The sequence below is a fragment of the Microcoleus sp. FACHB-672 genome, from assembly GCF_014695725.1.
GTDB lineage: Bacteria > Cyanobacteriota > Cyanobacteriia > Cyanobacteriales > Oscillatoriaceae > FACHB-68.
The window spans coordinates 115,344-161,050 of record NZ_JACJOU010000009.1; the positions used below are offsets into that span (position 1 = coordinate 115,344).

The 45,707-nt window shown below is 46.2% G+C and carries 27 protein-coding genes (1 of these 27 only partly in view); 13 read left to right on the forward strand and 14 right to left on the reverse strand.

Annotation, left to right across the window (positions count from 1 at the left end; translation table 11 throughout):
* Window positions 1-438, forward strand: partial view of a gamma-glutamyltransferase gene (gene ggt / locus H6F56_RS06045; RefSeq protein ID WP_190665957.1) — the end only. The gene continues 1,119 nt to the left of window position 1, outside the view; only the last 438 of its 1,557 coding nucleotides appear in the window; its start codon lies beyond the left edge, outside the window; the stop codon is at window positions 436-438.
* Between the two features lie 222 nt (window positions 439-660).
* Here the strand turns inward: ggt and H6F56_RS06050 are convergent, their stop codons facing one another.
* Window positions 661-1,254 carry a COP23 domain-containing protein gene (locus H6F56_RS06050; protein WP_206753391.1) on the reverse strand — a complete coding sequence of 198 codons (594 nt, stop codon included), beginning with the start codon at window positions 1,252-1,254 and terminating at the stop codon, window positions 661-663.
* A gap of 192 nt (window positions 1,255-1,446) precedes the next feature.
* Here H6F56_RS06050 and H6F56_RS06055 point away from each other — a divergent pair, with 192 nt between their 5' ends.
* Both H6F56_RS06055 and H6F56_RS06060 read left to right on the forward strand, forming a co-directional pair.
* Complete coding sequence (locus H6F56_RS06055) at window positions 1,447-1,629, forward strand: hypothetical protein (protein ID WP_190665959.1); 183 nt, start codon at window positions 1,447-1,449, stop codon at window positions 1,627-1,629.
* A 101-nt stretch (window positions 1,630-1,730) separates the two neighbouring features.
* Window positions 1,731-9,452 carry a PAS domain S-box protein gene (locus H6F56_RS06060; protein ID WP_190665960.1) on the forward strand — a complete coding sequence of 2,574 codons (7,722 nt, stop codon included), beginning with the start codon at window positions 1,731-1,733 and terminating at the stop codon, window positions 9,450-9,452.
* Window positions 9,453-9,598: 146 nt separating this feature from the next.
* Here the strand turns inward: H6F56_RS06060 and H6F56_RS06065 are convergent, their stop codons facing one another.
* Window positions 9,599-11,521, reverse strand: a complete 1,923-nt coding sequence (locus H6F56_RS06065) for an Hsp70 family protein (protein ID WP_190665961.1) — start codon at window positions 11,519-11,521, stop codon at window positions 9,599-9,601.
* A gap of 94 nt (window positions 11,522-11,615) precedes the next feature.
* Window positions 11,616-12,551: a hypothetical protein gene (locus H6F56_RS06070; protein WP_190665962.1), complete on the reverse strand. Its 936-nt coding sequence runs from the start codon at window positions 12,549-12,551 to the stop codon at window positions 11,616-11,618.
* Window positions 12,552-12,905: 354 nt separating this feature from the next.
* On the opposite strand from H6F56_RS06070, the gene H6F56_RS06075 reads away from it, so the two are divergent.
* The 10 genes from H6F56_RS06075 to H6F56_RS06120 all read left to right on the forward strand — a co-directional run bounded on the left by H6F56_RS06075 (window position 12,906) and on the right by H6F56_RS06120 (window position 23,637).
* Window positions 12,906-13,223, forward strand: a complete 318-nt coding sequence (locus H6F56_RS06075) for a hypothetical protein (RefSeq protein ID WP_190665963.1) — start codon at window positions 12,906-12,908, stop codon at window positions 13,221-13,223.
* A 239-nt stretch (window positions 13,224-13,462) separates the two neighbouring features.
* Window positions 13,463-13,873: a YtxH domain-containing protein gene (locus tag H6F56_RS06080; protein ID WP_190665964.1), complete on the forward strand. Its 411-nt coding sequence runs from the start codon at window positions 13,463-13,465 to the stop codon at window positions 13,871-13,873.
* A gap of 64 nt (window positions 13,874-13,937) precedes the next feature.
* Window positions 13,938-14,540, forward strand: a complete 603-nt coding sequence (locus H6F56_RS06085; protein ID WP_190665965.1) for a DUF948 domain-containing protein — start codon at window positions 13,938-13,940, stop codon at window positions 14,538-14,540.
* Window positions 14,541-14,847: 307 nt separating this feature from the next.
* The gene (locus tag H6F56_RS06090) at window positions 14,848-16,326 is read left to right on the forward strand and encodes a hypothetical protein (protein ID WP_199312609.1); all 1,479 of its coding nucleotides are present in this window, start codon (window positions 14,848-14,850) and stop codon (window positions 16,324-16,326) included.
* A 260-nt stretch (window positions 16,327-16,586) separates the two neighbouring features.
* The gene (gene rimP / locus H6F56_RS06095) at window positions 16,587-17,048 is read left to right on the forward strand and encodes a ribosome maturation factor RimP (protein WP_190665966.1); all 462 of its coding nucleotides are present in this window, start codon (window positions 16,587-16,589) and stop codon (window positions 17,046-17,048) included.
* A 103-nt stretch (window positions 17,049-17,151) separates the two neighbouring features.
* Window positions 17,152-18,444 (forward strand): transcription termination factor NusA, encoded by a 1,293-nt coding sequence (gene nusA, locus H6F56_RS06100; RefSeq protein ID WP_190665967.1) that lies wholly within the window; start codon window positions 17,152-17,154, stop codon window positions 18,442-18,444.
* Between the two features lie 207 nt (window positions 18,445-18,651).
* Complete coding sequence (locus H6F56_RS06105; protein WP_190665968.1) at window positions 18,652-18,999, forward strand: YlxR family protein; 348 nt, start codon at window positions 18,652-18,654, stop codon at window positions 18,997-18,999.
* A gap of 244 nt (window positions 19,000-19,243) precedes the next feature.
* Complete coding sequence (gene infB, locus H6F56_RS06110) at window positions 19,244-22,375, forward strand: translation initiation factor IF-2 (RefSeq protein WP_190665969.1); 3,132 nt, start codon at window positions 19,244-19,246, stop codon at window positions 22,373-22,375.
* Between the two features lie 133 nt (window positions 22,376-22,508).
* Window positions 22,509-23,204, forward strand: a complete 696-nt coding sequence (locus H6F56_RS06115) for a low-complexity tail membrane protein (protein WP_190665970.1) — start codon at window positions 22,509-22,511, stop codon at window positions 23,202-23,204.
* Between the two features lie 211 nt (window positions 23,205-23,415).
* Window positions 23,416-23,637, forward strand: coding sequence for a hypothetical protein (locus tag H6F56_RS06120; RefSeq protein WP_190665971.1), 222 nt, complete (start codon window positions 23,416-23,418; stop codon window positions 23,635-23,637).
* A 339-nt stretch (window positions 23,638-23,976) separates the two neighbouring features.
* On the opposite strand, the gene H6F56_RS06125 is transcribed toward H6F56_RS06120, so the two are convergent.
* The 11 genes from H6F56_RS06125 to H6F56_RS06175 form a co-directional block, all read right to left on the reverse strand.
* Window positions 23,977-24,273, reverse strand: a complete 297-nt coding sequence (locus H6F56_RS06125) for a DUF3493 domain-containing protein (RefSeq protein ID WP_190665972.1) — start codon at window positions 24,271-24,273, stop codon at window positions 23,977-23,979.
* Window positions 24,274-24,461: 188 nt separating this feature from the next.
* The gene (locus tag H6F56_RS06130) at window positions 24,462-24,992 is read right to left on the reverse strand and encodes a tetratricopeptide repeat protein (RefSeq protein ID WP_190665973.1); all 531 of its coding nucleotides are present in this window, start codon (window positions 24,990-24,992) and stop codon (window positions 24,462-24,464) included.
* 119 nt (window positions 24,993-25,111) lie between these two features.
* Window positions 25,112-25,891: a thioesterase II family protein gene (locus H6F56_RS06135; protein ID WP_190665974.1), complete on the reverse strand. Its 780-nt coding sequence runs from the start codon at window positions 25,889-25,891 to the stop codon at window positions 25,112-25,114.
* A gap of 90 nt (window positions 25,892-25,981) precedes the next feature.
* Window positions 25,982-26,212, reverse strand: coding sequence for an MbtH family protein (locus tag H6F56_RS06140; protein WP_190665975.1), 231 nt, complete (start codon window positions 26,210-26,212; stop codon window positions 25,982-25,984).
* A 41-nt stretch (window positions 26,213-26,253) separates the two neighbouring features.
* Window positions 26,254-27,000 (reverse strand): class I SAM-dependent methyltransferase, encoded by a 747-nt coding sequence (locus H6F56_RS06145; protein WP_190665976.1) that lies wholly within the window; start codon window positions 26,998-27,000, stop codon window positions 26,254-26,256.
* 139 nt (window positions 27,001-27,139) lie between these two features.
* Window positions 27,140-28,540 (reverse strand): aspartate aminotransferase family protein, encoded by a 1,401-nt coding sequence (locus tag H6F56_RS06150; protein WP_190665977.1) that lies wholly within the window; start codon window positions 28,538-28,540, stop codon window positions 27,140-27,142.
* A gap of 59 nt (window positions 28,541-28,599) precedes the next feature.
* On the reverse strand, window positions 28,600-32,958 hold the full coding sequence (locus H6F56_RS06155; protein ID WP_190665978.1) for a non-ribosomal peptide synthetase: 4,359 nt from the start codon (window positions 32,956-32,958) through the stop codon (window positions 28,600-28,602).
* Between the two features lie 117 nt (window positions 32,959-33,075).
* Window positions 33,076-38,847, reverse strand: a complete 5,772-nt coding sequence (locus tag H6F56_RS06160) for a non-ribosomal peptide synthetase (protein ID WP_190665979.1) — start codon at window positions 38,845-38,847, stop codon at window positions 33,076-33,078.
* Complete coding sequence (locus tag H6F56_RS06165) at window positions 38,844-42,137, reverse strand: non-ribosomal peptide synthetase (RefSeq protein ID WP_190665980.1); 3,294 nt, start codon at window positions 42,135-42,137, stop codon at window positions 38,844-38,846. The genes H6F56_RS06160 and H6F56_RS06165 overlap by 4 nt, the downstream gene beginning before the upstream one ends.
* Window positions 42,138-42,160: 23 nt before the next feature.
* Window positions 42,161-43,186, reverse strand: coding sequence for a TauD/TfdA family dioxygenase (locus H6F56_RS06170; RefSeq protein WP_190665981.1), 1,026 nt, complete (start codon window positions 43,184-43,186; stop codon window positions 42,161-42,163).
* A gap of 14 nt (window positions 43,187-43,200) precedes the next feature.
* On the reverse strand, window positions 43,201-45,707 hold a 2,507-nt coding region (locus tag H6F56_RS06175; RefSeq protein WP_190665982.1), incomplete at its 5' end, for a condensation domain-containing protein.

The window sequence follows — 45,707 nt, forward strand, 5'->3', positions numbered from 1 at the left end:
AATAATATGCTGGGTGAAGAAGATTTAAATCCCCAGGGATTCCATAAGTGGCCGGAAAATGTGCGAATTTCTTCGATGATGGCTCCCACCATTGTGTTAAAAGATAATCAACCAGAAATTGTCTTAGGTTCTGGTGGATCGAATCGGATCAGAACTGCGATTTTACAAGTCATTTCCAATATTATTGATTTTAAGATGCCGGTTGATAGGGCAGTGGATAGTCCTAGAGTTCACTGGGAAAATAATGTTTTTAATTTGGAACCAGGATTTGAAGGTGATGAAATTAAGAATTTAGGGCTTACTTCTAGTCTTCAGTTAGTTGAGTGGGAGAAAAAAAATATGTTTTTTGGGGGAGTTCATACAGTTTTGGAAACTTCGGAAGGAGATATTTCAGGGGCAGGAGATCAACGAAGAGGCGGTGTGATTCGAGAAGTTTAGGTTTTGTAAGGCAAATTAAAATATAGAGGATTGATTTGTGAGTGGTTGATCGTGATGGGAATAAATTAGCTTTTTAAAAAAGTTTAATTTTGTTTTTAATCGCAGGTAAACACAGATACGATTAACGCTTATATAGCTAAATTGGATGTTTTTAAAATTATGTATTTCGTACTATCTACACATTATATTTTTTAGAATTATTCATAGTTTTTATGTTTTTTATTATTGTTTCTGATTTAAGCATTCAGGTGGAGGTGAAGGGATCGAAGTTTCATTTAATAGAAATTTATTTTGCCAAATTTCTAAACTAAAATAAAATTGCCGCTCAATATCGATAATCGGATTTCCAACAAATTGTAAAAGTTGAGAATCGCAAGCCGGAGGCCGAAAGTTTGTTAAATATTCTACGAATTTATAGGGTTGTCCATTATATTGCTTAGCATCTTGAGGGTTCAGCGTGAATAGGGTGTTACGTGTGTTACAGCCTTCTTGATAATTGTGTACCAAGCAAAGCACAGTTCGATCACTCACCCGCCCCATTGTAAACAGCAAATTTTCCAAGTTCCCGCTGTTCTGAGTCACTTGCTCACTCAAGCGTTGTGCAAAACTATTGCAAGCTTCTTGAGGAGGTATATCAGAACTAAAATTCTGAGTGCTCCAGATAAATAGAGCAGCTTCTCTTTCACCGTTTCGAGCAACAGTGATAAAAAATTCATTACTGTAAGGAATACATTTAAAGATAGTTGCTTCAGATGAATTTTTTGTAAGGCTTGGAGGGGATACAACTGGTTGAGCTACAGCTGAATTTACTCTCAAGACGGCAAAAGTCAGAGAAGCGATTAGAAAATTAGCAGTAAACTTAAAGCACATCAATAGAGGACACCAACTTCTCCCAAGTTGCCAGCTGATATATTATGTTGTCGTTTAAATAATCCTGGTGTTCCTCAGCGCACCCTCACAACCCACACCGGCATCACGTGCTGCCTGTAGGGACACTGCCTCAGCAACGTGATTTACGTTGAATTAGCCACTTTTGTCTCCAAAGGGCACCGACGCTACAGACGTGCCGGCAAGGTGTGGATCTCAAACCGGCTTCTGCCGAGCAGCTTTAAAATCAAAATGCCGGCACTCCTCTGGGAAAATACACAGCTCGGCACGGTCGCTAGACCGGCAAAAATCTGGAGCACATAATAGTTTTAGTGCGAGATCGCACTTTTGCCAAGAAGTCCTATTTTGCCGTAGCGACTCAGTGCTAGGCTCGTGAATAGGTGGCACACACCGAGGATAGAGGAATGGAACAACAATGGCACGATATCGCGCAAACACTCGGTGTCATCGTCTGGGAAAGACAGACAACCACCTTGCAGTTTACCTTTGTGAGCCGGCAAGCCGAAGAACTTTTGGGCTATCCTGTCCAGGAGTGGCTCTCAAATCCGAATTTATGGGCGAACCTAATCCATCCAGATGAGCGAGATCGTACCCTAGCTCTGTATCATCAAGCCATCTCTGACGGAAAGCCACAAGAAATTGAGTTTCGTGCCGTGACAGCCGACGGGGGAGTGGTGTGGCTGCGTGACAGACTCAGCACTGTCAAAGACACCGAAGGCAACCTACAACGCCTCAGCGGTTTTCTCGTAGATATCCCAGATCGCCAGTCCGTAGAAATAACATTACAAAAAAGCGAACAGAAGTTTAGCATCTCAGTCGAAAATATGCTCGACTGTTTTGGCATATATAAAAGCATTCGAGATAAATTAGGCCGCATCACAGATTTTCAAGTCGAATATATCAACACCGGCGCTTGTGCAGATCACTTGTTTAGCAAAGAAGAACAAATTGGCAAGCGACTGGGTGAATTGCTGCCGGCATATCAAGAAACCGACTTATTTGAGGAATACTGCCAAGTCGTAGAAACCGGCATTCCCCTAAGCAAAGAATCCCTGATCTATGAAGATGTCTTTAACCAGCAACGCCTAGTCAAAGCTTATGACATCCGCGCTAGCAAACTAGAGGATGGTTTTGTCGTAACTTGGCGCAACATCACACACACCAAGCAAATAGAGCAAGAATTACATCGACGCGAGCGAGAAATTAGAACCATCCTTGAAAATGCGCCCTTGCTCATCGCCCGCATGGACAGAGAATTTCGTCACGTTTACGTTAACCCCGCCATCGAACAAGTAACCGGCATTCCCCAGCAAGAATTTGTCGGCAAAACTCACCGAGAATTAGGCAATCCAGAAGCAGATTGCGCGATGTGGGAAGCTTATTTTCACCAAATATTTACCACAGCGCAACCACTGACCATTGAATTTGAATTACCAACCGCCACTGAGGAAACGCGCTACTATTGCTCGCGCATGGTGCCAGAATTTGCCTTAGATGGTTCAGTCGAATACGTCCTAGGCATTGCCTATGACATCACCGCTCAGAAACGAACCGAAGCTGCGCTACGCGAAAGCGAATCCCGCGCAAGACGCATGATAGCGTCAAACTTAATTGGGATTATGTTCGCAGACTGTAACGGCAGAATCATTGAAGTCAATCACGCCTTGTGCGAGATTCTGGGATATACACCAGAAGAGGCGCTCTCTGGAAACCTGAACTGGGTAGAATTAACACCACCCGAATATCGGCACCTCGATTTGCAGGCGATCAAGGAACTGAAAAGAACAGGAACCCACACTCCTTTTGAAAAAGAATACATTCGCAGAGACGGCACCCGTGTCCCTGTTTTCGTGGGAACTGCTTATCTAGGAGGCCCAGACGAAATTGGCGTAGGCTTTATCCTGGATCTAAGCGATCGCAAACGAGCCGAAGCAGAACGTGATCGCCTCTTCGAGCAGTTGGAGTCAAAGGAGAGACTCTTGGAAGCCGTATTGCAACAAATGCCGGCCAGCGTCGTTGTTGCCGAAGCACCCTCAGGGCGTCTTGTTCTCATGAACGGGCAGGAGGAGCAAATCGTGCGCGGCCATTACCAAATCGTTGACCAAGTGGAAGACTATTTGCAGTACCAAATCTTTCACTCAGATGGCCGGCCTTACACTGCCGAAGAAATCCCCTTGGCAAGGTCTATCAAAACTGGAGAAGTCGTCATAGACGAAGAGGTGGAAATCGTGCGGGGAGATGGCAGCCGTGGCACGATGATTGCCAATTCCGCCCCTATTCGCGACGCTTCTGGGCGCATTGTAGCCGGTGTCGTGACCTCTTATGACATCACCGAACGAAAATTAGCTGAGGAGAAGTTGCGAGCCAGTGAAGAACGCTTTCGCGCCTTTTTTGAAGCTTCACCCATTGGAATTGTTGTCGCTAATTTGGATTATAAAATTGTTAATGTCAATCCAAGTTTCTGCAAAATGTTGGGATACACTGCAGAAGAATTAACCGAGCTGACGTTTATTGATATTACCCATCCGGAAGATATTGACTCAGATATGCGGCTGCTTGAGCAACTATTTGAGAGAAAAATTTCTAGTTATCAGTTAGAAAAACGATATATCAAAAAAAATCAAGAAAATTTGTGGGTAAATTTAACCGTGACGCTGGTTCGGGACGATAACGCTGAGCCGCTTTACGGATTTGGCATGATCGAGGATATCACCCAGCAAAAAGCCGCCTCAAAGCGCATCCAGCTTTATGCAGACATTGTTAAAAATGTGCCGGTGGGCTTAAGCGTTTGGCAACTGGAAGATAGCTACGATATGGGTTCTTTTCGACTGCTTACAATTAATCCCGCTGCCGATCAATCGAACGGGGTAGCGATGGAAGAGTTGATCGGAACCACATTGGCTGAGAGTTTCCCGCTAATGCTTGAGACACAATTGCCTCAAGATTGTGCAGAAGTGATTTACACCGGCACTGCCAAAGACTTTGGAGAATTGCTTTACAGCGATGAACGGATTACTGGGCAATTCTTTTCAATCAAAGCATTTGCCCTGCCCGATCACTGTGTGGGAATCGCCTTTGAAAATATCACTGAGCGCAAACAGCTAGAGCAAGCGCTGATCCAAAGCGAAGAAAGTTTTCGCTTCCTCGCCGACTCCATCCCTCAGTTGATTTGGACGGCACAACCTGATGGCCGGTTAGATTACATCAACCGGCGCGTTGCTCAATACAGCGGATTGAGCGTTGACAACGTGATCGGCTGGGGATGGCAACAGATACTGCATCCAGACGATCTGCCCCAGAGTCTTGATCGCTGGCAGCACTCTTTAAACACCGGCACGAAGTACGAAGTTGAATTTCGTTTGCGGCACTCGTCCGATGGACAATATCGCTGGCACTTGGCACGAGCCTTACCGATGCACGACGCAGAAGGCCAGATTATCAAGTGGTTTGGAACTTGTACAGATATCGAGGATCAAAAGCGGGCAGAACAAGCGGCGCAGTTTCTATCACAAGCGAGTACCCTGCTGGCTTCTTCCCTCGACTACGAAACGACTCTCTCCAGGGTGGCGCGTTTAGCGGTTCCCACTCTGGCAGATTATTGCGTTGTTGATATTGCCGAAACCAATGAGGTATTCCGCCGGCTGGCTGCGGTTCATCCAAACCCAATCAAAGAGCAGCTAGCGCGTGACATTGAACAGCGTTACCCAACCGGCCTGAATGGGGAGAACCCAATCGCTAGGGTACTGCGTACAGGGGAATCACAACTGTATCCACAGATGCCCGATGAGGTATTAGTTGCCACTGCCCTAAATGCAGAACACCTAGAGATGCTGCGCTCGTTGGGAATCAAGTCTTATATGAGCGTGCCACTAATGGCTCGTGGGCGGGTACTCGGTGCCATTTCCTTTGCCACAGCCGAATCAGATCGCCATTATAATGCCGCCGATCTTGCCTTGGCTGAAGATTTAGCCCGCCGCGCTGCTGTCGCCATCGACAATGCACTGCTTTACCGCGAGGTTCAGGAGGCGGAACAACGCAAAGATGAATCCTTAGCATTGCTCAACGCTTTGCTGGAAAGTGCACCGATTGGGTTTGCCTTTATGGATCGCGATCTGCGCTTTGTTCGCCTCAATCGTTCCCTCGCAGAACTCAACGGCATTCCTTTGGCAGATCACTTAGGACGCACTCTTGAGGAAATTTTGCCGGCGGAAACTGCATCCATCTCAACTGCACTTCACCGGCAAGTCCTGGCCACTGGGGAGCCGGTTTTAAATTTAGAAGTGGATGGCCAGACATTTTCGTCCCCCAATCAACACCGGCACTGGTTAGCAAGCTACTACCCGATCCGTTCCGGGAGTGGGGAAATTTTAGGTACGGGTGTGGCAGTGGGGGATATTACTGAACTCAAGCGGGCACAGGAAGCTCTGCGGCAGAGTGAAGAGCGCTTCCGCTTGCTATTTGACAACGCACCAATGGGCATCTCCATCGCCCGGAACGGAGTCAGTTTGTACGTCAACCGCGCCTACCTTGAGATGTTTGGCTACAGCACTGTCTCTGAAATGCAAGGCACACCGTTGCTCAATGATATTGCACCCCAATGCCACGAGGAGATCACTGAAAGGATTCGACAACGAGATCGAGGGGAAAGCGTTCCAAATAGTTATGAAACCCTCGGTCAAAGAAGGGACGGATCAGTGTTTCCTTTTCAGGTTTATGTGGCCCGGTTTGATTTACCCGATGGGCCGGCAAGCACTGCCTTTATTCGTGATATTTCTGTCGCTAAGCAAATCGAGTCTGAACGTGCTCAGCTTTTGATTAAAGAACAGCAAACCCGGCAGCTGGCTGAGCACACTGCTGAACGGATCGCCGGTTTGCAATACGTCACTGCCACCCTTTCGGAAGCACTGACAGCCTTAGAAGTTGCAGATGCGATCCTTACTTCAGGATTAGCCGTACTGGATGCAAATGTCGGACTTGTTTCTTTGCTCAATGACGCCGGCACGGAATTTGAGAATATCCGGATCGTGGGCTACTCGCAAGATGTTGTGGACGCATGGCCCCGTTTTGCAGCGGATGCGCCCGTACCCATTGCGGATGCGGTGCGGCGCAGACAGGCGATTGTGCTGGAAACACAGGCAGAGCGTAACGCCCAGTATCCCCATCTAGTGTCTGTCCATGTAGAATCCACGGCCACTGATGGCGCTTTAGTTGCCATCCCGATGATCGTGAACGAGCGCGTTGTGGGCGGACTCGGTTTGGGCTTTCCAGAGGATCGGCAATTCAATCAAGATGACCGCGCTTTTATGCTGGCGCTGGCCCAGCAGTGCGCCCAAGCTCTAGAGCGAGCGCGTCTTTTTGAAGCTGAACGGTTAGCCCGCGCTGCGGCTGAAACGGCGCTAGATGCGCTCAAGCAAAGCGAAGCTCGCTTCCGCACAATGGCAGATAACTCACCGGCATTTATCTGGATGGCCGGCACTGACGGACAATGCACCTATTTCAACCAACCTTGGCTAGACTTTACCGGCCACACCTTGGAAGAAGCACTCTCCCTTGGTTGGTATGAAGGGCGACATGCTGACGATGTACAGCCTTGTGTGGATGCGTATAGGGTGGCATTAAACCGGCTGGAAGGCTTCCAAATAGAATACCGGCACAAACGAGCAGATGGTAAATACCGCTGGATTTTCGATACCGGCGCGCCGCTTTACTCTCCCGATGGCAGTTTTGTCGGTTACATTGGCTCTGGCATCGATATCAGCGAACGCAAGCAGGCAGAGGAAGCGCTGCGCGAGAGTGAATCCCGGTTTAGACGCTTGGTAGAGTCCAACGTGATCGGCGTGATCTTTTGGGACACCGCCGGCAACATTACCGATGCCAACGATGCCTTCTTGCAAATGGTGGGCTATACCCAGGAAGATCTGCAAGCCGGCAAGGTGCGATGGAAAGACATGACCCCTCCTGAACAGTTGCATCTGAGTGAGGAGGCGATTGCTCAACTGCAGCAGTCTAAGACGGCGAGTGCCCTAGAAAAGGAATACATTTGCAGAGACGGCAGCCGCATTCCCGTTGTACTCGGCAGCGTCATGTTTGAAGGCTCTCAGGATCGCGGGGTCAGCTTTGTTCTCAATTTAACTCAACTCAAACAAGCCGAGTCAGAGCGCCGACAGAGTGAGGAACGCTACCGTCGCATCGTGGAAACGTCTTATGAAGGGATTTGGACAATTGACGCCCAAGGGCACACAGATTTCGTGAATCCCCGAATGGCAGAGATGCTGGGCTATACCGTGGAAGAGATGATGGGGCGTCCGATTTCTGATTTTACGGACGAGCCGGCCCGCATCGCATCCGAGGGAAATATTGAGGGGCAAACCCAAGGAACTAAAGCACTGAGTGAATGCCGGTGGCGTCGCAAAGATGGTTCGGAGCTTTGGACACTGAATTCTAGCAACGCCATTATTAATGAGCGAGGAGAATTCACCGGCGAGATCGCCATGATTACGGATATTACCGATCGCAAACAAGCTTCTGAAAAGCTGTGGGAAACCAATCAAACCCTTAACAGCTTGATTCAAGCTTGCCCCTTAGGGATTAGGGTGTTTAATCTCAATGATGCGGTTGTAACTTTATGGAACCCAGCCGCTGAGCGGATTTTTGGCTGGAGTGAACAAGAAGCACTGGGCGGTTTTCTGCCTTCAGTTCCAGAAGACAAACGAGAAGAATTTCTGGCAAACCTCGCCGCCATCGGGCAAGGTGAGGAATTAATTGGGGTAGAGTTGCGCCGGCAGAAAAAAGACGGTTCACCCATTGATATCGCCGTTTGGGCGACTGCACTGCAGGATGCAAAAGGCCTAAAGAGCTGTCTGTCAATTGTTGCCGATATTAGCGACCGTAAGCAGATGGAGGCAGAACGCGAGCAACTTTTAGCTCGTGAACGGGGAGCACGCGCCGAGGCTGAAACGGCGAACCGGATCAAGGATGAGTTTCTGGCGGTACTTTCTCATGAGTTACGTTCGCCGCTGAATGCAATTTTGGGGTGGGCGCAGATGCTGCGGACTCGTAACTTTAATGCAGCAACCATTTCTCGCGCCCTAGAAACGATTGAGCGCAACGCCCGGTTGCAAACCCAATTGATAGAAGATTTGCTGGATGTTTCGCGCATTCTGCGGGGCAAAACCAGCCTCAATATAATGCCGGTGAATTTAGTCTCGACTATTGAGGGGGCGCTCGATACGATGCGACCGGCTGCTGAAGCGAAGGCGATTAAAATTGAGCGATTGCTTGATCCGACGGTGGGGTTGATTTCAGCCGATCCAGGCCGGTTTCAGCAGATTGTCTGGAATTTGCTTACCAATGCGATTAAGTTTACCCCGTCGGGAGGGTGTGTGACGATCCGCCTTGCGGCTGCCGGTTCTATGGCTCAAATTCAAGTCAGCGACACCGGCATTGGCATCGCCAGCGATTTTCTTCCCCATGTTTTTGAGTATTTCCGTCAGGCAGATGGCTCAACGACACGGGCGCACGGCGGACTGGGTTTGGGTTTGGCAATTGTGCGCCATTTAGTAGAACTGCACGGCGGCACGATCCAGGCGGAAAGTCTGGGTGAAGGACAAGGGGCAACCTTCACCGTGCTGCTGCCACTTTTGAAAAGACAGCCGGTAGAAGGCAGAAGGCTGCCGGCAGCAGAAAATTCTCCCGTTCTTCCCCTCTCCTCCTCTCCCCCTGTCCCTCTCTCCAACGTCCGGGTACTTGTGGTTGATGATGAAGCTGACACACGAGACTATATTGTTACGGCACTAGAGCAAAGTGGCGCTGAGGTAATCGTTGCAGCCTCCGTAAGTACAGCATTTATCGCTCTACAGCAATTTCAACCCAATGTTTTAGTCAGCGATATCGGAATGCCTGGGGAGGATGGCTACTCCTTGATCCGCAAGGTGAGAGCTTTGGCTGCGGATCAGGGGGGAAATATCCCTGCGGTGGCGCTAACCGCCTACGCGATGGAAGAGGATCGCCGGCGCGTGCTTGAGGCCGGTTTTCAGAAACATTTGGCTAAGCCGGTGGATGCAGATGAGTTGATTCAGGTGGTAGCGCGTCTGAGCGGACGCCTGGAAGATAATACTCTGGGATAAGAAGTAGTCTAGAGGATTGGTAGTAATGGTTTCAAGAATTGGTATTAAAAATTTCGACAATATACAACTAGATAAAAAAACAAGCTCTTGCCTAGAATTTGACAAAGAGCCTGCATCATCCCATTAAATTGATAAAGTGCCGGTTTTTATTGAATTAAAATGATCGCTTCTTGAATCTTTGCATTCAGAGCGTCTTTTAGCCCTAACTCAACTTTTTCCATTAATTGATCAAAAGTTTCCTGATTCGCCGCCAGTTGTTCTTTAAGAACCTTCTCCAACTCCGGATTTATTTCCTTGCATATACTGTCAATTTTACTGTCGCTTAACAAATTTGAACGCATCCAACCGGGAACATCTAAATTTGTTTTAATCGTATCTTTAACGCCCTTACGATTTAGCTCCATTCCTGCCGCTAAAGCTGAAGCTCCATAAACGAGGGCGATTGGCCAAGCTAAATGTCCAGTTAAGATTAAAGTCAGTAGGCTAGCAAGAGTGCCTCCACCAATCACCACATTGATGATAAATGACACGATTTCGGCAAGAATCGCATCTCCGATCTGAAGTTCCGGATTAACCGCAGCCGGCGCGATCCCTTCCTCAAACCTTAAACTACTTCTGGGAATCTGAAATTTTCGACAAATCGGATCGGTTTTATCGGCTAACTCAGGCTGAATTTTGCTATTAAACCAAGCCAGACATTGGCTATTGATGAGAGCCTGAGTTTCATTACTTTTAACCCACTGCTCCGCTCGCTGTTTCATAGAGACTTCGAGATCAGATAAAGTTCTAATTTTGTTATGTTGCCAATCTTTTAACCCAGTTTTAACGATGGATTTAATTAATTCATCTGAAAGTGAGTTGGTCAATAATTCTATTAAATTTGGCAGATTTTTTTCAATGAGATTTCTGAAAAAATTTGAATCAAATAAGTAATTCATTTCTTGTTTGAAAGCAGCCGCCCGCAAATCCCATCTTCCCACTCGCGCTAAACCCAGTGCAATGCAGCGCTCAGGTTCTGGATCAGGACGAACTTGCGTGTCGGGTTCGGGGAAGGTTTTCTCGCAAATAAGACGGGTAAACTTCATGCGAGATGCCCCACCTGTCATTAGCACGACTTTCGGTGCAATGCCTTGTTTATCAAGCTTTTCTTTCGCCACCGTGACTGCTTCACGAAATGATTGAATCCAACTCTTTTTCCCTAATTCAACTAAGGGGTGGTTTAAAATTTCCTCCATAATTGATTGATTGACTTGGGGGATAAAATAAATTTGTTCGTTAATCGACTCAAACCCCCGTGCAAAAGATTGAGGGGAACTGTAAAGCTGTTCGTTAGAAAAATAATCTTCCTTGGCTTTGCGGCAGGCAAGTTCACAGCGAGCTTTGTGATGTGAATATTGAGAAAAAACTTTCTCAAGTAATTCTTTTTGCTCGTGATTGGCTAGCGTACGTTCAAAAATTGCTTTATCAATTAGAGAAGCCCCCAGCTCATTACTGCCAAAATCTATGGGGATTTCGGATAAGCTTTTAACGAGAGTAAAATCAGTTGTTGAAGAACCAATATCAACAATGAGTACCGATGAGGTCAGCTTGTTGTATTCAAGTTTACCGGCTTCCTTGGCTTGCATAAAAGCCGCTCGTGATTCTGGGATCACATTCAGCAGCGGAATTCCAGCTTCCTGAAGCAGCTTTTGGTACTCTTCACGATCTTCTAGTGACCAACCTGAAGGGCAACCTACATAAAAATAGCTGTTTTTCTCGCCTTGAATTTGCTTACTTTCTTTCAAAAGAGAGTAGTAGGTTTTTAAGAAACTTCGGAGGGTTTCTCGATAACTTGCATCTTGATTAGGTTTTTGCTTAAAAGCGATTTGTAGCTGAGTAACCCCAACTTGAATTAAGGCTTGCTCTCCCACAAGATAGCCAAGTTCAGGATGCCAACCTAGGGCAGTAATTTGATTTTTTTTATTGTTAACTTCCAGCATTTCTGGAGGTTCAATGCTTTCGATTACAGCTTTGGCAACGGCTGTTTCTCCATGTCCCAGGTCGAAACCGATTGTTTCTAAAGTTTCCATGATTTTACTAAAAATTTTAGTCTTGAATTAAACGATTCGGCTGACTGGGTGTTAATATTGATTTCTAATTTCCCAACTTAAAGCAACTGCCGGCTCACCGCACAGTTTCATTATAACGATCACTTTGTGGGGTAATGAGATTAGCCGGCTCAATCACTCGACCACGCCGTAGCAAGCTATCACCTTTAAATAAGGCCGGCGTGATTGTCACGCAGTCTTTAGTCGCGGGATCAATGCTTGGCTCAAAATCAAAATACTCACGAGAATTTTTTGCCTCATGGGGCTGATAAATTTGAGCGCGAATTCCCTCTTCCATCAAAACTTGTGGCAACATTTTTGTTAGTTCAATTGCCATCTGGGGTTTATTCAGGACTGACGCGCCCCAAAGTCTTTGGATCAGCGTTAACAATTCTGGCAATTCTTCTAACCCACTGGAATCAGGGGTTCCTTTAACATCTATTGCCCGTGCAACTGCCTGGTCGATTGTATTTAAAGCATCCGCAAGGTTGCCTAACAAAATTTGACTATCAACGCGCACAACCGGCAGCGTCGTTTCTGGAAGCAGCGGAACAGTTGAATTCTTTTCGCTGGTTTTTTTGTCAAGTTTAAGGGCAACTTCTAAGCCAATGACCACTGACACCAATAAGGTCGGCATCCACACTTGCGGGTCATTTGGCATTAAGGAAACTAAGGAAGTTAAAGTTCCTGCGCCGGCAAGCGCCTGTAAAACTTTTAAAATTAACTTATTCGGGGCTAACTTTGCAGCTTGGTTAGAAAGTGATTGGGTTGGTGGAACAGAAAATTTAACCTCATTAGCCGCACTCAAAGCAGCAACAGACTGGCGCAGGCTTTCTAGAAAAAAGGAAGCCAGACGTACCTGAGCGACATTAAGATCACCCATGTAACTTCTTTCTAGATTATCAAGCCGGTTTTGAACCAATTTTACGACTTGGTCAAGGTTGCTTGCCTTATCTATATCTCTCTGGAGTTCACTGCGTTCTTTGTCAAAAAGTGTTATTAGCGTTTTCATCGCGATCTTTAAAACTTCAGCGTTAGCGGAATACTTATCCACAATATAGCGTCAGCTAGGTATCACCTTTCAAGCTCGGACGCTTTATGACTGAGTTCACCGCTAAAATTTTTCCAGCCTCTTTAAGTTAGTTTGCCATAGATGTTGGGTGGAAAACCGACCTTTGTGTGTTCTGGATGTTGGGTTGAAGCCGGCAACTGTACTGGCAATCGTTAAATTGATTCACATCGCAGCTTTGAGATCCACCTTCTCGTAGATACTCATCGCCTAGGTTATACAGGTATGATCGAGCCAAAGCCGATGTAGGGATAACCCGCAACTTTAGCTAGAAAAGTCAATCGCGAGAGGGGGGAAATGCTGACAGTCGTTTTAATCGTCAATGCGCTCATCGCACTCTTGTGCCTTTATGTGGCGTGGCAAGTGTGGAACTTGCGGCGGGTGCTGGCCAATGTCGCAGATACACTAATCTCTGTTGAGCGCAACACTTATGCCGTGCTGCATGGCGCACCCAATGCCATTACCACAGGGCAACGGGGCACTCGCCAGCTGCGAAAACAATACCGGCAACTGCAAACACAACTTCAGCGGGCCGAACAAGTGTTGGGCCTCTTGAGTTTAGGCCAAACGGTATGGCGGCGTCGCTCAACAGTGGTGCGCCGGTTCAAACCCTGAAAAACAGCGGTTTCCCTAGTGTAAAAGGAACAGCCCAGTTGCTTGACACATGATCCGCTTAGAGAAAGCCGGTACGCGGATCAAGCGCTTCAGACCTGTGCTAACCTACAGGCGGGTTTAAGGCGCTTTGCAGTATTTAGGAACAGGTGCCGAACGCTGTTATCAGCCGGACTCAACCTTTAGAAGCTTGAATCGCCCATCAAGACTCCTACAATTGGTGTAAGAATACAAACCGAACGATGTCAAATAACCGCTCAGGATTCTTTTTTGGGGGTGTGCTGTTAGGAGCCGCCATTGGCACAGTAACTGGCCTGCTGCTGGCCCCTCGTACAGGCCGCGACACACGCAAGCTGCTGAAAAAATCTGCAGACGCCCTCCCGGAATTAGCCGAAGACTTGTCAACCAGCGTACAAATGCAAGCGGATCGCCTCTCAGAAACAGCGCTGCGGAATTGGGATGGAACCCTAACTAGATTGCGCGAAGCCATTGCCGCCGGCATAGAAGCCTCTGGGCGAGAGCGTCAAATCCTTAGCGAAACAGAAGCCGCAGATTCCCTAGCGTCCCGTGCTCCGATGCGTGATGCTTACGGTGACGTCGTGGCTAACTCGACTGGAGAGGTAATCCCAACGGAAATGCCTCAGGAACGCTAAAGTTGAGTCTAGACAGACCCTTACAGACTGATTGCCCACCCCCTGCTACTTTCAACACAATTCTGTGATAGACCCCATTTTTTGGCTAGGACTGTCAATTTTGCTGGTTGCAGTCAGTTTAACTGCTGTTTTGGTGGCAGCCTTGCCGGCCTTACAGGAGTTAGCTCGGGCTGCGCGGAGTGTGGAAAAATTAGCTGAGACATTATCGCGTGAGTTGCCCCCTACCCTGGAAGCTATCCGCCTCACGGGCATGGAAATCAGCGATCTAACCGATGATGTCAGCGAAGGAGTCAACAGCGCCACCGATGTTGTCAAACAAGTCGATCAAACCCTTGGCGGCGCGAAGCAGCAGGCCAAAAAAGCGCAAGTCACTACTCGCAGCGTTTTTACCGGCATCCAAACTGCTTGGAAAACCTTTACGCGTCCCTCTGCCGGTTCAGAAACCCCTCGCCGGCCTGTAGGCCGTCTTCCAGCGTCTCAAAGACCCCCCTTCGAGGTTCGGGATCGCTTGAATTCCCCAGAAGAATCTCGGCGCAACGGTGAGGACGTTCCTATGGAGCAAAACCCCAATGCTTCCCGGTTGCAGCCCCGCCTTGAAAATGCCGGTCAACCTGATTGGGAAATTGCTCCACCTCCTCCCTCAGATATTCCCCCACCTGACCGTTAAAAATCAAGTTTCAAAAAGACATTTTTTAACGGTTAAGTTTCCCTGATTTCATTTTTTTGATTAAGCAATTCAGGCACCAACTCTTATCTTTCGGAAGTTCCCGCAACGCATACCTAAACTGGGATTACTGTCTTCCGACATATTATAAAGGGTGGAGTCTTTTACTGATCCCCACACCTTCCAGCATTCAAGAATTTTCTTCTCATTCTTGCCAAAAAGTGAGCGGTTGTCGAAAATTAAGTAACTTCTTGCATCTATCGCCTTCAAATTTCAACAGTGCCGGTTCCAACGTTCTAAAAATTTAGCCATGCAATCCAGACACATCACCACACGCAAAGTTTCTCCCCGGAGCCTTTGGTTTGATCGGCTAATGGCTTTCCTAGCCTTAGCTAACTTAGGGTTGGTGCTGTTTGACTTGAGCTATGTACCCGCACGCGATTTATATCTGCGGGGATTTTGGACATTGGGCCGAGTGTACGAACCGCTGAAAGATGTTAACTTCTACAGACTCTATGACCCCTATAAAGGCATTGAACCCCATAGAGACACCCAACAGTATTTAGAAACAGTCGATCAACTGAAAGAACAAGTCACCAGCAATGGATTAGATTCCCCTCAAGCTGAAACCGTACTCCAGCGACTCCGCGAACTGAGCGGGGAAATGATTGATCAAAATCACTTTCAGATTGCCGAGAAAACCGGCACTTTAGAAACCATCAAAAACCGAATGCGCCGGCAGGTTTTTGGCGATAAAGATGCCTCTTCCAAAGACTCATTCCGAACCTTTTGGAGCCAAGAGTATTTAACTCAAAAAGGCTGGAACTCGCAAATTGCCTTTTTCGACCGCCAAATCGAGCCATTAATCGCAACCAATTATTATCGCAGCCTCGGAGAAAATGGCAAATTTATTGACCGATTCTGGAAAATTGATCGCTGGTTTATTGGGCTGTTTTTAATCGAATTTATCGCTCGTACCTGGTGGCTTTCGCGCCGGCACACAGGGTTGCGCTGGATACCCGACGCCATGCTGTTGCGCTGGTATGACATCTTTCTCCTCCTCCCCTTCTGGCGGTGGCTGCGCGTGATCCCCGTGATTATTCGCTTAAACAATGCCAAATTTCCCGATCTCGAACCCCTACGAACCCAACTCAGCCGGGTTTTTGTCGCCAGTTTTGCCGAAGAACTCACTGAAGTCGTCGTGATCCAGGCGATCGACCAACTTCAGGGTGCCGTAGAACGAGGCGAGGTCGCCAGATCACTGTTGCACTCAAGCCAAAAACGCTACATCGACATCAATAACACCAACGAGATCGAAGTCATTGCCAAACGTTTGCTGCAAGTCACCCTCTGCAAAGCCTTACCCGAAGTTCAAACCGACTTGGAAGCCTTGTTGCGCCATAACCTGGAACACACCCTCAACCAACTGCCGGTTTACCAGCAACTTCAGCGCTTTCCTGGACTGGGACACCTCCCCAACCAGCTAACCGAGCAGTTAGTCGCACAAGTTTCAAAACTAATGACAGAAATGCCTCAGAGCGCCTACACTGCCATTGCCAACGCTCCCCCCGATCCCATCTCGGCCAAACTATCTGACCGGCTTGTAGAGCATTTTAGCGAAGCCCTACGCTCAGAATTACAGCAACAACACACCCTTGAAGAACTACAAACCCTCGTTTCGGATCTGCTAGAAGAGATCAAGATCAACTACGTCAAACGAACACCCGAAACCGATCCCCAGCACATCTTGCAGCAAACTCAACAACTGCGCCGATTGGCTGGACGCTAGGAGCAATGGGTCATCAGACCTACCCGCACAGCGAGATTTTTGTTGTAGAATGGGTGGAGGGTAGAGTAAAGTGCTTGCTAAAATCCCGCTTAGGGATTGACATTTAAACGCCTTTGTCCTTGCCCAATTTCACAGAAGAAACAGGGGAACTAAAACCCCTTGCGGGCAAACATTAAGACTTCTGTTTTGGCAAGAGTGACAGAAGAGTGTCATGTACACGGGAAGTGGGGAAGTACCCACTTTTTTTATTGAAACGAACAATGACTCATCCCCTGATCCCACAAATCATCGAATTGGCTACACCTGTTGCAGAAGCGCTCGAATTAGAAGTTGTCAGTGCGGTTTTTCACACTAACCAAAGTCCGCCGGTGTTGAGAGTCGATATCCGCAACCGGCAGGAAGATACCGGCTTAGATGACTGCGAACGCATGAGTCGGGCGCTGGAAGCCGCCTTAGATGCCACAGATATCATTCCCGAAGCTTATGTGCTGGAAATTTCTAGTCCCGGTATATCGCGGCAACTGGCAACAGACAGAGAGTTTATCTCTTTTAAAGGCTTTCCGGTGACGGTCAGCGCGTCTGAAGCCTATCACGGTCATGTAGAGTGGGCAGGCCAATTGATTCGCCGGGATGAGACAGCCGTTTACCTCAATCAAAAAGGTCGGATCATTTCCATTCCCCGGCATTTGGTCGCCAAAGTTGAGCTGGACGAACGGCAGTGAGACCCTTCCAAATACTCATCTGCTTTGTCGCAGCGGTCAGTAATTCGTTACTTTAATTAGCCAACTCACCATTTATCCATCCACCAGCGAGGTTTTTTTGTTTATGTCAATCGTCAAACTCCCCGGCCTCAAAGACATGATCGACGGCATCAGTCTAGAGCGTAATTTACCCAAGCACGCCGTTCAAGCAGCTCTCAGAGAGGCATTACTCAAAGGCTACGAGCGCTTCCGACGCACCCAGCGCTTCGATCAACCCAACTTTGATGAAAATTACTTCGACAACTTTGAAGTAGATCTAGACGTGGAAGAAGAAGGCTTTCGCGTGCTTTCCACCAAGACCATTGTCGAGGAAGTCGGCAATTTGGATCATGAAATTTCCCTGGAAGAGGTACAAGCCGTCGCGGCAGAAGCGCAACTCGGCGACACCGTCGTTCTTGATGTCACCCCAGAGCAAGGTGATTTTGGTCGGATGGCGGCGATTCAAACTAAACAAGTGCTGGCGCAAAAGCTGCGGGATCAGCAGCGCAAGCTAGTTCAAGAAGAATTCCAGGATTTAGAAGGAACCGTCTTGCAAGCCAGAGTGCTGCGGTTTGAGCGGCAATCCGTGATTATGGCCGTCAGCAGTGGATTTGGCCAGCCAGAAGTCGAAGCAGAACTTCCCAAGCGGGAACAGTTGCCCAATGACAACTATCGCGCTAACGCAACATTTAAGGTTTTCTTAAAGAAAGTGACCGACGCGCCTCAGCGTGGACCCCAACTCATCGTTTCTAGAGCAGATGCCGGCTTAGTGGTTTATCTGTTTGCCAACGAAGTCCCCGAAATTGAGGATGAAGTCGTCCGAATTGTAGCAGTGGCGAGAGAAGCCAACCCACCCTCACGTCATGTTGGCCCTCGAACCAAAATAGCGGTTGATACCCTAGAACGAGACGTTGATCCCGTCGGCGCTTGTATTGGAGCGCGGGGATCACGCATTCAGGTTGTGGTGAATGAATTAAGAGGTGAAAAAATAGATGTAATTCGCTGGTCCCCTGATCCAGCAACCTATATCGCCAACGCCCTCAGTCCAGCGCGAGTGGATGAAGTGCGTCTAGTGGCCACCGAAGGCCGGCAGTCCCACGTCCTTGTTGCCGAGGATCAACTGAGTTTGGCCATCGGCAAAGAAGGGCAGAACGTCCGCCTAGCAGCCCGCCTAACCGGCTGGAAAATTGATATCAAAGATACCGCTAAGTATGACTACGAAGCGGAAAATCGCAAGTTTGCCCAGGCAGCCGAAGCCGAGGAGGAAGCATTTGAGGATGAGTATGAAGATGAATATGAAGATGAGTACGAAGATGAAGCAGCCAGCACCGAAGCCTCCCCAAGCTTTGCAGAAGAAACAACCGGCGCTTCGACCTAAGGGTTCAATCTCATAAGGGGCGGCGTTTTTGGAGAGCGCTGTCTGGGGGAGGGAGCCGGCACAAGGCAATTGTTTCTGAGTAAAAATTTTACCTGGAGGGTGATACATTTTTAAATTGTTTTTGTGTAGAACCCAAGAGTGGAAAATTTACAGGTAGAATTCTTTGACAGGGATGATTTTTTTTCACCCTTATGCCTTAGGGTGTAAATGGAAACGAACTACCGTCGTTGTATCAGTTGCCGCCGAGTGGCTCATAAAAATGATTTGTGGCGGATTGTCAGAGTCTTTCCGTCCCATCAGTTACAATTAGACCAAGGCATGGGGCGTTCGGCCTACCTTTGCTCTAACGAGAGCTGCTTAAGTGCAGCTCAAAAGAAAAATCGACTGGGACGCGCCCTCAAGGCACCCGTCCCGATCGAAATTTACCAAATCTTGTGGCAACGTTTATCCGCGATGCAGGCGGATGCTTCAAAGCAACTGACTGCAAAGCTCCCTAACCAGAATCAAATAGCCTCAGAACCCAAACCCCAAACAAGACCACCCACAGTTCTTTAAAGATTTGTGCAAGATTAGATTAGAAAGGAAGTTTGTTCGCAGCAGGGAGACCAACAGGGTCTACCAAGCTGAGAAGGCTAGCCCGGGCAGGCTACAGGGCGCTTTTTATCCCTTGTCAACCAGCGCAATTCGCGTTGGTTGCGAGAAAGGTTAAGCGTCGTCACAGATGACAAATCAATGTAGTGCCTTTTAAAAACAGTGGGTCACCCTGTGACAATAGGTTGGATTCTAGAGGGAGAAGTGGATGAACAACGGCAGAGTCAGAATTTACGAGCTATCACGGGAATTGAATTTGGATAACAAAGACATCTTGGCAGTGTGCGAACAGCTAAATATAGCAGTAAAAAGCCACAGCAGCACGATTACAGAAGCGGAAGCGGAGCGCATTCGTGCTCAAGCTGATAAACATACAGCCACCCAATCTTCTCAACTTAAGTCAGCACCAGCTAGACAAAAACCTGCGACGCCACCTACAGAAGCAGGCGATCGCCTCAATAATGATCGGAAAAAACAGCAAATTTTGGAGGTTCGCCCTACCCCCCGCGCTACCCCCAAACAACAGGTAGGCGGCAGCGGAACTCCGCAACACCAGGTTTTAGTTCCCCCTCAATCGCCAGCCCCGTCGTATCGGGCACAGCAACCAGGAAAGCCGAAGATGCTGAATCGGCCAGTTCGAGCCAACAATCAGAGTGAAGAAGAATTTGTAGCAGCCGACTCTGTTACAGATTTGGTTACGGAACCTATAGAGATAGAGTCAGATACAGATAACGCAGTGGCACAATTGCCGCCGCCTGTGGCTGAAGAAAACCCTCAACCGATTAATAAACCCCAACCGCCGGCAAACCTGACACCAGCCAGCCCACCTGTGCCATCAGCCAGATTGTCGTCTCCGCCAGTGAGACCGGCCGCCCCTCAAGCCCCCGGTTCTCCAGGGGGAAGAGAAGCTCGGCCTGTGATCAAACGAGTCAGGGGTGAGGAGCCAGCAGCACCCTCTCAGGCTCCTCCTCAAGCGAAACCTGAGGCTCCGCAAGCGCCATCAGCGCCGCGCATTGCAGCGGTTGGAGAATCGGCAGGAATAGAGCTAAAGCCAAAAACAGCGAAGCGGATTCCAGAACTGCAGCGACCCCAGCGCGTACGTCCGGCTGAACCGGCAGCCCCAACGGCTCCAGGAGAACGCGAAGTCGCGGCTGAGTCATCAGAAGATGACACGGACGCTATCCAATTGCTGCGCCCGACCCCGCCTCGGCCTCCAAAACGCCCCAAAAACCGCCAGGACGAGGAAGAGGAAATCCAAGAGTTTCCAGAGAAAGCTGGCAAAGCCGGCGTCAAGGCGAAACGGCGTACCAAACCCATCGAAGATGAAGATGAGGATTTGGAAGAATTGGATGAACTGCCCGAAACCGTTCAGGTCAGTCTCTCCATCGCCCGACCGGCCAAGCAAAAAGCTCGTCCCGCCCAAGCCAAACCGGCAGCAGCGCCGGCATTGGCGGCAAATAAAACGAAGAAATCTGCTGCCAGTCGGGGTGGTGAGCAAGGCAGTGGCAGTAAGTCTAGCCGCCGCAACAGCCGCGAACAGCAGACGAAAAAACGGCCAGAGCAAGTGACACTGACCGGCAGCATGACGGTTCGGGATCTGGCAAACATTCTAGGTGCAGCAGAAACCGACATCGTGAGGGCCTTGTTCTTTAAAGGAATGGCCGTCAACATCACGCAAACCTTGGATCTGGAGACCTCCACGTTGGTCGCCCAAGAGCTAGGCGTTGAGGTAGAAACTGCTGAGGAAGAATCGGAAGCTCGCAAGAGTACCGAAATGCTCGATGCGGAAGATATGGAATATCTGGTTCCGCGTCCGCCGGTGGTCACGATTATGGGCCACGTAGACCACGGTAAAACGACTTTGCTCGACACGATCCGCAAAACCAAAGTGGCATCCGGCGAAGCTGGTGGGATTACCCAGCACATCGGTGCTTACCACGTGGATGTGGAACATCAAGGCGAGATGCAGCAAGTCGTCTTCCTTGACACACCGGGCCACGAAGCCTTCACCGCAATGCGGGCACGGGGCGCACGGGTCACTGACATCGCAATTTTGGTGGTGGCAGCAGATGACGGCGTACGGCCTCAAACGATTGAAGCAATCAGCCACGCGAAAGCCGCTGAAGTGCCGATTATCGTGGCCATTAACAAAATAGACAAAGAAGGCGCTCAGCCGGAGCGCGTGAAGCAGGAACTGACTGAATACGGTCTGGTATCAGAAGAATGGGGCGGCGACACCATTATGGTGGCAGTGAGCGCCATTAAAGGGGAAAACCTCGATACCCTGTTAGAGATGATCCTGTTAGTTGCAGAAATCCAAGAGCTGCAAGCCAACCCTGATCGCTCCGCTAAAGGTACGGTCATTGAAGCTCACCTCGATAAGGCAAGAGGGCCGGTTGCGACCTTGCTGTTGCAAAATGGCACCTTGCGAGTGGGTGATATCCTCGTGGCCGGCTCGGCAATGGGCAAGGTGCGGGCGATGATTGATGACCGAGGCGCACGCGTGGATGCGGCAACTCCGTCTTTTGCAGTTGAAGTGTTGGGTCTGGGAGATGTCCCAGCAGCCGGGGACGAGTTCGAGGTTTACACCAACGAACGCGAAGCTCGCGCCGTTGTAGACCTGCGATCCGAAGAGAACCGCCAATCTCGTCTACAGCAAGCGATGGCTTCTCGCCGCGTTACCCTCAGCAGCCTCTCAGCCCGTGCTCAAGAAGGCCAGCTCAAGGAACTCAACCTCATCCTCAAAGCCGATGTTCAAGGCTCTGTGGAAGCTATTTTGGGATCGCTTAAACAGTTGCCTCAAAATGAAGTGCAAGTCCGAGTGCTGTTCTCAGCCCCCGGCGAAGTCTCGGAAACAGATGTCGATCTCGCAGCAGCTTCTGATGCGGTGATTGTTGGGTTTAACACGACCCTGGCAAGCGGTGCGCGACAAGCAGCAGACGCTGCCGGTGTGGATGTGCGCGAATACAACATCATCTACAAACTGCTTGATGATATCCAAGGGGCAATGGAAGGTCTGCTCGATCCCGAAATGGTTGAAGAACCTTTGGGTCAAGCGGAAGTCCGGGCTGTCTTCCCAGCGAGCAAGGGCACTGTCGCCGGCTGCATGGTTCAGTCTAACAAGTTGATCCGCAACTGTAAGGTGCGCGTGCGTCGGGGCAATAACGTGATCCACGAGGGAACCCTCGACTCGCTCCGACGGATGAGAGAGGATGTTAAGGAAGTCAACGCCGGCTTTGAATGCGGTATAGGACTCGATAATTTCCATGCCTGGGCTGAAGGTGACATCATCGAAGCCTTCCGGATGGTTAGCAAGCGGCGGACTTTATCAGCTACTTAGGTCGGTGCTTAGCTGTTAGGAGTCAGGGAGCGTGTCCCTGTCTGGGTCCAAGTGCGATTAATAACGGACATCTGACCACCGGCCCTAACAGCTAAGCCTTGACAACTGAAAACTGAAACCTGACGATTGACAAATGCGATCCTTTAGATCCGATCCTTTTCTGTGGATTCATCTGGCCGGCTTGGCCGCTTTTCCAATTTTATTGGGCCTGTGCCTAGTGGGATTGGCAATGGGCGCTCCGCTATTGCCGATCTGGTTAGAATTATTTTTAGTTGGCGCTGCCGGCATTGTGCCGATCTTAGGGATGCAACTGTTTCGTCCCTTCTACATCTTTAGCACGTTGGTCGTGGCCATGAAGCCAGAGCGCCTGACCCCAGAACGGCAGCGTATCCTTAGCCTCTTTAAATCACCGGCCCATCAAATGCTATCGATTTTGGTGGCCGTTCTTCTAGCAGTGGCTTTGTGGCCGATCTACTGGTGGTCACCCATTGCGGCGTCGGTGGCTCCTTCAGATTGGCGACCGGCAGGATTGGTTTTAGCAGCGCTGGCCTTTTTGGGCTGTAATTTATTCGTGCAAGTGCCGGTAAGCGTCGCACGGGTGATGCTAGCCGGTGAGGCAAAATTTGCCGGCATCTCACCCTATCCGCTAGAAAAGATCCGCCAGGATTTTACATCCTTGGGTTTGCAGGTGAATCAAATTTTGCCGACGCTCGAAGCTGAACCGGGAACGGTAACCGCAACCTCTGCCGCCTTCACGACCCCACAGCCAATGTCACCCCCAGCAGCCAATGAGCCGGCTTCCAGCTCAAATCCCACTGAATCCGCTTAAGCTGCAGGCACATCGGTAAGGGAAATTATATAATTACCGGCATTTCTTGACTTTTTCCGTTCTTAAAGCCGGAAAAACTTGACAAACTGGGATAAAACTATCAAATTGACAGTAGAGGCTCCATCTGCACTCTGAAGGTGCCGGTGGTCATGTCAAGGGTGCCATTGGCTATCCTTCAGTCTGCGATTCCTCGTCAATCAGTGAGATATTTATGGCTCAATCTCCTTTTAACCTACGGGAAGCTAAAGCTACATCATCGGGCCATCAGGCCGATGCAAAAATCTGGAATAGCCTCAAACAAGCAATTGCGGCCAGCTCTGGATTTAAACGCTGGCAAACAGAGCTTCTTCAGGACAAACAATACCGAGATCCAGGATTGGATCACCAAGTCCGGTGCTATCTGCGCGAAACCCTAGAAACTTTAGCTTACTAAAATCTTTCCCGCTGCCGGCAAATTCCCCGGCAGCGGAAGTCCCCAACGCCTCTTAAATGTTGCAGAAAAAATCTGCCGACAATGAAGGGGTGTTTTATGCTAGAAAAATTTTAAACCTTAAAAGTACAACGCGCCAGAACCCCTATAAAGTGGAGCCTGACGCGTTGCGAGTATTCTTTGTATTGAAGCTTAGGGTCTTTATATCGGCTGACCCCAATCAATCTTTCATGTTTTTATTGTGGCACCTTTATCAAAATACCCTGACTTTCCTTATATTTTCTTTATTTTTGTATTAGACTGTCAGGATTTATAAAGTTTTGTTGCGCTACACCGGCAGCCTTACCGCTCTTTACCCGATGCCTTATCCAGACGAAATAGCCAAATCATGAGAGCAATGACCCCTACTTGTAGAGCAAAGTTAGGCAACGCTGAGCCAACTTCTCTGCCGGCAACAAGCTGAGCTAAGAATACAAAGGCACCCAAGAAACCAGATGCACCGCAGACGACATAAACAAACTTCCGCAGTCCTCGGTAAGGCGCGGCTGCTTCCCCTTTTAGGCGAGCGTAGGTTTCAGGACTAAGCTTCTGGGAGGCTTTATAAGTGCCGGCAGGCTTTTTTGAAGTAGGATCGGCCATAGGTCGAAAATTGGCAATGGGGATCGCCTTTTCATTTTAGGCCAGGGATGGGATGTTTTTTGACCCCAGATGAAAGCTCCGCGTGCCGGCAGGCATACAGAGATAAACACAGACTAGAAATGCAGGAACTTTCGCATTGCCAAAATCCCTGCACTTCTGAGCGGTTAATTCAAATTACCAGCATCATTTTAGGCGGCAGGAACCACTTGTTTCCGTAGTGATTCAGCGCGTTTTTTAGCCGTTGGATTATCCGGCTCATACTTCAGCGCTTCCTCATAAGTTTCCAACGCCTGAGCCGCTAACTTCTTGCGTTCATAAGTAAACCCCAAATTGTTAATCGCTGTCACATAAGCGGGGTTCAACTTCAAAGCCTCCTTGTATTGGCGAATGGCTAAGTCATACTGCTCTTGGGCAGCGCAGGCATAGCCATAAGCATTGTAGATAAGAGCCTGATTTTCCTCTCCCTGCAAATCTTTAGCTCTTAAGGCTTTTTGGAACTGCACCGCTGCCTGGGCGAACAGTTTCTTATCCAAATAAATACTGCCCAGTTCGTAATGTTCTTGGGCAGTGCCCTTGTCTTTGTTTAGCTTGTTTTGCAACCGTGCCAGGTTACTTTCTACTTTGCGAGTTCTAAGGATCTGGCGAAAAACGAACCAACCGGCAGCAGAGAGCAAAACTATCAACAGGGACACGTAAACAATGGGAAGATTGCTATCCATAACCACAGAAACACTGAGACTCTCATCTCTTTCACTTTACCCCACTAGATAGACGGACTTCTTCAGTTCTTTGAAGAGAAGCCGGCAACCATAGCTGGGGGATAAAAGTTTAAGGCGCTTTAACAGCACCCTAAGTCTGCCAGCTTATGTAGCGCTTGAGAAAGAAACTGAAGCAACTGGGGCTGGGCTGAGTGTAAAAAGAAGTGATCCCCCGGAAACATCTGCAAGGAAAACGCAGCGCTCGTCTGTTCGCACCAAGCTTCTAGCTCATCACAACTGGCTTCCGGATCTTGGAAACCGCCAAAAGCCGTGATTGGACACTCAAGGGGAGGTTCGCTTGCGTAAACATAGGTTTCAATCGCGGCAAAGTCTGCCCGCAGGATCGGGAGAAGAAGCTGCATCAGTTCTGCATTTTCCAGCACGGCTTGAGGTGTGCCGTTATAGCGGCGCAGTTCCTCCAGAAATGCCGGTTCAGGGAGTGCGTGGATGGGGGGATTTGAATCTGGTATTTGAGGGGCTTGCCGGCCTGATACGAAGAGGTGAAGGGGTAGCAAACCAGATTGTTTGCGAAGCCGGCGAACAAGTTCAAAACTCAGCAGTGCGCCCATACTATGACCAAAAAAGACAAAGGGCTTGTCTAGGTGGGGCAAAAGAGCGGATGCGAGGGTTTCTACCAGTGGATCTAGTAGACTCCAGGGAGTTTCCAGGATTCGAGTTCCCCGCCCTGGCAGTTCTATGGGACAAACTTCGACACTTGCCGGCAGACTTTGCGCCCATGTGCGAAAAATTTGAGATCCCGCGCCGGCATAGGGGAAGCAAAAGAGACGCAAGCTAGCTTGGGGATTCGGTTTAGGGCACATCACCCAAGCGTTAAAAGCTGATTTCGTTGTTTTTAACATTTGAATATTTTTTTGGCTAGGCCGGCATTGGTGGAATTGGAGTAATGCCGGCTCTCATAAAAACTTGAGACACCCAGTTTTTTGGTGTGATTAAGCTTGTGTTTGGCCGGCTGAGTCTGCCATTTGCTTTTGTAGGCTGAGCGGTCTCATATCAGTCCACACTTCTTTGATGTAGGCTAAACATTCTGTTTTCAATCCACTTTTTCCCGCATCTTTCCAACCGAGCGCATTTTCTCGTTCGGCAGGCCATATTGAGTATTGGCCTTCCTCATTCACGACTACTTTATAAAGGGTGGTGTCTTCTGTATTCTCTTTATTCATGGAACGAGTTCTCCCAATGTCAAGTTTTTTGGCCGACCTAATTATTTCTGACAGACAACGTATATTTTGCCAGAGATTGGTATAGCAAACTCACGTTCTGCGTGGTAAATACTAATTTTCTTGAACCCGACACTTTTTAGAGCCAGTTGAATTTCATCTGGGAAGTAGCATTTCATTAAAGTTGTGTTGTCTGTCCGCTGCCACGTTTCATCTATCAATTGGAAGATCGTAATTTTGACAGTGCCTATTTTTTCTGCGGGTTGATAGCTGCGCTGCATCGCCCACGCATAATTATCTTGGACATCCCCACCTGCCAAGCCTTGCCAGCTTGAGGATTGAAACCGTTCTTCCAAACTCAGATCAAACACAAACCAGCCATTTTCTAGCAGTGCGTCATAAACATTTTGGAAAACCTTGGTGAGTTCCTCAATGTTCATGATATGTTGCAGAGCATACGTTGTAGAAACGACCCCATGAAAGGTTGCCGGCAATTTGAAGAATCGGGCATCATCCAAGATAAATTGACCAGCCGGTGCATTTTCACGAGCGTAGTGCAGCATCTTCTCAGAGCCATCAATTCCAGTGACTTTGTAGCCTTTCAGGAGTAATTTTTGTGCTAATTGGCCGCTGCCACAACAAAGGTCGAGAATATGTGCCTCTTCGGGGAGATGCTGTAGGAATAATTGTTCGATAGGTTGCAGAGCAACTTCGGCAAGTTCCTCGCCCCAAAAGTTGTTGTACATCTGAGCCAAAGGATCGTAGTCTGAATAACCGAGGTTTGAAGACATATTTTTCACTTTTTTCAGGGAGAATTACGGAAATTTAGCAGAATTTTACTCGTTTGAAACCTACAGTAAAAGTCTGGACATTTTAATTTTTGAGTAATGATAATAAGAAGCCCCGCTGCGTATGTTTTAAGTCAGGCTACTAATTGCTGCTTAAAACTGCCGCCACTTTTTGCAGGTTGGATGAGGAAACAGGCCAAAACCCTCCTTTTTGCATTTCTTGGACGCTTTCTTTCACGGCTTGAATGATCAATTCAATATCTTGATCTGTATGAGCAGTGGAAAGAAAACAACTGCGTCCCTCAGAAATGAATATTCCTTTTTCGATTAAATGAAAGAGGAAGGGATCAATATGATGAACTGAGGAGGCGGCAGCTCGGAAAACTGAGCCACAATTAACTAACCAAATAGGGGCTTCATTTTCTGCTAAGTAAGTATTCAGTATTTGCACTAAATCAGAGGTGCGCTGATTAAGCGTTTCTTGAAGACCGGCTCCTTGAGTTTTCAGATGTTGCAAGACAGCTCGTGCAGCTGCCATCGCGAGGGGGTGTTTGCAAAAGGTGCCGGCGAAAAATGTCATTTCAACTTGAGGGTAGGAGCCATCTCCATAGTTCCACATCCCGCCGTCAATTCTATCCATATAAGCCGCTTTGCCAGCGATGATACCGATTGGCATTCCACCCCCGACAATTTTTCCATAGGTGGCAATGTCCGCTTCTATCCCAAACCAGGCTTGCGCTCCCCCTAAATGAATTCGGAAACCCGAAACCATTTCATCAAAAATTAATATAATTTCTGTTTCTTTGGTTAATTGCCTGAGTTCTTGGAGAAATTCTTTCGGTTGAAAGTCAAGCCGGCGAGTCTGCACAGGTTCAACTAAAACAGCCGCCAACTCATGAGAATATGCTTTGATAATTTCAAGTGATTGAGGATTTCCGTAATTTAAAACCAAAACATCTTCAACCATGCTTAAAGGAATTCCATGCGCTTGAGGAAGTGAACTTAAAGACTCATCGCCTTTTTTTGCCTTTGCCAGAACTCCATCAAAATGACCGTGATAAGAATTTGAGAATACAACGATTTTATTGCGTCCCGTGGCGGCACGAGCGACTCGAATCGCTGCCATGACGGCTTCGGTGCCGGTGTTAGAAAAGGTGACACGCTCCAGGCCGGTTATTTCACAAATTAACTCAGCAACTTCGCCGGCAAGTTCTGCTTGAGGGCCAATTTGGATGCCTTTATCCAGTTGCTCAATCAGTGCTTCTTTAATAAAATTTGGGTTGTGGCCGAATAGATTAACTCCCAATCCCATTGTCAGATCAACGTATTCGTTCCCGTCCACATCCCAAATTTTGGAGCCGAGAGATCGCTTAGCTACAATCGGATAAAACATTTCTTTAACGGGAAAGCGAAACCCATCGGAAGCCCGATTATCTGCCATAACCGGGCGAGAGTTTTCCATCATTTGCTTTGATTTTTTTGTGCGCTTTGTGTAGCGTTCAATCAGCGCTTCTAGATGTTTTTCTCGTAATTGTTCAGTCATTTTTAATCCTCCTAAATTTAAGTTAAGATACTTGACAGCTAAGCTGGTTTGTGAATAAATTAATCGTCTTGCTCGGGCGCATTTACAATGCCACGAGCGATGAGATATGAGAAGTAAGTGCGGAACAAGTTAATATCTACTGTTGGGCAAATGATGTCTGTGCCAGCAAGACCATTTAACGTATTCTGGCAATCGAACTGTAGCGCTCTTGATTTAACTGCCGGCGTTTCAGCATCTCCTTCAGAAAAAAGACCAACAAGGGGATATAAAGCATTTTCCTGAGACTCTCCAGCTCGATTGCGTATTTCTGCACGCCAATACTCATAAGAAACCCGATCAAGTGGATAACCCAACGTGCGAATCCAATCGACTAATTCATTGAGGATAAATGGCTGAGGGTTGGCTAAATGAAAGGTATTGCCGAGCAATTCTTTTTGTTGAGACAGATGAACAATCGCTCGGCTTACATAGTCAATTGGTGCGATATTCATCCTTCGCTCATGAACAGGCGCACATCCGAGTTGAATGCAGCCGGTGATCGCTCTGTAGAGAAAATCACTAGGATTACAAACCCCTGTTTGACTGTGTCCAGAAATACGTCCGGGTCTGTATATAGAAACAGGAATTCCTCGCTCGCGGGCAATTTCTATTAACTTTTCAGCCACCCATTTGCTCTGAGCATAACCACCTGTAAGGGATTTTCCCGGAGTCAAATCATCTTGCTCTCGAACAATTTGAACGCCTGACTCAATCACTGGTGAAAAAACAGAGGTGGTAGAAATAAAATGGACAGGCTTGAGTTTAATTTCACTTGCCAAGCGCACAATTTCTTGAGTTCCTATAACATTAGCGTTTTTGAGCGCTGAATAGGGATAAGTGAAGTTAACAAATGCACCATTGTGGTAAATAACATCGAGTTGATTTGCGAGTTTTCGAAATTGCTCATTTGAAAGACCTAAAAGGGGTTGAGACAAATTTCCGACAACTGGAATAATTCGATGACTCAGGCATTCATCCCAAAGCGAGTAACATTCAAGGCTGTTTTGTAAGCGCTGTTTGCCTGATTCAATATCAGAGGAGCGTACCAGGCAATAAATATCTGCCTGGGTTTGTTGCAGCAGTTCATTCAGTAAAAAAGCGCCGAGGAAGCCGGTTGCTCCTGTTAAGAAGATAGAGGTAGGCTTGGCAGAATAAACAAGCTGAGTGGCGGGACGAATTGTAGAATCTAAGACAGCTTCAGCATTGATATCAAAGGTTGAGGGATGAAGCGTAAAAGAATTGGCATTTTGCTTTTCAATGCTATTTGCTAAACCGGCAATCGTAGGAAAGTCAAACAAAGTGCGTAGAGGCAAATTCACATCAAAACTTTCTCGAACCTTTGCTAACAGTTGAGTAATGAGTAAGGAGTGTCCTCCCAAATCAAAGAAATTATCATGAACCCCCAATTTTTCAGGATTAAGTAGTTTTGCCCAAATGCCGGCTAATACCTCCTCAACGGGTGTGCGAGGTGCAACAAATGTATCGGCTAAATCGGTATTTAGGGTTTCTGGTGCCGGCAGCGCTTGACGATCTATTTTGCCATTTGGCGTCAGTGGCAACACCTTGAGTACGACAAATGCTGATGGCAGCATATAATCCGGCAGTTTTTCTTTCAAGAAGGCACGCAATTCACTGGATTTGGGATTTTGAATTTTAGACTTGAAATTGATGTAGGCGACAAGGCTTTTTTCCCCTAGCTTATCTTCTCGCACGACAACAACCGTTTCTCGTACTGCCGGATGTTTAGACAGCGCTGTTTCAATTTCGCCTAATTCAATGCGGAAACCGCGAATTTTTACCTGATGATCAATTCGTCCTAAAAACTCAAGATTTCCATCCGGTAAATAACGAGCTAAATCGCCAGTTTTATACAGTCGTGTTTCTGGATTAAATGGGTTGACAATAAATTTTTCTTCCGTGAGTTTGGGTTGGTTTAAATAGCCTCGTGCTAACCCAGCACCCCCAATATAAATTTCACCAGGCACCCCAACTGGCACCGGCTGCAAGTGTGAATCTAGTAAATAAATCTGTGTATTTGGCAGGGGAGAACCTAGGGGAACTGTTTCCGAAATGTGAGCGCATTTTCCTGAATCTACCTGATAAGTCAACACACCTACGGTTGCTTCTGTTGGCCCATAATGGTTTAAGATCGAACAGTTTGGGGCGTATTTTTTGATCGTCTTAATCAAGTTCCAACTTAACGCTTCACCACCTAGAATTAATCGCTGTAGGGGTAGGATATCTGCGGGAGAAGAAGCTGTTAGTAATGCTTGCAAATGAGAAGGCACAATTTTGAGGCAATCAATGGGATATTGCCGGCAATAATCTGCAAGTGCTTCAGGATGTGTGGCACGTTCTTGAGAAATGATATGCAGACAGCCACCGCTGCACAGGGAGGGAAAAACAACTGTGTGTCCTAAGTCCGCGGCGAATGTAGAAATCAGGGCAAAATTTGCACCGGCACTTAAGTCTAATTGCTCGGTAATTCCCTGCAAGTAATTAGATAGTTGCCGATGTTCAATCGCAACGCCTTTGGGGATGCCAGTGGAACCAGAGGTGTAAATTACATAGGCGAGGTTCGATGGGTTTGAGATAGTTAATTTTAGGGGTTTAATTGAATCTTCTGCTTGCTTTTCTATAACTTCCCATTCCGTATCTAGGCAAAGAACCTGTGCTGCGTGTTTGCCTAAGTTATTCACTAAATTCTGCTGCGTTAACAAAACCGGCACCTTGGCATCTTGCAACATCAAGGCTATGCGATCTGCCGGCATGGCTGGATCAAGCGGTAAATACGCACTGCCGGTTTTAAGAACGCCCAGCATTGCTATCACCATTTCCAAGGAACGTTCTACATAAATTGCTATAATTGCTTCAGGTTCTACCCCTAACTTTTGTAGATAATTTACAAGTTTGTTCGCCCGATCATTCAGTTCACGGTAGGTTAACTGCTGATTTTCAAATACAAGCGCAGTGTTATCAGGTGTGCGCCTTACTTGCTCTTCAAAAAATTGATGAACACATTGATTTTGGGAATAATTTGTCTGGGTATTGTTAAATTCTACTAACAATTGATTTCGCGTGCGTTCGCTCAATATTCCTAACTGTCTTATCACACTTTCTGGGTTATTTGCGGCACTTTCTAGCAAAGTATGAAATTGTTCAGCTAAGCATCGAATCGCTATTTCGTCAATATAAGCCGGATCGTAGTGAAACTCTACTAAAAGAAAATTGTCCTGACGTTGGCAAGAAAGTTTGACTTTGAAGCGATTAAAGCAGACGTACTTCTGAACAATTGAAAAGGATACATCAGTAGCAGAATAAGTTGCCGACTGTTCCTCAAACTCGAAACTAAAAGGTAAAATAGCATTGCCAATGTCTTCTACTAAGAAATATTCCTGCCACTTGTAAGCATCCTGTTCGCACTGCTGGACTTCTTGCAAAATTTCATTGAAGTGGAAGTTATCTTGCAGATGAGTCTGAAGGGGTAAGAATTTGGCAAATAATCCAAGTGCCGGTTCTAATTCTTCATATTTTCTGCCATCAAAGGCGCAGTTAACAATGATATTTTCTCGCCCAGTTAATCGCCAAAGTAAGATTTTCCAGCAAGCGAGTAAAAATAGAGAAGTTGAAACATTATACTTTCCTGTGACTTGTTCTATTTTATCAACGAGAGAAAGCTCTATTTTATCTTCAATCAAGCTGGGTTCAAAGCGTGCCGGCACCTCAACTTGTTTATTTTCAAAAGGCAACTTTAAATTAGCCAAAGTCGAGAAATCTTGCTGATTCCAATATTCTTTGCCGACTGCTGCATCTTCATCTTCCAGTAATTCATTCTGCCATTCTGAAAATTGAACATATTGCACCATTTCTTGGTCAGGCAGCTCCTCACCTTGAATACAAGATTGATAACTTTGGCTAATTTCTTGAAGTAAATTCTTGAGTGTCTTGTTGTCGGCGCAAAGCGAGGGTAAACTGGCAAGAATAATATATCTATCTTTCGATAGATGAATTAAAGTTAAACGCAATAAAAGCGGCTTATCAAAATTAAAACTAACGTGAGTTTCTTCTTGAAAGAGGCTTTGAAGTTTCGTTGGTATATCCTGAGAATCGGTTTTAGTAAAATCGATAAATTCCCAGGAAGGTATAGTGAAACTTTCTATCACTTGAATCGGAACTTTTAGCCCTGGCCGGCGATGAAAGGTTGTCCGCAGAATTTCATGCCGATTGATTACTGCTTGTAAAGCTTCTTTTAACGCTTCTTGGTTAAGATTGCCTTCTATAAGAATAGAAAATTGGGCACGATAAGTGGGGCTTTCTTGTAGCAATGACCATAAATATTTTTGTTGATGAGAAAGCCGAAATCCAGTAATTGTTTGCATTTTTTTGAACGTTAAACTGCTTTAAATTAATTTGATAATTTGAGGATGGCAAAAAAACTATAACTAGAAAAACGTTTGCAGCTTTTCTCACAGATTCAGCTTTAGAAGTGCATCTTTTTAATAATTGTCTTCAGAAAACATTTCTCCCATTGCAACTACAATTTTTCGGGAACCGGTAAAAGGATTGCGGCTGTGGGCGGCCAACATATTATCTAACATTAATATGTCTCCAGCCTGCCAAGGGAACGTAACAGCGGCCTCTTGATACACGGCTTGAATTTCTTCAATGACAGAATCTTCTATGGGCGTTCCATCTCCGTAGTAGACATTGCGGGGTAAATTTTCTTCTCCGAATACAGAGAGTAAGGAGGCGCGAACTGCTGGATCTAAGCAGGAAACATGATGCAATGGGAGTTGATTGAAAAAAACCATTTCTCCAGTTTTTGGATGTTTCGTTACTGCCGGCCTAATTTTTTTAGTTCTCAAACCATTGTTTTCTTTCCACTCAAACTCTATGGCAGCTTGCCGGCAATAATCTTCTACGACGGCTTTATCTGTCGTTCTAAAAAATTCCTGCCAACTTACATCAAGTCCATCGGTGTAGTTGCGGACATAGACAAGCTGCTTTTGCGTGAATTTTTCGATGAGTTTGGGGTCAAGAAGTTGATAAACTCTGCGACAGTCAACAATCGGGGTTTCGCCGCCTTGTTGTGCCGGCTGCACACAGAAAAACCAAATTTTTAACGGCCAGCGATGCAAGTGTGAACTTTCGTTATGAAATAAAATCGCTTTATCCGCCGGATAAGGCGTTGACCCGTAAACTTTTCCGCTAATTCCTTCGCGAGGTAAATCCCCATACTCGCCAAATAATTGAGGACAAAGAGAAAGAGCAAACTGCTCAAATACAGACACTAAAGGTTCGTTAAACCCTCGAAATAAAATTGCGCCATGCTGTAGCAATTTGGTTTCGATGAATTCCCGGTTATTCTTTGCCCAGTCAATGATATCAACCTCAGCGACAGCCGGCTTGATGACTAAAGGAAAAGTTTCTCCAGGCTTTAGAAACTCGGTTTGAATTAATTCTCCTTGGGGCAAACTCAACGCTTTCGGCTTGATAGTTTTGAATTTGCTAAAATTACCTTTTTCTCGTTTGACTTCCTGCATGGCTTGTTTCTGTTTTTCAGCTTCTGTAATAATTTCTAAATTATTTAAACGAGTATCAGTTTGCGTAACAATGCTGGTGAGTAAGGTAACAAAGCGAGCAGAAATTTGCGCGATGGTTGTTTCGTCAAAAAGATCTGAATTATACTTAAACGTTCCGATGATTTCAGACTTTGTTTCCGCCATAAATAAAGCCAGATCGAATTTGGCTGTGCCGCTATCAATTTCAAGGGGGGTTAAAGTTAAACCCGGAAGTTCTAAAGCCGGCACCGGCATATTTTGCAGGACAAATAACACTTGAAAGAGTGGGTTATGGCTAGAACTGCGATCAGGACGCAATGCTTCCACCAGTTTCTCAAAAGGCAAATCTTGATGGGCATAAGCATTTAATGTTACCTCTCGAACTCGCTTCAACAACTCCCGAAAAGTCGGGTTGCCGCTGAGATCAGTGCGTAAGACGAGGAGATTCACAAAGAACCCAATCAGAGATTCGGTTTCTACTTGAGTGCGATTTGCGATATCGGTGCCAACAACCAGATCATCCTGATTTGTGTAGCGATATAAAAGCGTTTGAAAAGCAGCCAACAATGTCATAAAAAGTGTGACATTTTCTTGCCGGCTTACTTGATTAATTGCCTTAGACAAATTTGCAGATAACTGGAAGGAGTAACTGGCACCGCGAAATGTCGAAACATCAGTTCGCGTTCGCACAGTCGGGAATTTCAACACCGGCAAGCTTGTTCCTAACTGCTGCTTCCAGTAGTTCAGCTTGGCTTCTAAAACGTCTCTTTGCAACCACTTGCGCTGCCACATCGCATAGTCTGCATATTGAATCGGTAAAGCTGGCAGTGGGGAAGGGTTGCCGGCACAAAATGCTTTGTAAAGTGTCGCAAATTCCTGAACGAACACTCCCATCGACCAACCATCAGAAACGATGTGGTGCATTGTCAGCACGACAACCCACTCTGTTGTCTCTAATTTTAGCAACTTAACTCGCAGCAAAGGTAAGCGTGTCAAATCGAAAGGTTGTTGCGCTTCTTCAAGGATAAAGCTTTGCAGTTTTGAGGTTGAATTCTGGCGTTCTGCTAAATCCAAAATCGACAATGTAAAATCAAAATTTGGATGGATGATTTGAACGGGTTGCCCATTTGCTGTCGCAAAACTCGTCCGCAGAACTTCATGACGATTGATAATTTCATGAAAACTTTTTTCCAGCGCTGGCGCATTGAGGTCACCTTTGAGATGTACCGCCGCAGAAATATTATAGGCAGGAGTCCCCGGATCTAATTGATCGAGAAACCAAAGCCGCTGTTGGGCAAAAGAAAGGGGCAATTCTTTAGGCCGTGGAACTGGAAGTAAGGGCGGTGCTTGAAGAGTTGTTTCGGTAAGATTTTCTGTGGTGATAATGATACGCTCACTTAACCCCGCCACCGTAGGCGACTCAAACAGATAGCGCAGGGGAAGTTCAATTTGCAATGCTTCGCGCAGTCGAGAAATTACCTGAGTGGCTAATAATGAATGTCCGCCCAATTCAAAAAAGTTATCGTGGATGCCGACTCGGTCAACATGAAGAACTTCACTCCAGATGCCGGCAATTACCTCTTCAATCGGGTTTCGGGGACTGATAAAAGTGCTGGCTAAGTCACCCATAGCCGTGTCTGGTGCCGGCAGCGCTCGGCGGTCAACTTTCCCGTTAGGCGTTAAAGGTAGGGCTTCCAGCAGCACAAAAGCAGCCGGCACCATGTAATCCGGTAACTTTTCTTTCAAGAAATTACGCAAATCGCTTGATTTTAAATTTGAACTTTGGGATTGTTCATTAACTAATTGCTCCTTAAGGACAAGATAAGCGACTAAAAACTTCTCGCCCGGACGAGCTTCTCTAGCTGTAACCACAACTTCCCGTACAGAAGAATGCCGACTGAGGGCAGATTCAATTTCTCCTAACTCGATCCGGAATCCCCGAATTTTTACTTGATGATCAATTCGGCCTAAATATTCAATTTCTCCAGTGGGAAGATAACGGGCTAAATCGCCAGTTTTGTAGAGCCGGTCTGAAGTCTGGGTAAGATAAAATTCTCCCTCTCCTTCCATCTCCCCCTCTGTCTCTTTAAAGAAAGGGTTAGGAATAAAGCGCTCAGCCGTTAAATCGGGCCGGTTTAAATACCCTCTAGATAAGCCGGCACCGCCGATATACAGTTCACCAACCGCACCGATCGGCACTGGTTGCAGGGAAGAGTCTAATATGTAAATTTGTGTATTCGCTATCGGACGACCAATGGAAACTAGCTGCTCATTCGACTCAACTTGAGAGATAGTAGACCAAATCGTGGTTTCTGTAGGGCCATAAAGATTCCATACGTTCGCACCTCTTTCTAGCAACTGATTGGCGAGCTTTTGCAGTAAAGCTTCACCGCCGCAGAGTATTTTTAAATTCTTACTTTCTTGCCATCCTGCTGCTAAAAGCATTTGCCAAGTTGCCGGAGTTGCTTGCATGAATGTAGCGCCCGAACTGTTCAATATTTTTAAGAGTTCTGTACCATTAGAGGCGACTTCACGGCTGACCAAAACAACGCAAGCGCCTGTAATAAGCGGCAGGAAAAGCTCCAAGATCGCAATATCAAATGAGAGAGAAGTTTCGGCAAGAAAAACTTCTTTCTCTGTGACTTCTAGCCGGTTCTGCATTGACCTTAAGAAGTTAATCACAGAAGCGTGTGCGATTTGCACACCTTTAGGGCGTCCTGTAGAGCCAGAAGTATAAATTACATAGGCTAGATTGGAAGGATTAGAGCTAGGAAACTTGAGATTTTTAAGGGAATTATTGTCGAAATTATGTAATTCATATTGGTCCAGACACACCACCTGAGCTTGATGTTCTGGCAGGCTTTCTCTCAGGTGTTTTTGAGTTAATAGCACCGGCACCTGTGCGTCCTCTAACATGAGTGCAAGGCGTTCAGATGGATAGGTTGGATCAAGCGGGACGTAAGCGCCGCCGGCTTTAAGAATTGCCAGAAGTCCCACAAGCATTTCTAGGGAACGCTCAACACAAATTCCGACTAGGACTTCGGGTTTAACACCGAGAGTTTGTAAATAGTAGGCAAGTTGATTCGCTCTTTGATTGAGTTCTTGATAAGTTAGTTGTTGATATTCAAAGACTACGACAACCGCATCTGGAGTTTTTTCTACTTGTGCTTCAAAGAGTTCATGTATGCACAATCCAGAGTAATCTTCTGTCCATAGCTCCTGTGCCGTAGAATTACCCCATTCAACTAACAGTTGATTGCGCTCACGCTCAGTTAGTAATGGTAACTTGGAAATTTGCTGTTCTGGATTTGCAACAATTCCTTCTAATAGATTCTGAAAATGCCCAGTTACTCGCTTAATTGTGGCCGCATCAAATAAATCGGTATTATACTCCCATACTCCATCTAATCCCTCTTTTGTGTTGAGCATTGACAGGGTTAAATCAAACTTAGCGGTGCTGGTTTCTACTTCCAAGGGATGCAAGGTTAATCCTGGCAGTTCCAGGGATGGCATTGGGGAATTTTGAAGGATAAACATTACCTGAAATAGGGGCGCATGGCTCATGTTGCGTGTCGGCTGCAATTCCTCTACCAGCTTCTCAAATGGCAAGTCTTGATGAGCATAAGCGCCTAATGCAACTTCTCGAACTCGGCTTAGCAACTCCCGAAAAGTTGGATTGCCGACTAAACCAGTTCGTAACACTAAAGTATTAACAAAAAAGCCTATTAATTTTTCAACTTCAGCTCGATTGCGGTTAGCAATTGGAGAACCAATTAAAATATCTGTTTGGCCGGTGTAGCGGTAAAGTAATGTTTTAAACGCTGCCAGCAAGGTCATAAATAAGGTTGTTCCTTCACGCCGGCTTAATTCAGCAAGCGCCTCAGTCAGCTTTTTAGGAACAACGAAACTTTCCTGTGCGCCTTGGAAGGTTTGCACTGCTGAGCGCGGTCGAGCTGCCGGCAACTCTAATACAGGAAGAGTGCCTTCTAGCTGCTTTTTCCAATAGGCAATTTGCTTTTCTAACACCTCTCCTTGGAGCCACTTTCGCTGCCAAGTTGCGAAATCTGGGTACTGAATGGACAGTTCAGGAAGAGGGGAGGGCTTGCCACTAGAAAAAGCTTGATAAAGCGCCGCAATTTCTTCAATAAAGATACCCATCGACCACCCATCAGCGATGATGTGGTGCATCGTTAAGATCACCACATATTCTGAATCATTTAAATGCAGCAAGCTAACTCGTAATAACGGCTCTTTTGCCAATTCAAATGGTCGCTTTACTTCCTCGATTATCAAGCTTTGAATTTGGAAATCTTGATTCGGGCTGGTTGTTAAATCTAAAACCGACAATTTAAAATTACCAGGTGGATGAATGATTTGAACGGGTTGCTCATCTACCGTTGCAAAAGTTACCCGCAAAACTTCATGACGCTTGATCACCTCGTTAAAACTTTGCTCTAAAGCACCCACATTGAGCTTTCCCGCCAGACGGATAGCCGCAGGGATGTTATAAGTCGGGTTGCCTGGATCTAATTGATCGAGGAACCATAACCGCTGCTGAGAAAATGAGAGGGGAAAAACATTAGAGGTTCGAGCTTGGGGTTTGATTGATATAGGGGAAACGTTTTCTTTTTTGTGGTTAAGCCGGCGCAACAGCAGCTCACGTTTTTCTGGAGAAAGTTCCGCCATGCGTGCGAGAAGATCGCTCATTTGTTCACTCCTTCTTTAGCTAAAATTTTCTGAACGTCCTCCTCTGATAGTTGTTCTAGCTCTGCTAGCATTTGAGCAAACATTTCATCCTCTGATGGTGGCTCTATCTTTTGTGAAATGATCTCTGCTAAAGCGGCGATTGTTGGAAACTCAAAAAGATGGGTTAGAGGCAACTCAATTTGAAAGGCTTGCCGCAGCCGAGAAATAACCTGAGTCGCTAGTAGAGAGTGCCCTCCTAACTCAAAGAAATTCTCGGAAATACTGATTTTTTCAATATGAAGAACTTCCGCCCAAATATCGGCTAGCTTTTCTTCAATGGGAGTGCGAGGCGCGAGAAAGGTTTCTGTCGAAAATAAATAGGCTTTATCGGCAGCCGATAATTTTTGCCTATCTATTTTTCCGTTAGCTGTCAAAGGCAGAATTTTAAGAATGACGAACGCTGCCGGCACCATGTAGACAGGTAATTTTTCTTGCAAAAGATTACGAAATTCACTTGATTTTAGACTTTGTACTTGGGATTTTGAAGCAATTAATTCTTCCTTAGGAACGATGTAAGCAACGAGACGTTTATCACCCGGTACATCTTCCGAATCTATAACTACTGCTTGCTCGACATCTGGATGCTGTCTTAAAGTCGCTTCAATTTCTCCAAGTTCGATCCGAAATCCGCGAATTTTTACTTGAGAATCAATGCGTCCCAAAAACTCAATATTTCCATCAGGTAAATAACAAGCTAAATCGCCGGTTTTGTAAAGACGCGCATTGGGTTGCGGGTTGAAGGGATTGGCAATAAATTTTTCTGCCGTTAGTTCAGGGCGATTTAAATAGCCACGCGCTAAATTATCACCGCCGATGTACAATTCACCGGCTACACCCAGGGGCATCGGTTGCTGATGGGAATCAAGGATATAAATTTGGGTATTTGCAATCGGACGACCGAGTGGCACTGTTTCAGAATCATGCTGCAATTTCTCAAAATTGACCTGATAAGTCAACACCCCGACTGTGGCTTCTGTTGGCCCATAATGATTGAAAACTAGGCAATTGGGAGCGTATTGATGTACTTTCTCGATTAAGTTCCAGCTAACAGCTTCTCCTCCTAAAATGAGGCGTTGACGAGGCAAAACAGCGGCGGCGTTAGAAGATGTTAGTAAGGCGGCGAGGTGAGAGGGAACGATTTTCAAACAATCAATGGGATGCCGGCGGAAATATTCTGCTAAGGCTTCTGGATCTGTAGCGCGTTCCTGGGAGATGATATGGAGGCAACCGCCTGTACATAATGCCGGAAAAATCGCTGTGTTTCCTAAGTCGGCTGCAAAGGTGGAAACGGTGGCGAAACTGGCACCGGCAGGTAATTTTAATCTTTCAAGGATACTGTGCAAATAGTTGCTGAGGTTTCGGTGTTCAATGGCAACTCCTTTGGGGGTGCCGGTAGAACCAGAAGTATAAATTACATAAGCTAAATCTGTAAGATTATTACGCTTTTTACTTGTAACTAAACCGCCATTTTCCGTTACTTTGTCAGAATCACTTCTGTCTATACATACGATTTCTGCGCTATGTTTCGGCAGGGTTTGTAAAAGGTTTTCTTGAGTTAGCAACACTGAAACTTGAGCATCTTGTAGCATCAAGGCTATGCGTTCAGCCGGCATCCCTAGCTCAATGGGCAAGTAAGCACCGCCGGCTTTGAGAACGCCCAGCATTCCAACTATCATTTCTAGTGAACGTTCGAGGCAAATCCCTACAATAACATCTGAATCAACACCTAATTCTTGCAGGTGTTCAGCTACTTGATTCGCCCGTGCGTTGAGTTCAGCGTAGGTGAGTTTCTGATTTTCAAAAACAACGGCAATATTGTTGGGATGGCATTCCGCTTGTTCTTCAAAGAGGTTGTGAATGCACTGATCTTTGGGGTAGTCAGTTTGAGTACTGTTGAATTGAATTAATAGTTCATATTGGGCAGATTCGCTGAGGATATCTAACTGACTGATCTCTGCTTCTGGGTTATTGATCGCACTTTCTAAGAGCGTTTCAAAATGTTTTGATAAACCTTGGATATTTTCAGATGAAAATAATCTGGAATCATAGTAAAACTGGGCAACTAGAGAATCCTCTTGATAAACACACGAAAGCTTAACCTTGAAATTCTCAGTACAAGTGTAATGCTGCTCGATTACAAATAAAACGCTGTTACTTTCATATTTGTTTGAAATATCAATAAATTCAAAACAAAATGGCAATCCTGTAAAACCTTGAATATTCTCATTGGAATCTAAAAGCGCTTCCCAACTAAAATACTCTTGCCAGTTATGAACCTCATTTGTCAATGGCTCAACTTGCTCTAAAACTTCGCTAAATTTTAAATCTGCTTCTAGATGATTCTGAAGCGGTAAATATTGGCATAAAGGTCCAAATGCCGGTTCTAACTCTTCATACTTTCTCCCATCACTAGCTAGTCCGACAATAATGTGGGTTTCTCTGGTTAGTCGCAAAATTAGAATTTGCCAACAAGCCAGCAGTAATTGAGAAAATTCAGTTTCATATTTCTGGGATAATAATTTTATCTTTTTGGCAAGATTGGGATTAATATTTAACTTTAAGAACTGAGGCTGAAATGCTTGCGTTTCGGAAACTTTTTTCTCAAAAGGAAGATTAAGTTTTGGAGAATCAGTAATCGTCAGATTTCGCCAATATTCTTTGCCAATATGCGTCTCTTCTGATTCAAGTAATTCATTTTGCCATTCTGCAATATCAGCATATTGCATGGGTTCATCACCGAGTTGTTCTCCCTGTAAGCCAGTTGAATATAAAAAATTGATTTCACGCACTAAGTTTTTAAGTGTTGTGCCATCTGCATTCATAGCAGGTAAGCTGAGCAATAATTTATGCTTGTGTGAGGATAATTTGATTAGAGAAAACTCGAAAATTGAGCCTTTTTCAAAATTAAAAGGTTGCCGAAGCATTGTTTGAAATAGAGCTTCACTTTGAATTTCCTGTTGTTCGGGATGTAAATCCCTGAGATCATGTTCAGATAGAGAAATTTGACAAGTCTCAGCAATCACTTGCAACGGAGTTGTCATCCCCGGCAGACAGTGAAATGTCGTGCGAAGAATCTCATGCCGGCAAACAACATTCTGTATAGCGATTGTTAGAATATCTTTATTCAAATTTCCTTCAATTCTTACTGCACACTGAACGCGATAGGGATATCCTTGTTCAAATGCTTGTAAGCACCACAAATACTTTTGTTGTGGGGAAAGCCGAAATCCTTCAATCTTTGTTGCTTGCATATTAACAGTTCCTTTTCTATACTCTAGATATCTTGACAAGTAAACGGTTCAGCCATGCCGACGACAACCTGGCGGGAACCGACAAACGGCGTCCTTCCGTGGGTGGCTAACATATTGTCCAATAACAAAACATCCCCTTCGTGCCAGGGAAAAATGATTGTTTCTTTCTCATAAACCTGACGAATTGCTTCTAAAACAGAATCTTCAATTGGAGAACCATCACCGTAATAGGCATTGCGGGGTAAATCTTCGGCTTTGAAAGTTGCTAAAAGCTCTTGACGAATGGTGGTGTCTAAATTGGAGATATGGAACAAATGAGCTTGATTAAACCACACTCTTTCATTCGTCTTAGGATGCTTTGCAACAGCTTGACAAATTTGGCGAGTTCTCAGACGATCATTCTTTTTCCATTCAAACTCAATTCCAGCTTTAAGGCAATAGTTTTCTACGTCAGATTTGCTGCCTGTATTAAAAACATTTTGCCAGGGTAAATCTATCCCTCCTCCATAGTTTCGCACATACATAACCTTTTTTTGCATGAATTTTTCACGAATTTCTAGCTGAATTTGCTCAAAAACTTTCCGACTATCTGCCATAGGAGTTTCTCCCCCTTGGTCAGCGTGTTTTATGCAAAAAAAAGCAATTTTTAGCGGCCAATTGCGAGAATAAGCCATTTCATTATGTAACGGAATAAATTGAGTAGCAGGATACTCAGTGGAAGTATAAATATTTCCATTCACTTTACTGCGAGGGGTTGAACGAAAAGAATACTCTAGCAATTCCCCAGCAACTGCTTGAATAAACCGCTCAAATTCCGCTACACCATCTACTTTGAAGCCTCGAAAAAGAATTCCTCCGTGCTTCCATAAGTGATTTTGAATAAATTGCAGATTGTTGTGCGCCCAAGCTGTCAAGTTCAATTCATCCACAGCCGGCTGCACGACTAATGGAAGCAGGCTGTCATGCTGTACATACGAGGTCTTAATTAATTCCTCTGGGGACAGACTGACTGTTTTACGACTGATATTTCCTAACTTTTTAAGCGTCATAATTTAGCTCACTTCTATAAATCTTGAATGGCCTTGCGTTTGCTCATCTTTAATTTTTGCCGGCCTTTTGCTTGAAGTTCCTTTTCTTGAATGAGCTGTTCTTGTCTGCTGGTTTCCGCCATAATTTCTGCGAGTTCGTTCAACCGACTGTTAGGCTGTGCCACAACTTGATAGAGAAGTCCCTCAAAATCCCTAATCAATCGGGTAATAAGCGCTTGATCAAACAAATCAGTTTTGTATTCAAAGGTAGCATTTAAACCTTCAGGAAATTCCCAAATGTTAAGAAGTAAATCATGCCTTGCTGTTTCCGTTTCCAACTCAAACACGCTGAGAGTTAAACCGGCTAACTCTAAGGGAGGCATCGGAGCATTTTGCAGCACAAACCATGCCTGATACATGGGGTTGTGGTTTAAATTCCGCTCAGGTTGCAGTTCTTCTACTAGCTTCTCGAAGGGCAAATCTTGATGAGCGTAAGCTCCTAAAGCAACAGTGCGACACCGTCTCATTATTTCTCGAAACGTTGCATTCTCAGACAAATCATTTCGCAACACTAAAGTATTAATAAAAAATCCAATCAATTTCTCAGTTTCAACTTGGTTACGATTGGCAATGGGAGAACCAATTCGGATATCTTTAGTGCCGGTGTGGCAATAGAGCAATGTCTGAAATGCTGCCAGCAAGGTCATAAATAAAGTGACACCTTCTTGTCGGCTTAATTGAGAAAGTGCTTCGCTTACATCCTTAGAAATAATAAACGATTGTTTCGCACCGCGATTACTTACAACAGAGGGTTTTAAACGATTGTTGGGAAATTTTAACTGAGGACAACGACCGCTTAGTTGCTGCTTCCAGTAATTTAACTGACTTTGCAAAACTTCTCCTTGCAACCACTGGCGCTGCCAAACAGCAAAGTCGGCATACTGCACCGGCAGTTCAGGAAGGGGTGAAGGATTTCCAGCACAAAAGGCTTCATAAAGTGCTGCCAATTCTTTTATAAAAACTCCCATCGACCACCCATCCGAGACGATATGGTGCATCGTTAGCAGTGTAATATGTTCTTGTGAGTTCAACCGCAGCAAAGTGGCGCGAAGCAGCGGACATTGAGTTAAATCAAAGAGTTTTACAGCATCTTCTATAGCCAATCGACGCACTTCTGCATCGCGGTTTGATGCCGGCACCTCACTTAAATCTATCACCGGCAAAGTAATTTTTACAGTGCTATGAATGATTTGAGCGAGTTCACCTTTCATTTCCACAAAACTTGTTCTTAAAGCTTCGTGGCGCTGAATGATTTCGTTAAAACTTTGCTCTAAAGCAGCCAAGTTGAGAGAACCTTTCAACCGGACTGCAACCGGAGAATTGTAAAGCGAAGAATCTGGCGCTAACTGCTGTAACAACCACATCCGCTGTTGAGCAAAAGATAAGGGTAATGTTTGGTTGCGCGGTACGGGATGAATAGGCGGCGCTGCAAATTTTTGCTCAGACTTTAATGCTGTCTCAATGCGTTCGCTCAAACTTGACACTGTCGGCAACTCAAACAGCCACGATAGAGGAATTGCTATTTGGAAAGCTTCTCGCAGTCGAGAAATTACCTGAGTGGCTAATAATGAATGTCCTCCCAATTCAAAAAAGTTATCGTGGATGCCGACTCGTTCAACATAAAGAACTTCAGTCCAGATGCCGGCAATTACCTCTTCAATCGGGTTTCGGGGACTGATAAAAGTGCTGGCTAAGTCACCCATAGCCGTGTCTGGTGCCGGCAGCGCTCGGCGGTCAACTTTTCCGTTAGGCGTTAAAGGTAGGGCTTCCAGCAGAACAAAGACAGCCGGCACCATGTAATCAGGTAACTTTTCTTTCAAAAAACTCCGCAATTCGCTCGACTTTATCCCAGAAACTTGACCGTCCATGTATGCTTCATCAGCCACCACATAAGCCACCAAGCGCTGATTACCCGGTTCATCCTCTCTGGCAATTACAACTGCTTCCTCCACAGACGGATGCTGGCTGAGAGCGGCTTCAATTTCGCCTAATTCAATGCGGAAACCACGAATTTTAACTTGATTATCAATGCGACCGAGATATTCTATGGTTCCATCCGGTAAATAACGCGCTAAATCGCCGGTTTTATACAGTCGGCTATTGGGTTCATTACTAAATGGATTAGCAATAAATTTTTCAGCCGTTAAATCAGGCCGGTTGAGATATCCCCTGGCGAGTCCTGCTCCTCCGATATAAAGTTCACCTTGAAGACCAACCGGCACGGGTTGCAGATGTTTATCTAAAATATAAAGTTGCGTATTTGCAATCGGATTCCCGATCGGCATGGCTCCCGATAATTTCGCATCTTCTGGCACTTCATAAATGCAACATCCTACAACGCTTTCGGTCGGGCCATATTCATTAATCAGTCGGGTTTGTGGGGATTGAGTGCGCCAGTAGGACAGGGTTTTTCCTAACAGTGCCTCGCCGCCAATAATAAACGCTCTGGTTTGACCGGCTGGCTTTTCACTGGTCAAGCACT

What these genes read in the sequence shown, in the direction of transcription:
- H6F56_RS06120 (WP_190665971.1), top strand. Translation starts at nt 23,416, where the DNA reads ATGGCTCAATCTCCTTTTAACCTACGGGAAGCTAAAGCTACATCATCG.
- H6F56_RS06080 (WP_190665964.1), top strand. Translation starts at nt 13,463, where the DNA reads ATGTCAAATAACCGCTCAGGATTCTTTTTTGGGGGTGTGCTGTTAGGA.
- nusA (WP_190665967.1), top strand. Translation starts at nt 17,152, where the DNA reads ATGTCAATCGTCAAACTCCCCGGCCTCAAAGACATGATCGACGGCATC.
- infB (WP_190665969.1), top strand. Translation starts at nt 19,244, where the DNA reads ATGAACAACGGCAGAGTCAGAATTTACGAGCTATCACGGGAATTGAAT.
- H6F56_RS06090 (WP_199312609.1), top strand. Translation starts at nt 14,848, where the DNA reads ATGCAATCCAGACACATCACCACACGCAAAGTTTCTCCCCGGAGCCTT.
- H6F56_RS06165 (WP_190665980.1), bottom strand. Translation starts at nt 42,137, where the DNA reads ATGCAAGCAACAAAGATTGAAGGATTTCGGCTTTCCCCACAACAAAAG.
- H6F56_RS06150 (WP_190665977.1), bottom strand. Translation starts at nt 28,540, where the DNA reads ATGACTGAACAATTACGAGAAAAACATCTAGAAGCGCTGATTGAACGC.
- rimP (WP_190665966.1), top strand. Translation starts at nt 16,587, where the DNA reads ATGACTCATCCCCTGATCCCACAAATCATCGAATTGGCTACACCTGTT.
- H6F56_RS06105 (WP_190665968.1), top strand. Translation starts at nt 18,652, where the DNA reads ATGGAAACGAACTACCGTCGTTGTATCAGTTGCCGCCGAGTGGCTCAT.
- H6F56_RS06065 (WP_190665961.1), bottom strand. Translation starts at nt 11,521, where the DNA reads ATGGAAACTTTAGAAACAATCGGTTTCGACCTGGGACATGGAGAAACA.
- H6F56_RS06145 (WP_190665976.1), bottom strand. Translation starts at nt 27,000, where the DNA reads ATGTCTTCAAACCTCGGTTATTCAGACTACGATCCTTTGGCTCAGATG.
- H6F56_RS06125 (WP_190665972.1), bottom strand. Translation starts at nt 24,273, where the DNA reads ATGGCCGATCCTACTTCAAAAAAGCCTGCCGGCACTTATAAAGCCTCC.
- H6F56_RS06170 (WP_190665981.1), bottom strand. Translation starts at nt 43,186, where the DNA reads ATGACGCTTAAAAAGTTAGGAAATATCAGTCGTAAAACAGTCAGTCTG.
- H6F56_RS06075 (WP_190665963.1), top strand. Translation starts at nt 12,906, where the DNA reads ATGCTGACAGTCGTTTTAATCGTCAATGCGCTCATCGCACTCTTGTGC.
- H6F56_RS06115 (WP_190665970.1), top strand. Translation starts at nt 22,509, where the DNA reads ATGCGATCCTTTAGATCCGATCCTTTTCTGTGGATTCATCTGGCCGGC.
- H6F56_RS06070 (WP_190665962.1), bottom strand. Translation starts at nt 12,551, where the DNA reads ATGAAAACGCTAATAACACTTTTTGACAAAGAACGCAGTGAACTCCAG.
- H6F56_RS06155 (WP_190665978.1), bottom strand. Translation starts at nt 32,958, where the DNA reads ATGCAAACAATTACTGGATTTCGGCTTTCTCATCAACAAAAATATTTA.
- H6F56_RS06140 (WP_190665975.1), bottom strand. Translation starts at nt 26,212, where the DNA reads ATGAATAAAGAGAATACAGAAGACACCACCCTTTATAAAGTAGTCGTG.
- H6F56_RS06060 (WP_190665960.1), top strand. Translation starts at nt 1,731, where the DNA reads ATGGAACAACAATGGCACGATATCGCGCAAACACTCGGTGTCATCGTC.
- H6F56_RS06160 (WP_190665979.1), bottom strand. Translation starts at nt 38,847, where the DNA reads ATGAGCGATCTTCTCGCACGCATGGCGGAACTTTCTCCAGAAAAACGT.
- H6F56_RS06135 (WP_190665974.1), bottom strand. Translation starts at nt 25,891, where the DNA reads ATGTTAAAAACAACGAAATCAGCTTTTAACGCTTGGGTGATGTGCCCT.
- H6F56_RS06130 (WP_190665973.1), bottom strand. Translation starts at nt 24,992, where the DNA reads ATGGATAGCAATCTTCCCATTGTTTACGTGTCCCTGTTGATAGTTTTG.